We start from the raw sequence: 56,094 nt of genomic DNA, 5'->3' as shown, positions 1-56,094 counted from the left end.
CAAGTGCAACAAGGGCTGGTACTAGGGATGAGTACCCTGGCCTTCACCGTGTGCTTCATGGTCTGGATGATGTTTGCCGTGCTCGGCGTTCCGATCAAGGAAATGCTGGCCCTCAATGAAACCCAATTCGGCCTGCTGGCTGCCACGCCGGTGTTGACCGGTTCGCTGGTGCGCTTGCCCCTGGGGCTTCTGACCGACCGCTTTGGCGGACGGATCGTGTTCTTCCTGCTGATGCTGGCCTGCGTATTGCCGCTGTACCTGATCACCCTCGCCACGGCCTTCTGGCAGTTCCTGGTGCTGGGCCTGTTCGTCGGCCTGGCCGGTGGCTCGTTCTCGGTGGGCATCGCTTACGTCGCCAAGTGGTTCGACAAGCAGAACCAGGGGTTTGCCATGGGCGTCTTCGGCGCCGGCAACGCCGGTGCGGCAGTGACCAAGTTCCTCGCTCCGGCGCTGATCGCGTTCGGCACCTGGCACCTGGTGCCGAAGGTGTTCAGCGCCATCCTGTTCATCACCGCGCTGCTGTTCTGGTTTCTCACCACCGAGAAAAAGGAACACAGCGGCACCGGCGGCGCGACGTTGCGCGAGCAATTGAAAACCCTGAAAGAGCCGGCCGTGTGGCGCTACTGCCAGTACTACTCGATCGTCTTCGGCGGCTACGTGGCCCTGGCCTTGTGGATGACCAAGTATTACGTGCAGGAATACGGCTTCAGCCTGCAAAGCGCGGCGCTGCTGGCGGCGTGTTTCTCCTTGCCCGGTGGCGTGCTGCGGGCCGTCGGTGGCTGGATGTCCGACCGCTGGGGCGCCCAGAGCGTGACCTGGTGGGTGTTGTGGGTCAGTTGGATCTGCCTGTTCCTGCTCTCCTATCCCCAGACGCAGCTGCAAGTGCAGACCGTCAACGGCATCGTCGACTTCCACATCGGCCTCAGCCCCACGCTGTTCACCGTGCTGCTGTTCGTGATGGGCATCGCCTTCGCGTTCGGCAAGGCCTCGGTCTTCAAGTACATCGCCAACGACTACCCGAAAAACATGGGCGCGGTGTCCGGCATCGTCGGCCTGGCCGGCGGCCTGGGCGGGTTCGTGCTGCCGATCATGTTCGGCGCCCTGGTGGACCTCACCGGCGTGCGCTCGTCCTGCTTCATGTTGATGTACGGCGTGGTCTGGGTCTCCCTGGCCTGGATGTACTTCAGCGAAATGCGCAAGCGCCCGCTGCTGGGTAAACAGCCGCCGGCCACTCAATCCCCGTTTTCCAGCATTGCCCAAGGAGAAGAACATGTCCGTTCTGCAAACGCCTGAAAAGGGCCCGGTCATTCATGACTGGCGCCCGGAAGACCCTGCTTTCTGGGGCAGTAGCGGCAAGCTGACCGCCCGGCGCAACCTGTGGATTTCCATCCCGGCGCTGCTGTTGGCCTTCGCGGTGTGGATGGTCTGGAGCACGGTGATCGTGCGCCTGAATGCCATCGGCTTCAGCTTCAGCACCGACCAGTTGTTCTGGCTGGCGGCATTGCCGGGGCTGTCCGGCGCGACCTTGCGCATCTTCTACTCGTTCATGGTGCCGATCTTCGGCGGGCGCCGCTGGACCGCGCTGAGCACGGCGTCGTTGCTGATACCGGCTTTGTGGATGGGCTTCGCCGTGCAGGATTCGGCCACGCCCTACAGCGTGTTCGTGCTGATCGCATTGCTTTGCGGTTTTGGCGGCGGCAACTTCGCCTCGAGCATGTCCAACATCAGCTTCTTCTACCCCAAGTCCCAGCAGGGCACCGCCCTGGGCCTGAACGCCGGGCTGGGTAACCTGGGCGTGTCGGTGATGCAGTTCAGCGTGCCGCTGGTGATTTCCTTCGGTGTGTTCGGCTTCATGGGCGGCCAGCCGCAGGTGTTGGCCGACGGCAGCTCGCTGTGGTTGCAGAACGCCGGCTTCATCTGGGTACCGTTCATCCTCGCCGTGACCCTGATTGCCTGGTTCGGCATGAACGACCTGTCCAGCGCCCGCGCTTCGTTCAGCGAACAGGCGGTGATCTTCAAGCGCAAGCACAACTGGCTGATGTGCTGGTTGTACCTGGCCACCTTCGGTTCGTTCATCGGTTTTTCCGCCGCCTTCCCACTGCTGATCAAGACCTCGTTCCCGGAAGTCATCGCCCTGAAATTCGCCTTCCTCGGTCCACTGGTGGGCGCGCTGGTACGGCCGCTGGGCGGCTGGCTGGCGGACAAGCTCGGTGGCGCGAAGGTCACCTTGTGGAACTTCGTGTTGATGATCGTGATGGTCTTCGGGGTCCTGCACTTCCTGCCGCAGAACGGCCAGGGCGGCAATTTCTACGGCTTCCTGGGCATGTTCATGTTGCTGTTCATCACCACTGGCGTGGGCAACGGTTCGACCTTCCGCATGATCCCGGTGATCTTCCGCACCCTGCACGAGAAGTCCGCCCTGGGCAAAAAGCCCGAACAACGCGAGTTGGCGCTCAAGAACGCCGGCAAGGAATCGGCCGCCGTGCTGGGTTTCAGCTCGGCCATGGGCGCCTTCGGAGCCTTCTTCATTCCCAAATCATTCGGCACTTCGATGGCCCTGACCGGCGGCCCGGAGATGGCCTTCTACATGTTCGTCGGCTTCTACCTGAGCTGCATCGTGGTGACCTGGTGGTGGTACGCCCGCAAGGGCGCGGCGACTCCCTGCTAAGACGAATTCAACTATTGCGTGGGCGGGGCGCAGACCCCGCGGAGCAAGCCTGAGAGGAACACACTGTGAGTCATTTATTGGATCAACTGCGGTTTTTCAACCGCAAGCAAGGCGAGTTTTCCGATGGTCACGGCGAGACCCGCAAGGAATCCCGGGACTGGGAGAACGTCTATCGTTCGCGCTGGCAGTACGACAAGATCGTGCGGTCCACCCACGGGGTGAACTGCACCGGTTCGTGCTCGTGGAAAATCTACGTCAAGAACGGCTTGATCACCTGGGAAACCCAGCAGACCGACTATCCGCGTACCCGCAACGATCTGCCCAACCACGAACCACGCGGCTGCCCTCGCGGCGCGAGCTACAGCTGGTACATCTACAGCGCCAACCGGCTCAAGTACCCGAAAATTCGCAAGCCATTGCTCAAGCTGTGGCGCGAAGCCCGGCAGACCCTGCCGCCGGTGGAAGCCTGGGCCAGCATCGTCGAGGACAAGGCCAAGGCCGACTCCTATAAAAGCAAGCGCGGCATGGGCGGCTTCATCCGTTCCAACTGGGAAGAAGTCAACGAGATCATCGCCGCCGCCAACGTCTATACCGTCAAGGAACACGGCCCGGACCGGGTGGTGGGCTTCTCGCCGATCCCGGCCATGTCGATGGTCAGCTATGCCGCCGGCTCGCGTTACCTGTCGCTGATCGGTGGCGTGTGCCTGAGCTTCTACGACTGGTATTGCGACTTGCCGCCAGCTTCGCCGATGGTCTGGGGCGAGCAGACCGACGTGCCGGAATCGGCCGACTGGTACAACTCCAACTACATCATTGCCTGGGGCTCCAACGTCCCGCAGACCCGTACCCCTGACGCCCACTTCTTCACCGAGGTGCGCTACAAGGGCACCAAGACCGTGGCGATCACCCCGGACTATTCGGAAGTCGCCAAGCTCACCGACCTGTGGCTCAACCCCAAGCAGGGCACCGACGCCGCGTTGGCCCAGGCCTTCAACCATGTGATCTTCAAAGAATTCCACCTGGACAAGCCGAGCGCCTATTTCACCGAATACGCCAAGCGCTACACCGACCTGCCGGTACTGGTGATGCTCAAGCCGATGCTCGGCGCTGCGCCGGGTGCGGGTTACCAGCCGGACCGTTTCCTGCGGGCCAGCGACCTGACCGACAACCTCGGCCAGGACAACAACCCGGAATGGAAAACCATCGCCATGGATGCCGCCGGCGAACTGGTTTCGCCCCAAGGCTCCATCGGCTATCGCTGGGGTGAGAAGGGCAAGTGGAACATCCTGCCCCGTGAAGGCGGCGAGGGGCGTGAGATCGACCTCAAGCTGAGCCTGATCGGCGGCGACGTCGCCGAGGTGGCGTTCCCGTACTTCGCCGGCGAAGCCCAGGAGTACTTCCAGCATGTGGCCGGTGACGCGGTGCAGTTCCGTCGGGTGCCGGTGCACAGCGTGGTGCTGGCCGATGGCAGCGTGGCGAAAGTCGCCACCGTATTCGACCTGTCGGCGGCCAACCTGGCGATCGACCGTGGCCTGGGCGGCGCCAACGTTGCCAAGGACTATGACGACGCTTCGGTGCCCGGCACCCCGGCCTGGCAGGAGCAGATCACTGGCGTAAGCCGCGAGAAGGCGATCCAGATCGCCCGCGAGTTTGCCGACAACGCCGACAAGACCCGTGGACGCTCGATGATCATCGTCGGTGCGGCGATGAACCACTGGTACCACATGGACATGAACTACCGCGGGCTGATCAACATGCTCATGCTCTGCGGTTGCGTCGGCCAGACCGGCGGCGGCTGGGCCCACTATGTCGGCCAGGAAAAACTCCGTCCGCAATGCGGCTGGCTGCCCCTGGCCTTTGGCCTGGACTGGAACCGTCCGCCACGGCAAATGAACGGCACCAGCTTCTTCTACGGGCACAGTTCGCAATGGCGCCACGAGAAGATGAGCATGCACGATGTGCTCTCGCCCCTGGCCGACAAATCGCAATTCCCCGAGCACGCCCTGGACTACAACATCCGCGCCGAACGGGCCGGCTGGTTGCCGAGTGCACCGCAGCTCAACACCAACCCGCTGCACATCTGCCGCGACGCCGCCGCCGCGGGCATGGAACCCAAGGACTACGTGGTCAAGTCGTTGCAGGACGGTTCCCTGCGTTTTGCCTGCGAGCAGCCGGACAGCCCGGTGAACTTCCCGCGCAACATGTTCATCTGGCGTTCCAACCTGCTGGGCTCCTCGGGCAAGGGCCACGAGTACATGCTCAAGTACCTGCTCGGTACGAAGAACGGCGTGATGAACGAAGACATCGGCCATGGCACCGAGTGCAAGCCCACCGAAGCCGAATGGGTCGACGAGGGCGCCATTGGCAAGCTCGATCTGGTGACCACCCTGGACTTCCGCATGTCCTCGACCTGCGTGTATTCCGACATCGTCTTGCCGACCGCCACCTGGTACGAAAAAGACGACATGAACACCTCGGACATGCACCCGTTCATTCACCCACTGTCGGCCGCCATCGATCCGGCTTGGGAATCGCGTTCGGACTGGGAAATCTACAAGGGCATCGCCAAGGCGTTTTCCGCCATGTCGGTCGGCCACCTGGGTGTCGAGAAAGACCTGGTCACCGTACCGCTGATGCACGACAGCGTCGGCGAGTTGGCCCAACCGTTTGGCGGCACCGACTGGAAAAGTGCCGGCGTTGCACCGGTCCCGGGCAAGAACGCGCCGAACCTGCAAGTGGTGGAACGCGACTACCCGAACATCTACAAGCAGTTCACCTCCCTGGGCCCGATGCTGGAAAAACTCGGCAACGGCGGCAAGGGCATCAACTGGAACACTGATACTGAAGTTAAATTCCTCGGCGAACTGAACCACAAGGAAGTCGAGGCGGGTATCAGCCAAGGGCGGCCAAAAATCGATAGCGCCATCGATGCTGCCGAAGTGATCCTGTCCCTGGCGCCGGAAACCAACGGCCATGTCGCGGTGAAAGCCTGGGCAGCGCTGTCGGAATTCACCGGCATCGACCACAGCCACCTGGCGGTGTCCAAGGAGCACGAGGCGATTCGCTTCCGTGACATCCAGGCCCAGCCACGCAAGATCATTTCCAGCCCGACCTGGTCTGGCCTGGAAGACGATCATGTGAGCTACAACGCCGGCTACACCAACGTCCATGAGTCGATCCCATGGCGCACCATCACCGGTCGCCAGCAGTTCTACCAGGATCACCCGTGGATGCAGGCGTTCGGCGAGCAGCTGATGAGCTATCGGCCACCGGTCAACACCCGCACCATTGCCGGCGTGAAGGGCAAGCGCAGCAATGGCGAGACCGAGATCGTCCTGAACTGGATCACCCCGCACCAGAAGTGGGGCATCCACAGCACCTACAGCGACAACCTGCTGATGCTGACCTTGAGCCGTGGCGGACCGATTGTCTGGCTCTCGGAAATCGACGCCAAGCGCGCCGGTATCGAGGACAACGACTGGATCGAATGCTTCAACGTCAATGGCGCGCTGACCGCCCGTGCGGTGGTCAGCCAACGGGTCAAGGAAGGCATGGTGATGATGTATCACGCCCAGGAACGGATCGTGAACGTGCCGGGTTCGGAAACCACCAAGACCCGTGGCGGCCACCACAACTCGGTGACCCGCGTGGTGCTCAAGCCCACCCACATGATTGGCGGCTACGCCCAACAGGCCTACGGCTTCAACTATTACGGCACGGTCGGTTGCAACCGCGACGAATTCGTCGTGGTGCGCAAGATGGTCAAGGTCGATTGGCTCGATGGTTCCAGTGGCGATGATTTGCCGCGTCCACTGCCGACTGATATCGAGGAGAACTGAGATGAAGATTCGCTCACAAATCGGCATGGTCCTGAACCTGGACAAATGCATCGGCTGCCATACCTGCTCGATCACTTGCAAGAACGTCTGGACCAGCCGCGAAGGCATGGAATACGCCTGGTTCAACAACGTCGAATCCAAGCCGGGCATCGGCTATCCCAAGGAGTGGGAAAACCAGGATAAGTGGAAGGGCGGCTGGATCCGCAACGCCGACGGTTCGATCAACCCGCGCATTGGCGGCAAGTTCCGCGTGCTGGCGAACATCTTCGCCAACCCGGACCTGCCGAGCTTGGACGATTACTACGAACCGTTCGACTTCGACTACCAGCACCTGCACACCGCACCGCTGGGCGAGCACCAGCCCACCGCGCGCCCACGCTCGGTGGTGTCCGGCAAGCGCATGGAGAAAATCGAATGGGGCCCGAACTGGGAGGAAATCCTCGGCACTGAATTCGCCAAGCGGCGCAAGGACAAGAACTTCGACAAGATCCAGGCGGACATCTACGGCGAGTACGAAAACACCTTCATGATGTACCTGCCGCGCCTGTGCGAGCACTGCCTGAACCCGACGTGCGCGGCGTCGTGCCCGAGCGGTGCGATCTACAAGCGCGAGGAGGATGGCATCGTCCTGATCGACCAGGAGAAATGCCGTGGCTGGCGCATGTGCATCAGCGGCTGCCCGTACAAGAAGATCTACTTCAACTGGAAGAGCGGCAAGTCGGAAAAATGCATCTTCTGCTACCCGCGAATCGAAGCCGGCATGCCGACCGTCTGCGCTGAAACCTGCGTTGGCCGCATCCGTTACCTCGGCGTGCTGCTGTATGACGCCGATCGCATCAGCGAAGTGGCAAGCACCGCCAATGAGCAGGACCTGTACGAGAAACAACTGGAGATCTTCCTCGACCCGAACGACCCGGCGGTGATTCGCCAGGCCCTGGCCGATGGCGTGCCGCAGTCGGTGATCGATTCGGCGCAACGCTCGCCAGTCTACAAAATGGCCGTGGACTGGAAACTCGCACTGCCGCTGCACCCGGAATACCGCACCTTGCCAATGGTCTGGTACGTGCCGCCACTGTCGCCGATCCAGAACGCTGCCACGGCTGGCACCGTGGGCATGAACGGGGTGATCCCGGACGTCGACAGCCTGCGTATCCCGCTGCGCTACCTGGCGAACATGCTCACCGCCGGCGATGAAAAACCGGTCAAGCTTGCGCTCAAACGCTTGTTGGCGATGCGTGCCTACAAACGTTCCGAGCAGGTTGACGGCGTGCAGGACCTGCAAGTGCTGGCCGATGTCGGCTTGAGCGTGAACCAGGTGGAAGAGATGTACCGCTACCTGGCCATCGCCAACTACGAAGACCGCTTCGTCGTGCCAAGCGCCCACCGCGAAGACGCCATGAGCGACGCGTTCGCCGAGCGCTCCGGTTGCGGCTTCAGCTTTGGCAGCGGTTGCAGTGGCAGCTCCGACACCAACATGTTCGGTGGCAAGAAGGCCAACCGCCGCGACGTGATCAAAACCGTGCAGTTGTGGGAGGAATGAGCATGCGCATTCTCAAGGTGATTTCGTTGCTGCTCGACTACCCGACCGAGACCCTGGTGGCCGGTCGGGATGAGCTGGAACAAGCGATTCTCCAAACGCGGGAAATTAGTCCGAACCAGCGCGCCGGGTTGTTCGAGTTGCTGGAGGTGATCTGCGGCAAGGACCTGATGGATGGCCAGGAGCACTACGGTGCGCTGTTCGGCCGCGGTCGTTCGCTGTCGCTGCTGCTGTTCGAACATGTCCATGGCGAATCCCGCGACCGTGGCCAGGCCATGGTCGACATGATGGCCCAGTACGAAGAGGCCGGTTTCGCCATCGGCGTCAAGGAACTGCCCGACTACATCCCGTTGTACCTGGAGTTTCTTTCCACCCGCGAAGACATCGAGGCCCGCGAGGGCCTGGCCGATGTAGCGCACCTGCTGGCTTTGCTCGCGGCGCGCCTGGACGAGCGTGAAAGCGCCTACGCCAGTTGCTTCCGGGCCTTGCTGCAAATCGCCGGGGCCGAGCCCCAGGTGGCCGTGGCCGAGTTGCGTGAGCAAGTGAAGGCCGAGCCACGGGATGACTCCCTCGAAGCCCTGGACAAGATCTGGGAAGAAGAGGCGGTGGACTTCATGAAGGCCGAACAGCAGGACCGTTGCAGTTCACTGCCCAGCGCGCCGGGCAAGGCGCGAGACGAAAGTGCGGTGCCGCTGCACTGGGTGGATTTTCAGCATGAAGGGCTGGCCGCAGCGCCAGCCGGGGAGGTGGGCAATGTCTAAATGGGATCTGTTGTTGTTCGGGGTCTACCCCTATGTCGCCTTGGCGATTTGCCTGCTCGGCAGTTGGGCACGCTTTGATCTGTCCCAGTACACCTGGAAGGCCGGTTCCAGCCAGATGCTGAACAAGCGCGGCATGCGCGTGGCCAGCAACCTGTTTCACATCGGCGTGCTGTTCGTGTTGGCCGGCCACTTCGTCGGCCTGCTGACACCCTCGGCGATCTACCACCACGTGCTGAGCACCGAGAACAAGCAGTTGCTGGCGATGGTCTCCGGCGGGTTCTTCGGCGTACTGGGCCTGATCGGCCTGGTGATGCTGCTCAACCGTCGCCTGACCGACCCACGGGTTCGCGCCACCTCCAATGCCTCGGACATCCTCGTGCTGGTGGTGCTGCTGGTGCAACTGGTACTTGGGCTGATGACCATCGTGGCGTCGACCGCCCATATGGACGGCTCGGTGATGGTGATGCTGGCCGACTGGGCCCAGAACACCGTGCTGTTGCGTCCGGTTGAAGCCGCTACCTCGATAGCGCCGGTGGGCCTGGTCTACAAGCTCCACGTGGTGCTGGGCCTGACCCTGTTCGTGTTGTTCCCGTTCACTCGTCTGGTCCATATCGTCAGTGCGCCGGTCTGGTACCTCGGGCGTCGTTATCAAATCGTTCGGCAGAAGTTTTGAGGAGAAGATCATGGCGAGTGGATGCGGATGTGGCGGTAGTGGTGGCGGCAGCGGCGGCTGTGGTTCTTCGGCAAAAGCTGCACCGGTGATCGCGCCGGTGGCCGATGCCGAACCGGCGGGGGCGGTGCAGTTCGAGCCGGCCCAGGCCGGGCCGGTGGCGGAAGATGAAGCGCCGCAGTTGATTGCCAGCAGTGAACAGGAGTGGCCGATCATCAGCGTCAACGGGGTGTCGATCACCCCGCAGGCGATGGCCCAGGAGCTGCAATATCACCCGGCTGACAGCCGTGAGGATGCGGTCTACCAGGCCGCTCGGGCGCTGGTGATTCGCGAATTGCTCCAGCAGCGTATCGCCGAGCTTGGCCTGGCGTTGCAGGTCGGTGCCGGGGAAAACGAAGAGGAGGCGGCGACGCGGTTGTTGCTCGAACGCGAGGTGCTGGTGCCACAGTGCGACGAGGCAACCTGCCTGCGTTACTACGAAAACAACCGGGCGCGCTTTCACAGTGCGCCGTTGCTGGCGGTGCGGCACATCCTGCTCGAATGTGCGCCGGACGATGCCGAGGCGCGCAGCCTGGCCCATGTCCAGGCCGAGCTGCTGCTGGAGCGGCTGGACCAGTTCCCGGGCAGCTTTGCCGAGTTGGCGCTGACGCATTCGGCGTGTCCTTCCAAGGAGCAGGGCGGCTCGCTGGGGCAGATCAGCAAGGGCCAGACCGTGCCTGAACTGGAGCGCCAGTTGTTCACCCTGCCGGCGGGCCTGGCCGGTAAACCGCTGGAAAGTCGCTATGGCTGGCACGTGATCAGCATCGACCAGCGAATCGATGGCCAGCCATTGCCGTATGAGGCAGTGGCGACGGCGATTCGTACCCAGTTGCAGCAGGGCGTGTGGCAAAAAGCGCTGGTGCAGTACCTGCAAACCCTGATCGGTGCGGCGGACATTCGCGGCATTCACCTTCAGGGTGCCGACTCGCCGCTGGTGCAGTGAGCACGGGCTCAATCGGGAGAACCTCATGAACGCGGTGTTGCAGGACGGATTTGGGCGCCAGATCGATTATTTGCGGATGTCGGTGACCGATCGTTGTGATTTTCGTTGTGTGTATTGCATGGCGAAAAACATGACTTTCCTGCCGCGTCAGCAAGTCTTGACCTTGGAGGAGTTGCAGCGCCTGGCGCGGCTGTTCGTCGGCCTGGGGGTGAAGAAAATCCGCCTGACCGGTGGCGAGCCGCTGATCCGTCCGGGCATCGTCGGGCTGTGTCGCGAGATCGCGGCATTGCCTGGCCTGCGGGAACTGGTGATGACCAGCAACGGCTCGCAGCTGGGGCGGTTGGCCCAGCCGCTGGTCGAGGCTGGGGTCAAACGCATGAACATCAGCCTCGACAGCCTCGACAGCGAGCGCTTCCGGGCGATCACCCGCAACGGCAACCTGGACCAGGTGCTGGCCGGCATCGAAGCGGCGAAGGTCGCCGGGTTCGAGCGGATCAAGCTCAACTGCGTGGTCATGAAGGGACGCAACTTCGATGAAGTTCCGGCGCTGGTGCAGTACGCCATCGACCAACGCATCGACATCAGCTTTATCGAGGAGATGCCGTTGGGGGAGGTCGGGCGTTCCCGGGGCGAGTCGTTCTGTTCCAGCGATGAGGTGCGGGCCGAGATCGCTCGCCATCATCGCCTGCTCGACAGCACCGAGAGCAGCGGCGGGCCGGCGCGCTATGTGCGCCTGGAGCGTCATCCGGATACTCGGATCGGTTTCATTTCACCCAACACCCACAACTTCTGCGCCAGTTGCAACCGCGTGCGCATGACCGTCGAAGGGCGCTTGCTGTTGTGCCTGGGACAAGAGGACTCCCTCGACCTGCGCGGCTTGCTGCGGCGTTATCCGCTGGAAGACCAACCGGTGATCCAGGCGGTGCACCAGGCGCTGCGTGGCAAGCCACTGCGCCATGACTTCAACCCGGGTGGGGAAGTGCAGATTGTGCGGTTCATGAACATGAGTGGGGGCTGAGCAGTACACAGGTCCCACAAGGGATTTGTGGTGGATACAAATCTTACAGTCACGCCGTAACCCATGTGGGAGCAAGGCTTGCCCGCGATGCAGGCGACACGGTTTAACTGCAAGACCGTGTCATCGTTCATCGCGAGCAAGCTTTGCTCCCACAGGGGATCAGGGGGCTGCCAAATGACCTTTCAGCCTGACGAATAGTCGCTCCCGATTCTTGATGTCGATCAATTGCAACCCTGCCTTTTGTCCGTACTCTCCACTGCATATTGTGTTTGAAGATCTCAAAAAGCCTATATGTAGTGTCTGGAGCCAAAATGCAGAGCACGTTGATCTCAGTAGGGTGTAACCGCTTGCACAAGCGCGATGGCAGTGTGGTCGCCTTTGATGCGGACAAGATCCGCCAGGCGCTGATCGCCGCCGGCAAGGCCACCGGCGAATACGCCGAAGCCGAGGCCGAGGCGTTGCTGGAGGCAGTGTTGGCGCGGTTGGAAGGGCAGACGCGGTTGAACGTCGAGCAGATCCAGGACCGCGTCGAACGGGTACTGATGGACGCCGGTTTCTTTCTCTCCATGCGCGCCTACATCGTCTATCGCGAGCAACACGGACGCCTGCGTCGGGATCGCCGTACGCTGGTGGAAGTCGCCACGTCGATGAACGAATACCTGGACCGCGAAGACTGGCGCGTGCAGGCCAATGCCAACCAGGGGTATTCCCTCGGCGGGCTGATCCTCAACGTTTCGGGCAAGGTCACCGCCAACTACTGGCTCGATGAGGTCTACAGCCAGGCCATCGGCGAGGCGCACCGCGAGGCTGACCTGCATATCCACGACCTGGACATGCTCGCTGGCTACTGTGCCGGCTGGTCCTTGCGCACCCTGTTGCACGAAGGCCTCAATGGCGTGCCAGGGCGGGTCGAGGCCGGGCCGCCCAAGCATCTGAGCAGTGCCCTGGGACAGATGGTGAATTTCCTCGGCACCCTGCAGAACGAATGGGCCGGCGCCCAGGCGTTCAGCTCGTTCGACACTTACCTGGCGCCCTATGTGCGCAAGGACCAGCTCAGCTACGACGAGGTCCGCCAGTCGTTGCAGGAGTTCATCTACAACCTCAACGTGCCGTCGCGCTGGGGCACGCAAACCCCGTTTACCAACCTGACGTTCGACTGGGTCTGCCCACAGGACTTGCGCGAACAGATCCCGATCGTTGGCGGCGAAGAGATGCCGTTCGCCTACGGTGACCTGCAAGCGGAAATGGAACTGATCAACCGCGCCTACATCGAGGTGATGCAGGCCGGCGATGCGAAAGGCCGGGTGTTCACCTTCCCGATCCCGACCTACAACATCACCCACGACTTTCCGTGGGACAGCGAGAACGCCGACCGGCTGTTCGAAATGACCGCCCGTTACGGCCTGCCGTATTTCCAGAACTTCCTCAACTCGGACATGCAACCCAATCAGGTGCGGTCGATGTGCTGCCGCTTGCAGCTGGACGTGCGCGAGTTGCTCAAGCGCGGCGGCGGCTTGTTCGGCTCGGCGGAGCAGACCGGTTCCCTGGGCGTGGTGACCATCAACTGCGCCCGCCTGGGCTACCTGTACAAGGGCGACACCAGCGCGTTGCTGCAACGCATCGATACGCTGATGGAACTGGCGATGGAGAGCCTGGAGGTCAAGCGCAAGGTCATCCAGCATCACATGGATGCCGGTTTGTACCCTTACACCAAGCGCTACCTGGGTACCTTGCGCAATCACTTCTCCACCATCGGCGTGAATGGCCTGCACGAAATGCTGCGCAATTTCACCGATGACCAGCAAGGCCTGCACACCGAGCAAGGCCGGGAATTCGCCCTGAAACTGTTGGATCACGTGCGGGCCACGCTGCTGCGGTTCCAGGAAGAAACCGGCCACCTCTACAACCTCGAAGCCACGCCCGCCGAGGGCACCACGTACCGCTTCGCCAAGGAAGACCTCAAGCGCTATCCGGATATCTTGCAGGCCGGCAGCCCGGTCGCCCCGTACTACACCAACTCGTCGCAACTGCCGGTGGGCTTCACCGAAGATCCGTTCGAAGCCCTGGAGCTGCAAGACGAACTGCAATGCAAATACACCGGCGGCACCGTGTTGCACCTGTACATGGCCGAGCAGATTTCCTCCACACAGGCTTGCAAGCAACTGGTGCGCAAGGCCCTGGGACGTTTCCGCCTGCCGTACCTGACCATCACGCCGACCTTTTCCATCTGCCCGGTGCACGGCTACCTGGCCGGCGAACACGAGTTTTGCCCCAAATGCGACGAGGCCTTGCTGCTGCAACAGCAGTTGGCAGGCAGCGTTCACTGATCCGATCCATCGACCGCAAGGAGCTTCACCCATGAATGCATCGCAAAGCCTTCCCCAAGCACAACGTCAACGTTGCGAAGTCTGGACCCGCGTGATGGGTTATCACCGCCCGGTGGCGGCCTTCAACCCAGGCAAGCAGTCCGAGCATCGCGAGCGGGTGCACTTCACCGAACGCGCGGCCGGGCGTCCATGAGTCGAGTGCTACGGGTCGGGGGCATGGTGCCCCTGACCACCCTCGATTATCCGGGCCAACTGGCGTGTGTGCTGTTTTGCCAGGGCTGTGCCTGGCGTTGTCGTTATTGCCACAACCCGCAACTGATCCCGCCGCGCGGCAGCGAGGAGGTGGATTGGTGCCGGGTATTGGCGTTCCTGCAACGTCGTCAGGATTTGCTCGACGCCGTGGTCTTCAGCGGCGGCGAACCGACCTTGCAGGACGGCCTGGCGCCAGCCATGGAGCAAGTGCGGCAGATGGGCTTTCGCATCGGCCTGCACAGCGCCGGCATCAAGCCGGCGGCCTTCGCCAAAGTGGTCGGGCTTGCCGACTGGGTGGGTTTCGACGTCAAGGCCTTGCCCGAGGATGCCCTGGACGTGACCCGGGTCGAGGGCAGCGGCGCCGCCAACTGGCGCAGCCTCGACCACCTGTTGGCCAGCGGCGTGGATTATGAATGTCGCACGACGGTGCACTGGCATCTGTTCGACCCCGAGCGGTTGCTGACCCTGGCCCGACGCTTGAGCGAACGCGGCGTCACGCGGTTCGCCGTGCAACTGGTGCGCACTGCGCGGATGCTCGATCCCCACCTTTCCAGCGTCTCGGCACACGCTTTGCAGCCCGAACTATGGGCCGCCATGCGCGAGCTGTTTCCCTCGTTCGTCTTACGCAGTTGAGCGAGCGCCGAGATGAACGACCGACAGCGGCCCGAGATGACCGGACCACACTTTTTTAAGGTTTTCAAATGCGCTGCCAACCGGCAGGTAGTTGAACAGGGAGCATTTGATATGACCAGACTCACCACCGCCCAACGCATCGTGATCGGCTTTGCCATCGCGCCACTGGCCTTGATCGCCTTGACGTTCTACGCCTTGAACGACCTGGCGATGCTGCGCGACCAGGCCGAGCAGATCGTTCGGCAGGATTGGCCGAAGATCGACCCGATCATGGTGATCGCCACGGGTGTGCGCGACAACGCCAGGAACACCCGAGACTTGCTGATCGACAAGAACAACGTGCAAGTCCAGCAATCCATCGACGCCACCCGACAACGGATTACCCAGGCCTTCGCCACGCTGGAGCCGCTGTTCGATCAGCCTGAAGGCAAGGCCGCGTATGCCGAGTTGAAAAAGCGTCGCGAGGCCTATGTGGCGGCGTTCGTCCAGGTGCAGGCGTTGATCCGCCAGGGCGCGACGGACGAGGCGATGACGCAGCTCAAGCAGGGCGTGATTCCGGCGGAGCTTGAGGTGTACAAAAGCCTCGAAGGAATGATGGCGATGCAGGGCAAGGTCTTTGTCGAACGTGAGCACTTGGCCCAGGCACGTTACAACGATGCGCGGCGCAACATGCTGGCGTTGGTGCTGGCTTGCCTGGCCCTGGTGACGACCGTGGCGGTCCTGGTGACCCGCAGCGTGACCCGTCCCCTGGGTGGTGAACCCAATGACGCGGCGCGGGTGCTTAACCTCATCGCCCAGGGCGACCTGACGATCCGCGTGCCCGTGGGTGTCGGCGCCAATGACAGCGTGATGAGCAACATGCACGACATGCAGCAGAGCCTCAACAGCATGGTCCGGCACATTGCGGCCTCGGTGGATCGGGTGGCCAGTTCCTCCGAAGAACTGAGCGCGGTGAGCAGCCAGACCAGCAGCACCTTGCAGTTGCAAGGGCATGAAATCGAACAGGCTGCCGCGGCCGTGAACCAGATGACCGCCGCGGTGGATGAAGTGGCGCGCAATGCGGTGAGCACCAGCGAAGCCTCGCGAGTGTCCGAGCAAACGGCCCAGCGCGGTCGTGAACAGGTCCAGGAAACGGTGGCTTCCATTACCGCGCTGGCCGAAGGTGTGACGGACAGTTCCGGGCGAATCCAGCAATTGGCCGGGCGGGTACAGGACATCAGCTCGGTGCTGGATGTGATCCGCAGCATTGCTGAGCAGACTAATCTCCTGGCACTGAACGCCGCCATCGAAGCCGCCCGCGCCGGTGATGCCGGGCGTGGTTTTGCAGTGGTGGCCGATGAAGTCCGGGCGTTGGCTCATCGGACCCAGGATTCGACTCGGGAAATCGAGGGCATGATCGGTAATATCCGCCTGGACAGCGGGCATGCGGTGAGCTCCATGCAGAACAACAGCGAACTGGTGCAAGCCACGCTGCTAGTGGCCCAGCGCTCCGGCGATGCCCTGGATGAAATCGCCCATTCGATCTCGCACATCAACGAGCGCAACCTGATGATCGCCAGCGCCACGGAACAGCAGGCACTGGTGGCGCGAGAGGTGGATCGTAACCTGGTGGGCATTCGCAACCTCTCCGAACAGGTCATGCTGGGCGCGCGGCATACCGATACGGCGGGCCAGGACCTGGCGCAGATGGCCGGGTCACTGCATGAGACGGTGGCGCGGTTCAAGGTCTAGGCCGATCAATGTCAGAGCCTCAGCCCCAAAACCCCTTGTGGGAGCGAGCTGGCTCGCGATAGCGGTGGGTCAGCTTGTGGTGATGTTGGCTGTGCCGATGTCATCGCGAGCAGGCTCGCTCCCACAGGATTTTGTGTCGACACCAGATGTCGTGAACACTCGAAACCTTGTGGGAGCGAGCTTGCTCGCGATAGCGGTAGGTCAGTTGGTGGTGATGTTGGCAGTGCCGACGTCATCGCGAGCAAGCTCGCTCCCACAGGATTTTGTGTCGACATCAGATGTCGTGAACACTCGAAACCTTGTGGGAGCGAGCCTGCTCGCGATTGCGGAGGGGCAGTTGGTGGTGATGTTGGCTGTGCTGGCGTCATCGCGAGCAAGCTCGCTCCCACAGGGGAAACGCGGTCCTACCAAGAGCCAGGTCGGCTGTCAGGCCGCCTCGCGGTGGACGTTGATCTCGGCGCCCCGTTAACCACGATGGCCGAACGCAGGCATTGCGCAGTGGGCAACCCGGCATGGATGCCGGGTTAGCCGCGCTGGGCCATGGATGGCCCTTCGCGGCGGCCCACGGAGCAATGCCGGAGTGAGGGCACACCGAGCCTAGGCGAGGTGCCGAGTGGTGGGGCAAAGCGTTTTTGCTTACTTTTGGCGCTCTTCCAAAAGTGAGCCGCCGTAAGGGCGGAACCCTAAGCCGCCGTTACCCAAATAACGGATATACACACCAAGTCAGGAGTTCCCAGCGACCGGCTCAGGAGCACCCAACCGCGGCCCGACCGAACGACGAATCACACTGAGAACTGCCAAAGTCGCGACCACCAACCCAGGCGAAGTCGCCAGCAATACGGCTGTGGTCCCACCCCCAGCTGCCAGGATCTGTCCGGCAGCCAGAGGCCCGGCCACCGACCCCAGGCGTCCGATGGCCACCGCTGCACCCACTCCCGTCGCACGTACGGCGGTAGGGTAGGAGGGCGGCGCCAAGGCATAGAGGACCAATTGCGCAGCCATGACAAACAACCCAGCGGCGAACCCGGCAATGGCCATCGGCACGATACCGACCGACAACCCGACCCCGGCCAGGGCGCTCAGCAGCCCGGCATAGACGAACAGCACCACCTTGATGCCATTGCAACGGTCCAGCAACAGGCCTCCGAGCAACGAGCCAAGCGCTCCGCCGATGTTGAACAGCATCTGCACCAGGCCGGCCTGGGGTTTGCTGAAGCCCTGTTCCAGCAGCAACGACGGCAGCCAGTTGAGCAACATGTACATCACCGTCAGGGTGAAGAAATAACTCAGCCACAACGCCAAAGTGGTACCGCCGCGACCTTCACCGAACAGCGCCTGAGCGGTTGAGCCGCGCGATGAACCGCCATCCTGCGCCTGGCGAAAGGCGCTGGATTCGGGGAGCCACAGGAGCATCAGCGGGACCACCAGCAAGGGCGCCAACCCACCGATGAAAAACGTCATCTGCCAGTGCTCGCCAAACAACATGGCGACCACTGCCGCCAACGCACCACCCAACGGCACGCCGGCATACATCACGCTGATGGCCGTGCCCCGGCGCTGCTCGCCCACGGCTTCGGCGCACAGGGCAATGAGGTTGGGCAGGGCGGCGCCCAAGCCCAGGCCGGTCATGAAACGTACGAGCAAGAGGCTGGAGAAGTGTTCGACATAAGCGGTGCTGAGGGAAAACACGCCGAACAGCAAGACAGCGGTGACGAGGATTTTCTTGCGACCGATGCGATCAGCGATCCAGCCGCCGAAGAACGCACCTGGCAACAGCCCGATGATCCCGGCGCTGAATACCCAACCCATCATTTTCGGGTCGAGGGCAAATGTCTGTCGCAGCCCTGCGGCTGCGGTACCGGCTGACTGCAGGTCGAAACCCTCGATCAACGCGACGATGAAACACAAGGCGATGGTCAGCGTCGCACGACGCGCCGGCTGGTTCATGGCAAATCCTCTTATTGTTTTTGTGAGGGAACACCGGTTCGGAGGATAACCGGCAGCTGAATTTAAGATTAACAAAGCTAACTAAAAAATGAAGGGTGCCAAGGAGGAGTCGTAAGCTGGCCAGATCATTATAAAAATCAGCGGCTTGGTACGGATTTTCAAGCCGGGCGGTAAATTAGTTAATGATATTAATGTTCGATTATCGGTCAGTGTTGATTGACGAAGCACCTGTGCGGTTTCCATTCTTGTTTCCCACGGCCCCCATCACCAAGGCTGGGCCGAACAAAACAACAACAATAAGTGGATATCGAACATGCCCAACCTTGCCCGGGCCGCCCTGACGGCGCGCCCTGTTTCATCGCTCGTTCATCTGCTGGCCTGTCTCGGGCTGAGCCTGGGGGCTCCCGCCTTGCGGGCGGAGGGCTTCATCGACGACAGCCACGGCACCCTGACCCTGCGCAATTACTACATGGACCGCGACTACAAGGACGACGGCGCCAAGACCGCGGCCAGGGAGTGGGCTCAAGGCGTGTTCATGAACGTCGAGTCGGGGTTTACCCCAGGCACGGTCGGGTTCGGCCTCGACGTGAGGGGATTGCTGGGCATCAAGCTCGACTCGTCGCCTGACCGAAGCGGCACCGAACTGTTGCCGGTGTCGAGCAGCGACAAGCGCGCGGCGGATGAGTATTCGCGCCTGGGCGTGACCGGCAAGCTGCGTTTCGCGCAAACCACGGTGAAGACCGGCGATGTGTCGATCTTCCTGCCGTTTGCCTTTGCCAGCCCATCGCGGCTGCTGCCGCAGACCTTTCGCGGGACGACCCTCAGTTCCAAGGACATCGACGGCTTGACGTTGAACACCGGTTATATCGATCGCATCGCCCGGCGCGACTCCACCGACTACCAACCGATGAGCATCGCCTCGCCCAACCGTCGTTTCAACGGTGCGGCGACTTCTTCCCATATGGCGTATGTGGGCGGCGACTACCAGGTCAACAAAGACCTGAGCCTGCGGGCTTATCACGCCGAAGTGGCGGATTTGTATCAACAGAACACCCTGGCGTTGTTGCACAACCTGCCCTTGGGCGAGGGCGTCCTGACCACCGACCTGCGCAGTTTTTTCAGCGACGAAGACGGCGCGGCCAAGGCTGGCAAAGTGGATAACCGCAATGTCTCGGCGCTGGTCGGCTATCGCCTGGGTGGCCATCGCGTGAGCCTGGGCTACATGCATGCCAGTGGCGATACGGCCACGCCTTATGTGTCCGGCACCGAGCTGATGGGCTTGAGCGAAATGACCATGAGCTCGGATTTCCTCAATGCCAAGGAACGCACCTGGCAAGCGATCCATGACTACGACTTTGCCGCCGTGGGCGTGCCGGGCCTGCGGAGTCGGCTGCGTTATGTGCGTGGCGATCACATCGAACTGGCGGCCCTCAATGCCGAGGATCGCAAGGAGCGTGAGTTCCAGATGGAGCTGGGATACGTGATCCAGGGCGGCCCGCTGAAAAACGTCGGGCTGCTGGCGCGCAAATCGATCTATCGCAACAACTTCCCGGGGACGGCGGCGTTTCGCGACGAGAACCAGACCCGGTTCCTGGTGACGTACAGCGTGCCGATCTGGTGATGCCTTGACGAGTGATGCAGTGCTTTTGTGGCCAGAGATTGCTCCCGCTGGGCTCTGTAGGAGCTGGCGAAGCCTGCGATCTTTTGATCTTTTGATCTTTCGCTTGAGATTCAAGTGTCTGGGGAAAGATCGCAGCCTCGTTTCACTCGACAGCTCCTACACAGCTCCTACACAGCTCCTACGGACGCAACCCAGCGGGAGCAAGCTCCCTCGCCACAGGGGAGCGGTGTTCTTTTACTGGTAAACCTTCTTCAACAACCGCAGCAACTCCTCACGCTCAGCCCCTGAAAGGGTCGCCGTGGAGTCGAGGTCGCTCTGCGCGGCGATTTGCTTGAGCTCCTTGAGCAACGTTTCGCCAGTCTTGCTCAGGAAAATCCCATAGGAGCGTTTATCCGGCTTGCAGCGCACGCGCACGGCCAGGGCGCGGCTTTCCAACTTGTTCAGCAGCGGCACCACTTGCGGTGGCTCGATTGTCAGGGCCTTGGCCAGGTCGGCCTGCATCAGGCCGGGATTCTGGTCGATGATTGTCAGGGCCGAGAACTGGGCAGGGCGCAGATCGTGGACGGCGAGCCGGCCAATCAGGTTCTGGAACAGTTTCAACTGGGCGCGACGCAGGGCGTAACCGATCAGGTCGTCCAGCGCGGAGTCCAACGGCGCTTGCGCGTCGGTACCGGCAGCCAGGGGCTCGGCGGGTTCGGCAAGCTTGGAAGACTTGGCCATCGAAGTGAGCTTCCTCAAGGGGAGTGGTTAACAAGGCTATCCAGTTTGCCGGGGTTACGGCGCCCTGGCTATGGGCTCGCGCATATTCGAGATTTGTAACCTTCGATCCAGGCCCGGAAAAATACAGATAAATCGATTAATAGTTAATTGACATAACTATTTTTCCGGTTTAGTTTTTGATCATCTTCAGCCAAGAACAAGAGAGCACGCATCATGAGCAATTACGAAGGTCGCTGGAAAACGGTCAAGGTCGAAATCGAGGAGGGCATCGCCTGGGTCATCCTCAATCGCCCGGAAAAACGCAACGCCATGAGCCCGACCCTCAACCGCGAGATGATCGACGTGCTCGAGACGCTGGAGCAGGATCCGGCCGCTGGCGTATTGGTGCTGACCGGGGCCGGTGATGCCTGGACCGCTGGCATGGACCTCAAGGAATATTTCCGCGAAGTGGATGCCGGGCCGGAAATCCTCCAGGAAAAAATCCGTCGTGAAGCGTCGCAATGGCAATGGAAGCTGCTGCGCATGTACGCCAAGCCAACCATCGCCATGGTCAACGGCTGGTGCTTTGGTGGCGGTTTCAGCCCGCTGGTGGCGTGTGACCTGGCGATCTGCGCCGATGAAGCCACCTTCGGGCTCTCGGAAATCAACTGGGGCATCCCGCCGGGTAACCTGGTCAGCAAGGCCATGGCCGATACCGTGGGCCATCGCCAATCGCTGTACTACATCATGACCGGCAAGACCTTCGGCGGGCAGAAAGCCGCCGAGATGGGCCTGGTCAACGAAAGCGTACCCCTGGCGCAACTGCGTGAAGTGACTGTGGAGCTGGCGCGCAACCTGCTGGAAAAGAACCCGGTGGTGCTGCGGGCCGCCAAGCATGGTTTCAAGCGCTGCCGCGAACTGACCTGGGAGCAGAACGAGGATTACCTGTACGCCAAGCTCGACCAGTCGCGCCTGCTCGACACCGAAGGTGGCCGCGAGCAGGGCATGAAGCAGTTCCTGGACGACAAGAGCATCAAACCGGGCTTGCAAACCTACAAGCGCTGAATCGACCGGCGAATGGCGGGCCGCATCCCGCTGTTCGCTGCGTCGCCCTGGCGCTACTGTTACACCGCTGCGATGTATTCCCGATAAAGACAATAAAGAGGAATCACCATGCTGGACGTGCCCCTGTTGATTGGCGGCCAGTCGTGCCCGGCCCGTGACGGCCGGACCTTCGAACGCTGCAACCCGGTGACCGGTGAGGTGGTGTCTTGCGTGGCCGCCGCCACCCTGGAAGATGCCGACGCCGCCGTGGCTGCTGCCCAAGCGGCGTTTCCCGCCTGGGCCGCGTTGGCGCCTAACGAACGCCGGACGCGGCTGTTGCGTGCGGCCGAGCAGTTACAGGCCCGCAGCAGTGAATTCGTCGCTGCTGCCGGCGAGACCGGTGCCATGGCCAATTGGTACGGTTTCAACGTGCACCTGGCGGCGAACATGCTGCGCGAAGCCGCTTCCATGACCACCCAGATCAATGGCGAAATCATTCCTTCGGACGTGCCTGGCAGTTTCGCCATGGCCCTGCGTCAGCCTTGCGGCGTGGTGCTGGGCATCGCCCCCTGGAACGCTCCGGTGATTCTCGCCACCCGCGCCATCGCCATGCCCCTGGCTTGCGGTAACACCGTAGTGCTCAAGGCTTCTGAAATAAGCCCGGCGGTGCACCGGCTGATCGGCCAGGTGTTGCAGGACGCAGGGTTGGGTGACGGTGTGGTCAACGTGATCTGTAACGCCCCCGCGGATGCGCCGGCCATTGTCGAACGATTGATTGCCAACCCGGCGGTGCGCCGGGTCAATTTCACCGGTTCGACCCACGTCGGGCGCATCGTCGGCGAACTGTCGGCGCGCCACCTCAAGCCCGCGTTGCTGGAACTGGGTGGCAAGGCGCCGCTGCTGGTGCTGGACGACGCCGACCTGGACGCTGCGGTACAAGCAGCGGCCTTCGGCGCCTACTTCAACCAGGGCCAGATCTGCATGTCCACCGAGCGACTGATCGTCGATGCCCGTGTGGCGGATGAGTTCGTCGCCCGCTTGACCGCGAAGATCGCCACCCTGCGCGCCGGTGATCCGACGGCCGCTGATTCGGTGTTGGGCTCGTTGGTCGACGTCAGTGCCGGCCAACGCATCAAGGGGCTGATCGACGATGCCCTGGCCAAAGGTGCAACGCTGGTCACGGGTGGGCAGTTGGAAGGCAGCATCCTGCAGCCGACTTTGCTCGACGGCGTCACTGCGCAGATGCGCCTGTACCGCGAAGAGTCCTTCGGGCCGGTGGCCGTGTTGCTGCGCGGTGACGGCGATGAAGAGCTGCTGCGCCTGGCCAACGATTCCGAGTTCGGCCTGTCGGCTGCCATCTTCAGTCGCGACACGAGTCGTGCTCTAGCCTTGGCCCAGCGGGTCGAGTCGGGCATTTGCCACATCAACGGGCCGACCGTGCATGATGAGGCGCAAATGCCCTTCGGCGGGGTCAAGTCCAGCGGTTACGGCAGCTTTGGCGGCAAGGCGTCCATCGAGCATTTCACCCAGCTGCGTTGGGTGACCTTGCAGAACGGTCCCCGGCATTACCCGATCTGAAACCCGTCGCATCGCGGGCGATCGAGCCTTGAAGGCCATCGCCCGGATGCAGGCCAGAATAACAATGACAAGGCCGCAGCCTAGTGCTGCCACGCTCCGCTCGCATCGCGACCCGAGTGTGCCTTGGTGGAGGAAATGTACGTGAGTTCCGAGTCCAGATCGTCCTCCCGACCCGAGGCCGGGCGGTATCGCCAGGTGTCGATTGGTCATCCTGCCGTCGAAGTCCGGGAAGAGCGTGGCGTCTTGCACATGCGCTCCCTGGAGCCCCTGGCCCCGCTGCCGGCGCGATTGCTCGAGCGCCTGGTGCACTGGGCCAAGGTGCGCCCAGAGCAGACGTTTATCGCGGCCCGTGAAGCCGGCGGTGACTGGCGTCGCGTCAGTTATGCGCAAATGCTCGACAGTGTCCGGGCCATCGCCCAAAGCCTGCTCGGTTACGGTTTGTCGGCGGAGAAACCCTTGGCGCTGCTCTCGGGCAACGACATCGAGCACCTGCAAATGGCCTTCGGCGCGATGTACGCCGGTATTCCCTATTGCCCGGTTTCGCCGGCCTATTCATTGCTGTCCCAGGATTTCGCCAAGCTGCGCCATGTCTGCGATCTGTTGCAGCCGGGGCTGGTGTTTGTCAGTGAAGCCGCACCGTTCGAGCGGGCAATCACTGCCGTATTGCCGGCGGACGTGCCCTTGATCACGGTGCGTGGCGAGATGGCAGGCCGGCCCAGGACAAGCTTCGCCAGCCTGCTGGCCCAACCCGGCGGCGCCGAGGCCGAGCAGGCGTTCGCTGCCACCGGCCCGGACAGCATTGCCAAGTTCCTGTTTACCTCAGGCTCCACCAAGCTGCCCAAGGCGGTGATCACCACCCAGCGTATGCTTTGTGCCAATCAGCAGATGCTGCTGCAGACCTTTCCGGTGTTCGGCGAGGTGCCGCCGGTGCTGGTGGACTGGTTGCCGTGGAACCACACGTTCGGTGGCAGCCACAACGTTGGCATCGTGCTGTACAACGGCGGCACGTTCTACCTGGACGACGGCAAACCCACCGCCCAGGGCTTCGCCGAAACCCTGCGCAACCTCAAGGAAATTTCACCGACCGCCTACCTGACCGTGCCCAAGGGCTGGGAGGAACTGGTCAGCGCCCTGGAGCGGGACGGTGAGTTGCGCGAGCGTTTCTTCAAGCGCATCAGTCTGTTCTTCTTTGCGGCGGCGGGCTTGTCCCAAAGCACCTGGGACCGACTCGACAAGGTCGCCGAACAGCATTGCGGCGAACGTATCCGCATGATGGCGGGCCTGGGCATGACCGAGGCGGCGCCGTCCTGCACCTTTACCACCGGGCCGTTGTCCATGGCCGGCTACATCGGCCTTCCAGCGCCTGGCTGCGAGGTGCGCCTGGTGCCGGTGGACGGCAAGTTCGAAGGGCGTTTTCGCGGGCCGCACATCATGCCCGGCTACTGGCGCTCGCCGCAGCAAACTGCCGAGGTATTCGACGAGGACGGTTTCTACTGTTCGGGTGATGCGATCAAGCTGGCCGATGCCAGCAATCCGCAACTGGGGCTGATGTTCGATGGGCGGATCGCCGAGGATTTCAAATTGTCTTCCGGTGTCTTCGTCAGCGTCGGGCCGTTGCGCAACCGGGCGGTGCTGGAGGGCACGCCTTACGTGCTGGATCTGGTGATCACCGCACCGGATCGCGAGTGCCTGGGGGCGCTGGTGTTCCCACGGCTTGCTGAATGCCGGCGCCTGTCAGGCCTGGGCGCGGACGCCAGTGATGCCCAGGTCCTCGCCAGCTCGCCGGTACGTCAATGGTTCGCCGACTGGCTGCAACGCCTGAACCGCGAAGCCAGCGGCAACGCCAGTCGCGTGGAGTGGATCGCCTTGCTCGAAGAGCCAGCCTCCATCGACCGCGGTGAAATCACTGACAAGGGCTCGATCAACCAACGGGCGGTGTTGCAGTGGCGGGCGGGGAAGGTCGAGGCGCTGTATCGCGGGGAGGATGCGTCGATCCTGCGGGCGGGAGCAGTGGCTTAAAGCAAGACCTTGTGGATGTTCATAAATGGCAGGCTCATCCACAAACGCCTGTGGGAGCGAGCCTGCTCGCGATGGCGGTGGTTCAGCATCAGTGATGTTGCCTGACACACCGCTATCGCGAGCAGGCTCGCTCCCACAGTTTTAACCACTTACACAATCTCTTGGGGGCTGGAGGCTGTTCCTTAACGCCGTCCCAACAACAAGCCCACCACCAGCCCGAAACCGGCGGAAATCGCCACGGTCTGCCAGGGGTGGCCGCCAATATAGACCTCAGTGGCGTCGACCATGGGGCGGGTGCGCTCCCGTGCGCTGGCGACCGAATCAAGCGCTTGTTGCAGTTTCTGGGAGATCTGGCCGCGCAGGTCGTCAGCGTCTTCACCCACCAGCGAGGCACTGCTTTTGAGCAGCTTCTCCGATTCTTCGATCAACGCCTTCAGTTCGCTGAAGGCTTGATCCTTGATTTGCTCTCCATTCGCTTGCACGGTGCTTTTACGGGCCATTGAAGTGCTCCTTGTTGATGATGGCATTGATCAATGGAGTGCTGCGCTTGTGCAAAAGTTGCAACGTTTGGCCTTGTCGGCGCAGCCCATCACAAATCGTGGTTAAGACGTTTCCCTGCAAGGTGTAAGATGGCGCCTATTTACGCAACAGGTAATTCCCATGAGCTTCAATCTGGCTGACAAGCCCCTGGCCGAGCGCGCCGCGCTGGAAGACGAAAAATCCCGACTTTTTGAACTGTGGCAAAACAACCTGGGCAAAGCCAAGGGCGATGCTGCCCGCTTGTTCGGCGAGCGCTCCAAACGCAAGGGCAAGTGGGCCGAGTGGGTGCGTGCCGAACTGGACGGCATGTCGCCGCCGGAGTACGCCAACATGGTGCGCAGTGAAGTCAATCGACTGATGGCTGCCAACAAGTAAGCCTCAGGCGAATGTTGCCGTAATGGCCTCGCGAACCTTGATCACCGCTGGGTCCATTTGCGTGTGGGTTCGCCATCCCAGTTCGATGGGGTAGCGGGGCAAGGCCAGGGGGCAGGGCAGCAAGGCCAGGCCGCTGAGGTCGGCGATGGCCCGGGCGGCATGGGCCGGGATGGTCGCCACGGCCTGACTGCCCTTGAGCAGGAACGGCAATGCGGCAAAGTGGGTGGTCGAGGCACAGACTCGTCGACTCAGGCCAAGCCCGGCCAGCCCTTCGTCGGTGATGCCGATGAAACCACCTGAAGACACCAGCAGATGTTCACGGGCCACGAACGCCTCCAGGCTGAGGGATTGTTGGCCTTGCGCCAGGCTCGCCGGGTCCAGGAGGCAGGCGTAATCGCCTTCGCCCAACACCTGGCGGCTGAGCAACCGCTGGGCGAACCCGCCCGCCGTGATCGCCAGGTCAAGGTCGCGCTCCATCAGGGCCCGGCCGACGATCTGGCTGTGGGTCTGGCGGAAAATCAAGCGCAGGCCCGGCGCCCGGTGGGCCACTTCTTCAATCAAGCGTCGCCCATGGGCAATCTCGAAATCGTCCGACAGGCCGACGATGACCGAGCGGCCTTCGTAATGGCTGGCATCCGGGTCGACCATCGCCAGGCTCTGGCGGCATTTATCCAGTGCTTCGCTGATCACCGGCTTCAGCTGGTTGGCCCGCAGGGTCGGCGCCAGGCCCCGGCCGGTGCGCACGAATAATTGATCGTCATACAAACCGCGAAGCCTGCGCAGCGCTGCGCTGATGGCCGACTGGGTCACGCCCAGGCGCACGGCGGCGCGGCTGGCGCTGGATTCGTCATGCAGGGCTTCGAAGGTCTTGAGCAGATTGAGGTCGATGTCGGTGATATTCATAAGGATCATATCATTTAGCAGCATTCGGGGCTTTATTCATGATCGACCGCTGCTTGAGAATCAGCAACACCTGATGATCAAGGAGTTGAAAAACCATGCCCAAATCCATTGTGGCTGCCCTGCAGATCGGTTCGTTGCCTGGCGGCAAGGGCGAGACCCTGGCACAGATCCTTTCCTACGAAGAGGCCATTCGCGAGGCTGGCGCGCGCCTGGTGGTGATGCCTGAAGCGCTGTTGGGTGGCTATCCCAAGGGCGAAGCGTTCGGGACTCAACTGGGTTACCGGTTGCCGGAGGGGCGCGAGGCGTTTGCCCGCTATTTTGCCAATGCCATTGACGTGCCCGGCGTTGAAACCGAAGCGCTGGCCGGGCTGTCGGCGCGTACGGGGGCGAGCCTGGTGCTGGGCGTCATCGAGCGTGTCGGCAGCACCCTGTACTGCACCGCGCTGTATTTCGAACCCGAGGCGGGCCTGGTGGCCCGGCACCGCAAGTTGATGCCGACCGGCACCGAGCGGCTGATCTGGGGCAAGGGCGATGGGTCGACCTTGCCCGTGATCGACAGCCAGGTCGGCCGGGTCGGCGCGGCGGTGTGCTGGGAAAACATGATGCCGTTGCTGCGCACCGCGATGTACGCCAAAGGGGTGGACGTCTGGTGTGCGCCAACGGTGGATGAGCGGGAGATGTGGCAGGTGACCATGCGCCATATCGCCCACGAAGGTCGCTGTTTTGTGGTCAGTGCCTGCCAGGTCCAGGCCTCTCCGCAGGCCCTGGGTATCGAGGTCGCGCACTGGCCGGCCGAGCGGCCGCTGATTGCCGGAGGCAGCGTGATTGTCGGGCCCATGGGCGATGTACTCGCCGGGCCGCTGAAGGACCGCGCTGGGCTACTGACTGCCGAAATCGACACCGATGAGCTGGTGCGGGCGCGCTACGACTATGACGTGGTGGGGCATTACGCCAGGCCGGACGTGTTCGAGTTGGTGGTGGACGAGCGCGCCAAGCCCGGCGTGCGTTTCACCGCCTGATCACCAGTTGGCGGCGGAGCCCGGCAGGTCGAGGGTTCCGCGGTCGACGAAGCGTAGGGTGCCGAATACGCCGCCGGCGAGCTTGCCCTTGAGCACATAGGGCAGGTTGTCCAGGCTTTGGGTCTGGCTCAGGCCCAAGGTCTGGCGTAACACCGAAAACGCCGAAATGCTCACCGGGACACTGAGGATCGCCTCGGAAAAGCGCGGGATCGAACCGCTCTGGTCACTGACCCCCGTTGCCAGCGTACGGTCGTTGACCTCCAGGTCCAGCGCCACGCCGTTGTAGTCGATGGCGGTTTCGTTGGGGTTCTGCACGCGTAGTTTCACGGCGAAACGCACCTCCAGGCCCTGGTTGGGCAAGGGTTCGATGCCGACCACGTTGATGTTCAGCGGATCACGGTGGGGGAAGAGGGCGCAGGCGCTCAGGCTGAGGAGGAGCAGGAAAAGGGACAAGCCGAGGATTCTGCGCATGGACAAGCTCTCAAAGAATGAAAAAAACCGGCGGTGATTGAGCACGATACCCCACAGGGGCCCCACGGCAACCAACGAACCTTTGACGAGGGCGCTTTTGTGGCGAGGGAGCTTGCTCCCGCTCGGTTGCGCAGCAACCGCAAAAGCTTGGGGCCGCTGCGCCCGAAGCGTCGGACCGGCCCAGCGGGAGCAAGCTCCCTCGCCACAAAAGCTCATGCCGCATGGATTCATGCGACGTGGATGGAGGGCTCCTGACAGTTTCTGACACCAGCCTCTGCTAATCTGCGTCAACTTTTTTCTTCTGGATAGTCCATCGTGTCGCGTACCTCTCGGTTGCTCACTTTGCTGCAAGTCTTGCGGGGCAAGCGTTGCCCGGTCACCGCTGCGACATTGGCGGGCGAACTGAACGTTTCCGAGCGCACCTTGTACCGCGACATCGCTGAACTCACCGCCCTTGGTGCGCCGATCCAGGGCGAAGCGGGCATCGGTTATGTCTTGCGCAGCGGCCTGTTCCTGCCGCCACTGATGTTCACTGCCGATGAGATCGAGGCCATTGTGCTGGGCTTGCGCTACGTCGATCAGCGCGCCGACGAGGTGTTGGGCAAGGCAGCCGCCGACGCCCTGGCGAAGGTCGCTGCAGTGCTGGCCCCCGATGTGCGAGACGCCTTGCGCAACCCCACGGTACTGCCCGGCCCACCGGGCTATGGCTATCCGCAGAACACGGTGGAACTGAATGTGTACCGCCAGGCCATTCGCGCCCAGGCCAAGCTGCACATCGATTACGCCGACGTGAACAAGACCCCGAGCCAACGCTTGATCTGGCCGCTGGCCCTGGGCTTTTTCAATGAGGCGCGGGTGGTGGTGGCCTGGTGCGAATTGCGTGGCGCCTATCGGACTTTTCGCACCGACCGGATTGCCTCTGCCACCGAGCAGGGCGAGCGCTATCCGGGCCGACGCAGCGACTTGCTGCGCGACTGGTTTGCGCTGATGAAGCTGGACGAAACCGGGCGGTTCACTCCTGACAAAAACTGACACAACGCTGTTCTAGCATGGTGCCAGATCGATAAAACAAGGAGCCGTACCATGTCCAATCCCGTCTCTTCCCTGGCCCCGGCCATCGCCGGCTACATTGCGGCCGCCAATGCCCGTGACAGTTCGGCGGTGACGCGTTTCTTCGCCGAGGATGCCAACGTGTTCGATGAAGGCCAGCACCGTGTTGGCGCCCAGGCCATCGCCCAATGGATGGAAGACACTGCCCGACGCTTCCAGCCACGTGTGGAAGTCCTCAATGTGCAGCAACGTACTGGCAAGGTGCTGGTGCAAAACCTGATCTCCGGGACATTCCCCGGCAGCCCGCTGGAGTTGCGCTACACTTTCCGGCTCGATGAGCAGGGCAAGATCAGCCGGTTGGATATCTCAATCTAAGTTCTGCACCCAGGTCTGTGGGAGCAAGGTCTGTGGGAGCAAGGCTTGCCCGCGATAGTCGCGCCGCGGTCCAACAGCCAAACCGCGTTATCGTTCATCGCGGGCAAGCCTTGCTCCCACAGGGCATGCTTCCACAAAACCTTGCTCCCACAGATAAACCCCACGCAACAGTTCTACGCAGAGTTCCTGCAGTCGCCTGTCATGGCATACTCCCCACCTTCGTTTTCCGGACCCGGGCCGTATGACTTTCGACTCCCCCTTGAGTGCCTGGCAGCATGCCATCGAGCACCACGGCTTCGTCCAGGACGAGGCCCAGGAACTGGCCATCATGACACTGGAGCAATGCCACAAGGCGTTGCACGAAGGTCGCAAGTCGATCAAGGGCGTCTATCTCTGGGGCCCGGTGGGACGTGGCAAGACCTGGTTGATGGACCGCTTTTATGAAAGCCTCAAGGTGCCGGCCCGTCGACAACACTTCCACCATTTCATGGCGTGGGTGCATCAGCGTTCGTTCCAGCTCACAGGCACACCGGATCCTTTGCAGGCCCTGGCCCGGGAGTTGAGCGCTGAAGTTCGGGTGCTGTGTTTCGACGAACTGTTTGTCAACGACATTGGCGATGCAATCATCCTCGGGCGCCTGTTCCAGGTGATGTTCGAGCTGGGCTTGGTAATGGTCTGCACCTCCAACCTGCCGCCGGAGGAACTCTATGCCAACGGCCACAACCGTGAGCGTTTCCTGCCGACCATCACCGCGATCAATCGATATATGCAGGTCGTGCCGGTGAACGGCTGGCAAGACCATCGCCAGCACCCAGGCCAATTACAGCAGCGTTATTGGCTGCGCGATCCCGGGCAACCGGATCCGCTGGGTGACGTCTTCAACCAGTTGACCACCGGGCAAGCGTCGAGCAGTGCGCCGATCGAGGTCGGTCATCGCCTGCTTGAACCGGTCCAGGCCAGCGACAGCGTGCTCTGGAGCCGTTACTCCGATCTGTGCGAGCAACCGTTCTCGGCGTTGGATTTCATGGCGCTGTGCGACCGCTTCAGCGTCATCCTGCTCAGTGATGTACCGTGCCTGAGCGCCGAACAACGCGAAGGGCGCATTGCCCGTGGCACCGAAGACGGTGTCGAACGGGTCGAGGCCGGTGATCGCGAATTGCCGCAGTTGTCGATCCATGACGATGGCGTACGGCGCTTCATCGCCCTGGTCGACGAATGTTATGACCGCAAGGTGCCGTTGTGCCTTTCGGCCCAGGTGCCGATGGATGAGTTGTATACCGAGGGCTATCTGCAATTCCCGTTTCGCCGTACCCTCAGCCGCCTCCAGGAAATGCAAATGCAACGTTTTGGTCAGCGAGCCTGACCTGTATCCCGCCGACGGCTTCGAGCCAGCGGCACTAACGAAATGAGATGGAAGGTCATGGAAGAAGCCAAGGGCATCCTTGTACTGCAAGCCAGCTACACCAACCCGGTTCACGCCGAAGCGATCTGTCATGTGCTCAATGGCTATGCGCAGGACCCGATGGGCGGAGGACATCCATTGCCGGCAGAGGTGCTGCTGCATCTGCCCGAGGAACTGGCCAAGCGCCCCCATGCCTTCAGCGTGCTGGCTTTCGTCAACGGCGAACCGGCGGGGCTGGTCAATTGTTTCGAAGGTTTTTCGACCTTTGCCTGCCGGCCACTGGTGAACATCCACGACGTGGCGGTGATGAAGGATTTTCGTGGGCTCGGGCTGAGCCAGAGGATGCTGCAGAAGGTCGAGGACATCGCCCGCCAGCGTGGTTGCTGCAAGATTACCCTGGAAGTGCTCGAGGGCAATGCCGTGGCCCAGGCCAGCTATGCCAAGTTCGGCTTTGCCGCCGGCATGTTCGACCCGGCCCACGGGCCTATGGAGTTCTGGATCAAGCCCCTGTAAAAGCGGGCTTCTGATGGGTTTCGGTTATTTCTGCACGACTGCGGCCGCCGGTGCCTTGGGCTGCATCAGGCTGAAGTCGATCAGGGCCTTGCGTGGGGTTTGATAGGGGTCGCCAATCAACAGCGGGCGCGCCTTGAAGTCCGCGCTGACCAGGCTCTTGCTGTGGTCCAGCTCATCAAAACTCAAGCCTGCCAAGTCTGCCCAGGTGTGAATCAGGTGCGAGCTGCTGTAGGGGCGCGACAGGTCGCCGGCAAAGTTCCAGTCATGGCTTTCGCGCCACTTGGGCGAGGCCCAGGCCATGAAGGGGATGGTGTACATCGGCGCGGTCGGCTTGCCTTCGTTACGGCCCAGTGTGCCGTGGCCTGGCGAGTCGAACACGTCTTCACCGTGGTCCGACAGGTACAGCAGGAAGCCGTTGGGGTCGGTCTTGGCGTAGTCCTTGATCAGGCTGGACACGACGAAGTCGTTGTACAGCACCGCGTTATCGTAGCTGTTGTAGGTCGGGACCTGATCGTCACGCAGGCCCGCCGGTACGCCTTGGCGGTCGGTGAACTTGTTGAAGGTCGGCGGATACCGGTACTGGTAGCTCATGTGGGTGCCGAGCAGATGCACCACGATCAGCTTGCGCGGGGCGCTGTCGGCCAGGGCTTTGTTGAACGGCTCGATCACATCACCATCGTACTGCGCGGCATTCTGGTTGCGGTTGTTGTTCAGGTACACCTGCTCGTCGGCCTGTTGGGAAAAGGTCGTGAGCATGGTGTTGCGCTTGGTCATGGTCTGCTGGTTGGTGATCCAGAAGGTCTTGTAGCCGGCCTGTTTCATCATGCTCACCAGCGACGGGGTGCTCAGGTACAGGTCTGGACTCTCCTCGTCGGCGAACGTCAGCACCTGCTGCAGGGCTTCGATGGTGTAGGGGCGCGGGGTGACGACGTTGTCGAACACCGACAGCTGGCCCTTGAGCTTGTCCAGCTCAGGCGTGGTTTCCCGCGGGTAACCGTAGAGGCTCATGCGCTGGCGGTTGGTGGATTCGCCGATCACCAGCACCAGGGTGGCCGGCTGCTCTGCCGTGGCATCCTTGAGGTTGCTCAGGGGTGGGATCTTGCTGGCGCTGTGGAGCATGCCTTGCATGTTCTCCAGCTGTTCACCGTAGCGACGATAGGCCACGAGCATTTGCCATGGCACGGCTGGCTCGATGCGATCTTCGAATTTCTCCAGGCCACCGGCAAAGCTGCCGGTACGCTGGGTCTGCTTGATCAGCGGATAACCAACCACGGCCAAGACAATGGCGACTGCTGCGACCATGGCCCGGCCCCGGGGCAGGTACACCGGGCGCAGGCGGGTCCAGAGCCAATAGCCGACTGCGGTGTGGGCCAGGAACGCCGCTACCATCCACCAGGCAAAATACTGTGTCAGGTACTCGCCGGCTTCAGACACGTTCGATTCGAACATGATGAAGATGACGCTCTGGGAAAATTCTTGCTGGTAAATGAAGAAGTAGCCCAGGCTAGCCATGGAGCAGGCCCACAGCACCACGCCGATCAAGGCGGCGAGCACGCGCGTGCGGGCGGGGAAGAGCAGCAGGGGCGCCAGCCACACCGCGCTCATCACGAACGCTTGGCGAAAACCGGTGAAGCCGGAGGTGTCGCTCAACAGAATGAGCAGTTGGGTGATGCCAGAGAAGTACCAGAAGAACAGAAACAGCCAGCCAAGCCCGGCCCAGTCGAAACCTTTCGCAGTCGTTTTGCTGCGTTTGAACAAACTCATCAAGCGCTCCAGCCTTTGTCGACGAAGCTGTCGGCACCGGATTGGTGACCGCAGGCATACGCCGAGCAACCCTAAAGGCGGGGAGTATTGCGAGCCGGTTGTGAAAAGTTTGTGAGTTTTTCGGATATAAATCGGTGACCGGGGTGCGAGCGCACCTTGGGTGAGGGATTTATTTGTGGGAGCAAGGCTTGCCCGCGATGCAGGCGATGCAGTCTTTCAGGGACCGGGGTGCCTGTTTCGCGAGCAAGCTTTGCTCCCACAGCCCAGCGGGGACAAATCTCCTCGCCACAAACACACATGGCGGACTCGCATGGAAATGACACCGGTTTGGCCAGTGTCACTTCCTGGCGCTGTGCTTCTGGGGCGGTTACCGAGCCAGGGACTGGCTCTGGTGGGGCAGCTGTGCGTATTGCAACTGCATGCGCAACTGCGTCACTTCATCAAGCAGTAGATCGCGTTCTTCCTTGAGTAGGCGCAATTCATCGCGACGAATGGTCACATAAAGGGTTTGAGGAGGACGTGCGGTAACGACAGGGCCCATTGCTCACCTCGCAAATGGCGTACATCAACTATAGAGATGTCGCCAGTATTTGGTCGACACCTCTACTATCGGCGCCGATTCTGATTTCTTTTGCTTGTGATTGGAACTTTTTTATTTTTCATGGTCGCTGTGCCTTCGGCCGGATCTTGAGCGTTATCCCTTGTGATCGCTCGAATTACCCGGAAACTATGCAGCAATGCTCTGGACTAACCTCCATTAGTCGATAGTGTTAAATCTTTGACACACCTTTATTTGTAGTAGGGAGCATCAGAACATGCAACTCGGGATCATTGGACTGGGCCGCATGGGCGGCAATATTGCGCGGCGCCTGATGCTCAATGGGCACACCACCGTCGTCTATGACCGCAATGCCGCTTTTGTCGAAAACCTGCGCCAGGAAGGCGCCACGGGCGTCGCGGACCTGCCAGCACTGGTCGCCGGCCTGGAGACACCACGGGCGGTCTGGGTCATGCTGCCGGCCGGCGCACCCACCGAAGACACCATCAACGTCCTCAGCGAACTGTTGGAGCCGGGCGATGTGATCATTGACGGCGGTAACACGTACTACAAGGACGACATTCGTCGCGCCCAGGCCCTGTCGGAAAAAGGCCTGAGCTACATCGATGTTGGCACCTCCGGTGGCGTTTGGGGCCTGGAGCGCGGTTATTGCATGATGATTGGCGGTGATGCCGAAGTGGTAAAGCGCCTGGACCCGCTGTTCGACAGCCTGGCGCCGGGTATGGGCGACATCCCGCGCACCCGTGATCGCAAATCCGACGATGACCGCGCCGAACGTGGCTACATCCACGCGGGCCCGGCCGGTTCGGGGCATTTCGTGAAGATGATCCACAACGGCATCGAATACGGAATGATGCAGGCCTTCGCCGAGGGCTTTGACATCCTCAAGACCAAATCCAGCGAAAGCCTGCCAGCGGAGCAGCGCTTCGACCTGAACGTGGCTGATATCGCCGAAGTCTGGCGTCGCGGCAGCGTGGTGTCATCCTGGTTGCTGGACTTGACCGCCGACGCGCTGGCCAGCGATCCGAAACTGGACGGCTTTTCCGGCGAAGTCGCCGACAGCGGTGAAGGGCGCTGGACCATCGAGGCCGCCATCGAGCAAGCGGTGCCGGTTCCGGTCCTGTCCAGTTCGTTGTTTGCCCGTTTCCGCTCGCGCCAGCAAAGCACGTACGGTGACAAAATGCTCTCGGCCATGCGCTTCGGTTTTGGCGGTCACGTGGAGACGCCGAAAAAATGACCTCGATCGGCAGCAAATCCAAGGCAGAACCCGCGCCGCCGACCACGTTGTTTCTGTTCGGCGCCCATGGCGATCTGGTCAAGCGTCTGCTGATGCCGGCGCTTTACCACCTCAGTCGCGACGGTCTGCTGGGCGATGGGCTGCGCATCATCGGGGTTGACCACAACGCCATCAGCGATGTGGATTTTGCCAAGAAACTCGAGGACTTCATCCGTAACGAAGCGGCGAGCAAGGGCGGCGACGCCGACCGGGCGCTCGATCCGGTGCTGTGGGCCAAGCTGGCCAAGGGCATCAGCTACGTCCAGGGTGATTTCCTCGATGAGAGCACCTACCAGGCGCTGGCGGCGAAAATCGCCGCCAGCGGCACCGGCAACGCGGTTTTCTACCTGGCGACCGCGCCGCGCTTTTTCAGTGAAGTGGTCAGCCGCCTCGGTGCGGCAGGGCTGCTTCAGGAGCAGGAGGGGGCCTTCCGGCGGGTGGTGATCGAAAAGCCGTTCGGCTCCGATCTGCACACCGCCGAAGCGCTGAACGCTTGCCTGCTCAAGGTCATGAGCGAGAAGCAGATCTATCGCATCGACCATTACCTGGGCAAGGAAACGGTGCAGAACATTCTGGTCAGCCGTTTCTCCAACAGCCTGTTCGAGGCGTTCTGGAACAACCACTACATCGACCACGTACAAATCACCGCCGCCGAAACGGTCGGCGTGGAAACCCGCGGCAGTTTTTATGAACACACCGGCGCCCTGCGGGACATGGTGCCCAATCATCTTTTCCAACTGCTGGCGATGGTGGCCATGGAGCCGCCAGCGGCGTTTGGTGCTGACGCCGTGCGTGGGGAAAAGGCCAAGGTCGTCGGGGCGATCCGGCCCTGGTCGGTGGAGCAGGCCCGGGCCAACTCGGTCCGCGGCCAGTACACTGCCGGTGAAGTCGGCGGCAAGGCGGTAAACGGTTATCGCCAGGAGGCCAACGTGGCGCCCGACAGCAGCACCGAGACCTACGTCGCCCTCAAGGTCATGATCGACAACTGGCGGTGGGTTGGCGTGCCGTTCTACCTGCGTACCGGCAAGCGCATGAGCGTGCGGGACACGGAGATCGTCATCTGCTTCAAGCCCGCGCCTTACGCGCAGTTTCGCGACACCGAAGTCGACGAACTGCAACCTACGTACCTGAGAATCCAGATCCAGCCCAATGAAGGCATGTGGTTCGACCTGCTGGCCAAGCGGCCGGGGCCGGCACTCGACATGGCCAATATCGAATTGGGATTTGCCTACAAGGATTTCTTCGAAATGCAGCCATCCACGGGTTACGAAACCCTGATCTACGATTGCCTGACCGGTGACCAGACGCTGTTCCAGCGCGCTGACAACATCGAAAACGGCTGGCGCGCCGTGCAGCCATTCCTCGATGCCTGGCAGCAGGACGCGGCATTCCAGCCCTACAAGGCCGGTGAAGATGGCCCGGCGGCCGCCGATGAATTGCTTACCCGCGACAGTCGCGTCTGGCATGGCCTCGGATGAATGATCTGGTGAAGCCCCCCATCCGTTTCCTGCTCAGCGACATGGACGGCACATTGCTGCTGCCTGATCACAGTCTCAACCAGCGCACCGTCGAGGCGGTTCGCTCATTGCGCGAAGCCGGTGTGCTGTTCAGCCTCGCCACCGGGCGACCGCCGCGGGCCATGCTGCAGCAGATCGAGGCCCTGGGTGTCGACCTGCCCACGGCGGCGTTCAATGGCGGCACGCTGGTTCATCCCGATGGCAGCTTTCTTGCCGTCCACTACCTGCCACCCGAGGCGGCGCTGGCCACACTGGCCCTGTACGCCGATCAGCCCGGCATCGAAGTCTGGGTATTTGCCGATGGCGACTGGCTGGTGCGCGACGCCAACGGTCCGATGGTGCCGGTGGAGACGCGTGGCCTGGGTTACCCACCGGTAGAAGTCGAGAGTTTCGAGCCGTACCTGGAGCGGATTGACAAGATCGTCGCCACCAGCGCCAACACCGACCTGCTGGTGGAGCTGGAGGCGCGGCTGCATCCGCTGCTCAAGGGCCAGGCCCAGGTGTCGCGCTCGCAACCGATCTACCTGGATGTGACGGCCATGAAGGCGAACAAAGGAGAAGCGCTGTCGACCCTGGCGGCCTTCCTCGATGTGCCGCTGGAGCAGACAGCGGCCATGGGCGACGGTGGCAACGACCCGGCGATGTTCCACCGCGCGGGATTGTCGATTGCCATGGGGCAGGCGGAGGAGGCGATCCGGCGTCAAGCGGATGTCGTGACCGCCACCGTTATCGACGACGGCGCAGCGCTGGCGATCGAACGCTACATCTTGCCGCGATAAGCTTTGGCCCTTTGTGGCGAGGGAGCTTGCTCCCGCTGGGCCTGTAGGAGCTGACGAGCGAAGCGAGGCTGCGATCTTTCCCCTGCTACTTGAGTCTCAAGCGAAAGATCAAAAGATCGCAGGCTTCGCCAGCTCCTACACCCCAGCGGCAGCAAGCTCCCCCGCCACAGGTTTTCCTTCAGCTCAGCAATATTTCTACAACCAGTAAGTCACCGCATACCAGCCCAAGCCACCCATCACCACGGTGTAGGGAAGTGCCATCCAGACCATCCGGCCATAGGACAGGCGAATCAGCGGGGCGATCGCCGAGGTCAGCAGGAACAGGAATGCAGCCTGGCCGTTGGGTGTGGCGACGCTCGGCAGGTTGGTGCCGGTGTTGATGGCCACCGCCAGGGTCTCGAACTGTTCGCGGCTCATGTGGCCGGAGACGAAGGCCTGCTTCACCTCGGTAATGTAGATGGTTGCCACGAACACGTTGTCGCTGATGGCCGAGAGCAGGCCATTGGCAATGAACAGCATGCCGGGCTGCCGGTCGGCGGGCAGGCCCAGCACCCACTGGATCAGCGGCGTAAACAACTGCTGGTCGTGAATGACCGCCACCACCGCAAAGAACACCACCAACAGCGACGTGAACGGCATGGCGTCCTTGAACGCATTGCCAAGCCTGTGCTCGTCGGTGATGCCGGTGAAGGCGGTAATCAATACGATGACCATCAGGCCGATCAGGCCGACTTCGGCAATGTGCAGGGCCAGGCCCACGATCAGGATCAGCGCGGCAATACCCTGGACGATCAGGGCGGCGCGTTGGCGTGAGGTGCGTTCACGATTGTCCTGCTCGGCGTAGTCGGCCAGCACGGCACGTACGTTGTCCGGTAGCAGCGTGCCGTAACCGAACCAGCGCAGCTTTTCCAGGGCTACGCAGGTCACCAGCCCGGCCGCCAGCACTGGCAGCGACACCGGCGCGACTTTCAGGAAAAAATCGACAAAATGCCAGTCCATTTCATGGCCGATCAGCAGGTTCTGTGGTTCGCCTACCAGGGTGCAGACGCCGCCCAGCGCCGTGCCTACGGCGCCATGCATGAGCAGGCTGCGTAGAAACGCCCGAAACTGATTGAGATCTTCATGATGACTCGAAGGCAGATCGTGGTCTTCATCGACATTGCTGTCCTGGCGCGGATCGTTGCCCGACGCCACACGGTGATACACCGCATAGAAGCCCACCGCGGCGCTGATGATCACCGCGGTGACGGTCAAGGCATCGAGGAAGGCCGACAGGAACGCCGAGAGAAAGCAGAACATCAAGGCCAGCAGCGCCTTGGAGCGCACGCCCAGGAGCAGGCGCGAGAACAGGAACAGCAGCAGATCCTTCATGAAATAGATCCCTGCCACCATGAACATCAGCAGCAGGATGACCGGGAAGTTATGCAGCAGTTCGTCGTACAGCGCCTTGGGCGTGGTCATGCCCAGCACCAGGGCTTCGACCAGCAACAGGCCGCCAGGCATCAGCGGGTAGCATTTAAGGGCCATGGCGAGGGTGAAGATGAACTCCACCACCAGCATCCAGCCGGCAACGACCGGGCCGAGGGTCCATAGCACTACGGCATTGAGGATCAGGAACGTGATGATGCACGCCTTGTACCAGCGTGGGGAATGCCCCAGAAAATTGTGCGCGAAAGCCTGAGCCATTGAACCGGACATCGGCTGCTCCTTTTAATTAGAAGCGCGCAACTTGCCGTAAGAAATGAGGAATATCAAGCGTAAGAATAAATACCGTTCACCCGCGAAATCCGACTCAGGCCCAATACCGCGCAACCACCGCTCGATAATGCCCCTGGAGCGAATAACCGCCCACCAGGATTCTTCCATCAGCCTGCATGGCCAGGGTGGTGGCGGTGTCCAGGCTGTAGCCGAGTCGAGTGCGAACCCAGCCTTTGCCTTGGCCGAAATCCGGGTCGAGGCTGGCATCTGGCAGATGTCGGGCAAGTACGAAATCGGCCTCGATACCGCCGATCGTGGCACCGGCGGTCACCAGTTTTCCGTCCGCTTGAAGCTGGGCGGCGGTCCACTGACTGGCATTGCGCCCGATCGCCATGAGTTGGCACTGACCCTGGTTGCAATGACGGTCCGGCTTGCCGTCGGGGCGCACTTTCAGGGACAGGCTATGCATCGGATCACGGCTGCTGCCGAACACCTGCAGATCACCGCTCGCATCCTGAACGATTTGGCTGACCATCACGCTGTGCCCCTGGGCCAGGATGGACAGGAAGCCGTTTTCGCCGAAGCTGTCATCGAGTTTGCCGCTGCTGTCATAACGGGCAATCAAGCCATGCTGGGGCAAGTCGATGGCGCCGCCGACGACAATATGGCCGTCAGCCTGGAGCTGCAGGCAGCCGAGCCAGGTATTTTTCAACAAGCGCCGGACCATCACGAAACCACGACCGTTGAACGAGGTATCCAATGCCCCGTCGGGCAAGAGCCGGATCAGTACGCCGACATGATCGGACAATTGATAGTGGTGGTTGGCGAGCACAAGGATCCGGCCATCGGCCTGCACTTGCATGTCGCAAGCCTCAAGTCCCGGCACGCCGGGCGGTAGCCAGGGGTCGCGCAGGCCTTGGGAGAGATTGCCGCAAAGCCTGATGACGTGCCGGCCGGCATTGCCGAAGCTTTCAACGGCGCGGCCTTGCTGGTCGAACAGCGCCAGGGCGGGAAGGGTGTGGTCGTTGCTTTCGTAGTGCAGGCCGGACAGCAGGATATGCCCATCGGGCAACACGATCACCTTGCCCGCTGTCGCTTCGAAACCGTGTTCAAACGCGCCGATCACGTAGCCGCGGGTGCCGAAGTCCGGGTCGATCTCACCGTCGTGGTTGAGTCGCGCCAGCCCGAACCGACTGCCGTGGGCCGTCTCGATCCTGGCTGCTACCAGGATTTGTCCGGCGTGATCGAGGGTCAGCCCGGTGGTCAGGCTCGAGGTACTGCCTTCGAAATGAACCCAGGCTTTGCCGTTGGTGGCAAAGCCTGGGTCAAGTTGCCCGGCGTGGGCCATGGCCCTGGGGGACACAAACGCGAACTGATCGAGCATGCCTGCCTCTCCTTGCGTGTCGAGCGGCCCGGAAGGGCGACGACTGCATGAGGGCAACATTCAATCCCTGAACGTGACAATGCACAACTGTCATGTTCTACGGATAAGGCGGCGATTCGTGCCATAACGATGGCTTTACAACCCAGAGCCAAGCCTGCAATCGATAGCAGGCTTTATCGATGGTTATTCAGGCATCGACCAGGATTGCAATGTGTAGCCTTCCTGGCTCAGTTCGGCCCGGGCCTGTTTCAACAGATCGGCCAGTTGGACCGGGTCGGTATAGGCGCTGCTTGGAATTTGAGTGCGGCCAATATGTGCATTGGTGCGGTCGATGACGGTCAGGCTAAGTTCACCGTTACCGTCTTGTGGAGCCCAGGCCACGCATTGGAAAGGACGGAATGCGCGGTCGGCAATCAAAAGAGCTTCGTTGATACGGAGCGGGGCGTTCATGGCGTTTTCTCTTAAGTGTGCCCAAACAAATGATGTGCCGTCGGTTGGGCGTACCGTGCGGCTGGTTACTTGTACTGATGTCCCGAACCCGCAGGCGGGTCACACATTATTTAAATAAATTTCGATTTTCTTTCAGACCAGGCTTTTGGGCTTTTGTTTGAAAGCACCCTGAAACAAACAGGCCTGAGATAACTAACGAAACGCCTGCTTATAACCAGTTTGGAGCAATCTCGATAATCAATTGATACAAGGGCGCGTCAACTTCTTGCTACTGTTACATGCAGGTCTGCCAAACGACTGTTTCTAATCATATTTCCTTATTTTGACGCCAAGGATCAGTCATGATCGAAGCCAGTACGTCACGTCGTCTGCTCGTGGTTGATCCCTGCGATGACTGTCATCGCCTGTTGCCAGGTCTGCGCACCATTGGCTGGGATGTGGACAGTTGCTCCCTCGAACACGCCAGCGATCGGACGTGTGACGTCGGCCTTTTGCGCTTGCAGCCTTTTCATCTGGAGCGCCCGGAAGCGGTCAAGGAGTTGATCAGCCGTAGCGGCACCGAATGGATCGCCGTGCTCAACCAGGAAGTGTTGCGCCTGCAAAACGTCGGTGATTTTGTCTGCGAATGGTTTTTCGATTTCCATACCTTGCCCTTCGACGTGTCCAGGGTCCAGGTGACACTGGGCCGGGCGTTTGGCATGGCGCGCCTGCGGGGGCAGGGTTCGATCCACATCGATCAGCCCGAACATGAACTGCTGGGCGACAGCAGGCCGATTCGCGAACTGCGCAAATTGTTGAGCAAGTTGGCGCCCGCCGAGTCGCCGGTGTTGATTCGGGGGGAGAGCGGTACCGGCAAGGAACTGGTGGCGCGCACCCTGCATTGTCAGTCTCACCGGCGCAACAAGCCGTTCATCGCCATCAACTGCGGCGCGATCCCGGAGCACCTGATCCAGTCCGAGTTGTTCGGGCATGAGAAGGGCGCGTTCACCGGGGCTCACCAACGCAAGATCGGGCGGATCGAGGCGGCCCACGGTGGCACGTTGTTTCTCGATGAAATCGGCGACCTGCCGTTGGAGCTACAGGCCAACCTGCTGCGGTTCCTGCAGGAAAAACACATTGAGCGGGTCGGTGGCAGCCAGCCGATCGCGGTCGATGTGCGGGTCTTGGCGGCCACCCATGTGGACCTTGAGGCGGCCATCGAGCAAAAGCGTTTTCGCGAGGATCTCTACTACCGCCTGAACGTGCTGCAAGTGGCGATGGCGCCCTTGCGTGAACGCCATGGTGACCTGGCGATGCTGGCCAGCCACTTTTCCCATTTCTACAGCCAGGAAACCGGTCGCCGTCCCCGCAGCTTCAGCGACGATGCATTGGTGGCGATGGGTATGCATGACTGGCCCGGCAATGTGCGGGAACTGGCCAACCGCGTCCGTCGCGGTCTGGTGTTGGCCGAAGGGCGACAAATCGAAGCCCGGGACCTCGGCCTGGCCAGCCACCAGGGCGTCGCGGCACCGATGGGTACGCTGGAGGACTACAAGACCCGCGCCGAACGCCAGGCCCTGAGCGATGTACTCAACCGTCACAGCGACAACCTGAGCGTGGCTGCCAGGGTGCTGGGCGTGTCCCGGCCGACGTTCTATCGCCTGCTGCACAAGCATCAGATCCGCTGACTCAAGCCTGCACAAACACCTTTGTGGGAGCGAGCTTGCTCGCGATGGCGGTCTTTCATTCAGTATCAATGCTGACTGAAAGGGCCTTATCGCGAGCAAGCTCGCTCCCACAGGGGTTGTGCAGTGCCCTTGGGATATGTGTCCATCACATATCCCAAGGGGGGTCAGAAGTAGTACGGGAATTTCAGGCTAAAGGTGAAATCCGGCGCATCGTCGGTCAGCCCGATGGACAGGTTGGGCACGATGGTCAGGTTGTCGGACGCGGCGACGGTCATGCCGATGTTGAAATAGCCGGCGTTGGCGTCGCTGGAGACCACCGATTCCCAGTCGCCGCCGTCCTGTTTGAGCTTGCTTTTCTTTTGGATCAGGTCAGAGACCGAGAACGACATGCTCATCTTCTCGTTCAAGGCAAAGGCGATGCCCGCGCCGAGTTGGAAGCTGTCGCCGATCTGCACCTTGCCCGGCACCTTCTGGTTGACTGTGGAACTGATGTCATCGAACGATTCTTCGAAGTTATGGGTGTAGGAGAGGGTGCCGAACAGCACCGCCGGGTCGAAGGTCTTGACCAGCGAAAGCCCGGGCGTGATCGACCATACGCCGTTGCCGGTGGGCAGGTCGTCAGGCACGAACAGATTGGTGTTGGCCTGGGATTGGCGCAGCTTGATACCGAACGGGTCCTTGCCGGTGGGAGCCTTGACTCGCAGGGTGACCACCGCGTCCGGGGAGTCGATCGACTCATCCATGAACTTGTAGGCGATGCCGAAGTTGACGTCGCCGATGGTGGGATCGCGGGTCACGGTTTCTTCGCTGGTGACGCCGGCTGCGCCGTTGTTTGCGCCGCCTGACTGATAGGTGGACTCGCGGTAGACCACCGGGACGTTGAGGTCGAACTGCCAGCGGTTGTCGAAGTTATAACGGCCGGTGAGGTCCAGCGTCCAGGTGTCGGCCTTGATCCGGTCGAGGTTGATGTTGCCCAGGAAAATCGAATCCAGGGCCAGGAAACCATTGAGGATCAGTTGCCGCGTGTCGTAGCGCGAATAGGTCACGCCGGTCTCGAAACTGAATTTGCCGCCGCCGAAGAAGCCGCTGGCCTCGTCATAGAGGTTGGAGACGCTCTGGGCCGGCTGGGAATCATCGGCCAGGGATTGCCCGTAGCCGCTGCCGCCAGCCGTTGTCGCAGCACCGCCGGCCACGGTCTGGTTGCCTTTCATGTCGGCCGGGGATTTGGCCAGGCGCTTGGGCGGTGGCGCGGCGGGTTGATCCTCCACCTGGCGAACCCGCTGTTCAAGCACCGCCAGGGCCCTTTGCTGGACCTCGTATCGTTGCTTGAGCTCAAGAAGTTCCTGTTTCAGGGCCTCGATGTCCGCATCCGGGGCCGCGTGCAACACGGCCGCCGGGAACAACGTGCTTAAACACATCACAGCGCGCAACGATACGGATCGATACATGAAATATGCCGTCCTTATTTGCCCATTGATCGGCGATCAACGTTGATCAATGTAGATCAATATCCGAGGTTTCGAAGACCACGTAACTGAGTCAGGTTGCAGTCCAATGCCCCGGCGCTGGGGCCGTTATTGTTCAGCACCACATTGAGCTGCGTCATGTTGTTGACCAGGTTGCTGTTGCCCAGCAGGCGGGTGTTTTGCAGCAAACCGCCTTGAGCCACTTGTTGCAGGGTGCTGCCCTGGTTGTGGCTGGCCTGGATCGCCATTTGCACGCCGCTGCCGGTGGCGGTGACCGCGACACTGCCGGCGGCGTTGCTGCCGCTGATGGTCTGGCCCTTGGTCAGCAACTGGCCTTGGGAAGGCGCGAGCGCCGGTGCCTGGTTGCTCTCTTTTACGTTGATGTTGACGTTGTTGTAGGCCGTGTTGCCGTCGCCGGCGGCGCGTACGCTCTGGGTCACCCCCTGGCCCGTGCCAAGGCCTGCGCCACCGGTAATGTTGCCGCTGCCCTGTTCGGGGGGGCTGCCGTTGCCGGCCTGCTTGATGGTGGAGACATAGAACTCGGGTTTGACGGTGGCGGCCTGGATCTGCATGGCGCTGGAGGCGCCGATCAAGTCGCCGCTGGCGTTGCGCCAGGTACTGCTCATGACGATGCCGAAACTGATGACTCGGCCGGGCATGACATAACGACCGCGCAGCTCGGCAAGCTCCTGGTCCTTGACTTCGATGGGTTTGAAGCCGGCATGGGCATAGCCCGAGGCAGTCGCGAGCAGGCAGGCCAGCGACAGCCAGTGTGAGGTTTTCATGTGCTGCTCCCGGAGCGTCCTGCTCCTTTTTGTACTTATTGTTGGCAGTTGGTCGGCGATTAAAAAAAGTCGCTCTGGATGAAGCCGAAATCCATCAGTTCCGCATCCCTGACCGGGTTGAAACCGTCTAGCTTGTTACGTGCGGTCAGTGGTTGCGGAGGGCTGCGTAGCGCATTGGTCTTGTCATAGCCTGGGCCAACGATCGCAAAGACGATGCCGTTCCAGCCTTTGACGAACTCATCATGGGCGTAGCGCTTGTGGCCCAGCACCGGGTCGCCGATGTAGACCCATTGCTTGTCGGCCCGCTGCAAGACCACGAAGTGCTTGTAGCCGCGTATCTCCATCAGGACCACCACCGGGATCGTCACCGCTTCGAGTTTCTCTGGCGGTATCCGGTAGCCTCGGGCACGCATGCCGATGGCTTCCACGTAGCGTTTCATGTCCAGCATGGAAAACCCTTGGGTGCGAACCAGATTCTGGTCGGCATTGACCAACATGCCTTTGATGACGTGCTCTTCATCGACATCCAGCCAATAAGCCTGGCGCAGCACCGTGGCCAGCGCGGCGGCGCCGCAACTGAAATCGGTTTTCTGCTCGACAATGTCGCTGAATTTGCGTTCGCGTACGCTTTGCACCGGTTTGTAGACCAGCATGCCGCCAGGCAGGGCGGCGACCGGCATCTGCGCTGCTTCGGCCACGCAGGCCAGGCAGAGCAGCAGGGAAACGGCAGTGACACGCATGATCAATACGCCTAGTGGGCATCCAGGAAAAAGCCCCCTGTGGGAGCGAGCTTGCTCGCGATAGCCGCGTGTCAGGCAACACAAAGGTCACTGATCCAATGCCATCGCGAGCAAGCTCGCTCCCACAGTGGTACTTTTTTACATGCAAGCCTTGCAGCCGGCAGCGATGGACAGCGAGTTGCTCTGCTGGTTGCCCACGCCTGCCGACACGTTGGCGCCGCCGTTACCGGAGAAGCCGTTCATGGAGTTGGTCATGGTGGCGTTGTTGATCACAGGGTTTTTCCAACCGTCGCGGGTCAGCACCTGCTGGGTGTTGCTGCCGGCCAGCTCGAAGGTCCCCACGGCGGAGAACTTGAACTTGTCGTCATCGTGACCGCCGCCATAGCCGCCGCCTTTGTTGTCCCAGCCGCCGTGATCGTTGTCTTCGGCGGTACCGGTACCTTTGGCCTTGAACGTGCCGGAGGCGCTGTAGGTGCTGGTGAGGGTGTCGGTCTTGTAGGTCCGCACGCCTTTGTTGTCGACCACAAGCCCGGTGGAGGACTGGTCAGCCGCGGCAGAGGCCTGTGCGACACGGCCCCCGGATACGGCGATGGCCAGGTTGTTTTTCTGTTGGTTGAAGTTCCCGGCGGTCACGTTGATGCCGATGTTGCCGGAGCCATTGTTGCCTGCATTGGTGAGCGAGGCGTTGTTTTGCGTCGAGTTGTTCTTGACGTAGTTGTTGTTATTGACCTGCGTGGCGCTGGAGGCGGCGACAGCCGAGCCGAAGATGAAGCTTTCGTCGGCGGTGGCCAGGGCGGCGGCGTTGTCTTGCTGGTTGCCGTCGCCGCCGGCAATGTTGGCGCCCATGTTGCCGTTGCTGCCATTGAGCGAGTCAGTGGCTTCAGCGGTGTTTCTGGTGGCCTGGTTGGTCACCACGTTGCCGTCGCTGTTCTGCTCATCCAGCACCGTAGCCCCAGCGCCGGCACTGATGGAGAGCAATTGATCCAGCGTCGGCCCTTGCTGATGGCCATTGCCGTGACCGTGACCATTGCCATGGCCATTATTGTTGTCGTTTCCTCCAGCCTGTGCAGCCATTGTCATGACCGCGGCGAGAGCGAAAACCAATGGTTTGATTGCCATTGTAGGTTTCATGGTGTTTCTCCTTGCGTGTCGTTGGTTAAGTGTCAGTACTTTCTTATGTAGCCTCCGGGTCAATCAGCAACCCGGATGCTCAGGGTGTTCGCCATACGGTTTCCCACCCCTGCGCTCTGGTTCACCTGGATTACCCCTCGGCTGCCGGTGAAGGCCTGGTCGCTGGTAACGACCTGGCGACTGCCGGTTGGGGCGCCAGTTGCTCCTGAGTTCGGTAGCAACGCCACGTTCTGTTGAGACAGGGCGCTGTCATCAATGCTCTGCGGATGGGCACTGATGCCCACCCGCATGACATTGGCCATCTGGTTGTTGTCCCCGGCGGACTGGTTGACGCCCAGCACACCGTTGCCGTTGGTGAAAGAGTGGCCGCCGATACGGGCGGTGGCGTTCATGGAAGGGTCGGCCGGCGTGTCGACGCGTTGCTGCACGCGGGTGCTGGCCTGGGCGTGGCTGCCAATGGCGATGGCCCGGGTGTTGGTTTGCTGGATCTGGTCGCCAGCGGCCTGGTTGACGTTGAAGTTGCCGGTGTAATGGCTGCCGGAATCCTGCAGGTTGGCGCTACTGACCACCGCCACAGCCGGATCGGCGAGCGCCAGGCAAGGGCTTAACAGGGCGAGGAGAACGAGGGCTGGATTCATCTCACTGGCCTCCCGCCAGCCGACCCAGCGGGGCCAGGCCGGAACTGAGCGAGCGGTTGATGGTGCCGGAGATCGCGCCGCCGCTGCCGCCACCGTGACCGGCGCCCATGCCCGGCATGCCGTTGGGGTTGGTCACGACGTTCAGGCCTTGCACGCCGGTATTCGGGTTGACGGTGTTGCGGATCGACGAGCCGCTGGCCACGCTGGCGAATTCGCCATCGCTCAGTTCGGTGCTGGCGGTTGCCTGGTTGATGCGTTCGGAGGGGTTGGCATTGACGGTGGTCGGGTAGGGGTCTTTGCCTCCATTGCGACCAATTGCGATGGGCTGCACGTCACGGTTGAGCACAATGACGCCGTTGCCCTCGGCCTGTGCTGGCAGACTGAGCGTTGCGCTGGCGGCGCAGCTGATCAACAGCAGACAGGTCAAACTTCTCTCGAAAGTCCCCACGGCATCGATTCCTTCTTCGGTGGGCTGGCCTTGGTCCAGCGTTGCGAAGTGGGGCAGAGCAGGTGTCGTGCCGAGTTTTGAAATACCTTTTAATTCAATGAGTTGTGTTTTTTGATGGCATGCTGGGTGGGCGGGCTGTTTCAGCGCTGAGACAAGGGGCATGGTGACCAACCGGTCACCTACTGTCCCAGGGCTCTGGATCCAGGCTTTTGGGCGGGTGTTTCAGAAGCTTGACAGTCTTGATGGCAATTTGGTGAAGCGGCGTTGGATCCGGGTTTGGAGCGACTGCGTTGTTTCAAGAATGGAACAGATCACCCTGCGATCAAGCGTGAAGCAGCTGGGTAACGGCGGCGAACACTTGCTGTTGGCGTTGCGCCCAATCGCCCTCAATGACCTGGAACGGTCGCTGATGTTCGCTCAGCCAGGCCTCGATCGCCTCAAAAAATGCCAGCCGTTCTGCCAGCCCGGGTTGGCAACGCAAGCCGTCGCCGGTCCATTCGACCTGCTCGGGGCTCAGCAGCAGGTGCAGGTCATAATGGCGGGCCAGCAGGGCCGGCTCGAGCCAGCCCGGGCAGTCGCCAAACAGGGTCTGGCTCCAGAGGATGTTGCTCAGCAGGTGCGTGTCGAGGATCAACAGCGCCGGACGGTGGGCACGCGCTTCATCTTCCCAGGCCAGTTGGCCGGAGGCGATGTCGGTGATGTCGGCCAGACAGGTATCGCGTTGGGTCTGCTCCATGAAATGGCGCACGTATTCATCCACCCGCACGCCACCAAAGTGTTCCTGCAATTGCGCCGCCAGCCAACTCTTGCCGCTGGATTCCGGGCCGGTCAGCACCACCACCTTCATGCGCGCAGGGCCGGGTCGGCGCGCCATTCCCGCCAGCCTTGCACGGCCAGCAGGGTGAACAGGGCATAGAGCGCGGCAGTCAGGTGCAAGTCCTTGTAGATGAACAGGCCCACGAAGATCACGTCCAGGGCAATCCACAGCGGCCAGCATTGCACGCGTTTTTGCGCCATCCACCACTGGGCCACGAGACTGAAACCGGTGAGCGCGGCATCGAGCCAGGGCTGGGCGGCATCGGTCCAGTGGGCCATGGCGGCGCCCAACAGCAGGCTGCCTGCCGCACCGATAGCCAGGCCGAACAGCACCGACGACCCACCGAGACTGCTGACCTGGCGTCCATCATGATTGTGCCCGGCACGGGTCCATTGCCACCAGCCGTAGAGTTGCAGCACCGCGTAGACAACCTGCAGCAGCATGTCCGAGTACAACTTCACCTCGAAGAAAATCCAGCTGTACAGCAACACCATGACCAGGCCGATCGGCCAGCACCAGGGGTTCTGCTTGACGGTCAGCCAGACAGCGATCACGCCGAGGGCTGCGGCAAACAGTTCAAGCCCGGACATGGCGGTTCCTTGGGGAAATAGAAGAGGGCGGCGATTGTAAACGCTATGGCGTGGAGAGCTCCAATACCATTGTTGAACGGGCTACCGCTATCGCGAGCAGGCTCGCTCCCACAAGGGATTGCGGTGGACACCAATCCAGAGACCAACACAGAACCACTGTGGGAGCGAGCTTGCTCGCGATAGCGGTGGGTCAGCTTGCATCAATGCTGATTGTGCGACCGCCATCGCGAGCAAGCTCGCTCCCACAGGGGTGGTCTACCGATCTTTAGACCCGGAACTGCGTGAGCAATCCGTTCAACTGTTCACTCAACGCCTTGAGGCGGGTGCTTGCCTGGCTGGACTGTTCGGCGGCCATGGCGGTGCTGTGGGACAGGCCAGCGGCCTGGGTGACGTTCTGGTTGATGTCTTCCACCACATGGGCCTGTTGCAACGTCGCACTGGCGATGGAGGCGTTCAGGCTGTTGAGATTGCGCAGGGCCTGGCCGATGGCGTTGAGGCTGGCACCGGCCAGGCCGGCCTGTTCGATGGTCAGTTGCGAAGCACGGCTGCTGTCGCTGATGACTTTCACGGCGGCTTCGGAATGGGTTTGCAGGCGCTCGATCATCGCCTGGATCTCTGCGGTGGACTTCTGGGTACGCTGGGCCAGCAGCCGCACTTCATCGGCGACCACAGCAAAGCCCCGGCCTTGTTCGCCGGCGCGGGCGGCTTCGATCGCGGCGTTGAGGGCCAGCAGGTTGGTCTGCTCGGCAATGGAGCGAATCACCTCCAGCACGCTGCCAATCTGGGTGCTTTCACTCGCCAGGGTGCGGATCACTTCCACCGCCTGGTCGATGGTCTGGGACAGGCGGTCGATCTGCTGCAAGCTGCCGTCGATGTTGACTTGGCCTTGCTGGGCCTGGGATTCGGCGTCGCGCATCTCACTGGCCGCGTGCTCGGCGTTCTTGGCCACGTCCTGCACGCCATAGGTCACTTCATTGATCGCGGTCGCCACCAGCTCCATTTGTTGTGACTGCTGCTGGCTGCGTTCCTGGGCCTGGGTGGCGTCGTTGCCCAATTCACTGGAGGATTGCCCCAGTGCGCTGGCCGAAGCTTGCAGTTGGGTCACCACGTGCCGCAACTTGGCGGTAAAGGCGTTGAAATGCCGCGCCAATTGGGTCACTTCGTCCTGGCCGTGGGTGTCGAGGGTGCGGGTCAGGTCACTCTCGCCGCTGGCGATGTTGGCCATGGCGTTGACCGTTTCCTGCAACGGGCCGACGATGCTGCGCACGATCAGGGTCAACAGCAGGCCCATGAGCAGGGTGATGACCAGGCCGACCACCGAGGCCTTGATCACCTGGGATTGGAACTCGGCCTGGACGTCATCCACGTACACGCCTGAGCCGATGATCCAGCCCCAGGGTTCGAACAGTTGGACGTAGGAGGTCTTGCCCACCGGGGCCTCGGCGCCCGGTTTCGGCCAGAGGTAGTTTATCATGCCGGCGCCCTTGGACTTGGCGATGGCAACCATCTCGTTGAACAGCGCATAGCCGTTCGGGTCACGGATGGCCGAGAGGTTCTGGCCTTCAAGTTTCGGGTTGGTCGGGTGCATGATCATGACCGGCGTCAGGTCGTTGATCCAGAAATAGTCACTCTGGTTATAGCGCAGGCCACGCACGGCGCTGAGGGCCTGCTTTTGCGCGGCGTCACGGGTCAGGGTGCCGGCAGCTTCCAGGCCTTGGTAGTAAGTCAGCACGCCGCTGGCGGTCTGCACCACGTGCTGGGTTTTCTGCACCTTGGCTTGGTAGAGGTCGTTGTGGATCTGATTAAGCATCAAGGCGCCGAGCGTGAACAACATCACGATGGCCACGACCAGGATGAGCCACAAGCGTCGGCTGATCGACACACTGCGCAAGCTATTCATACGCTGTCACTCCGGTTTTTATTCTTGTCGTATCGACGACCGGCACTGTAGCGCCCGGTCGCTATCGGTAATTGACCTGAGTCACAACGCGGCAGCGTTATCAGGGCTTGTCTGATAGGATTTCGGCCCCGCAGCGTAAAACCTGAGCCGGTTCTCATTTTTCATTGGTTTTTTTTGAAAGGTCGCGGTTATCGTGCACCCGCTGCGGCGACACCTGCATGACACTTGAATATTGATAAGACCTGCACGAACAGCGTCTTTTTTGGGGGATGAATGGATTTGTGGACTGCCTTTTCGGCATTGATTCTTGGCGTAGTGGAAGGCTTGACGGAATTTCTGCCGATTTCCAGCACCGGGCACCAGATCATTGTCGCCGACTTGCTTGAGTTCGGCGGCGAGCGCGCGATGGCGTTCAACATTATCATCCAGCTTGGCGCGATCCTGGCGGTGGTCTGGGAGTTCCGGCGCAAGATCTTCGACGTGGTGCTGGGCCTGCCGACGCAACCCAGCGCCCGCCGCTTTACCGCCAACCTGCTGATCGCCTTCCTGCCCGCTGTGGTCTTGGGTGTGCTGTTTGCCGACTGGATCCACCACTACCTGTTCAACCCGATCACGGTGGCCACCGCGTTGGTGGTGGGCGGTCTGGTGATGCTCTGGGCCGAGAAGCGCCAGCACCAGGTGCACGCTGAAACGGTGGACGAGATCTCCTGGAAAGACGCGCTGAAGGTCGGCCTGGCTCAATGCATTGCGATGATCCCAGGCACCTCCCGCTCCGGTGCGACCATCATTGGTGGCCTGCTGTTCGGGCTGTCGCGTAAAACCGCTACCGAGTTTTCGTTCTTCCTGGCGATGCCGACCATGGTCGGCGCGGCAGTCTACTCGGGCTACAAATACCGTGAATTGTTCGTCCCGGCGGATTTCCCGGTGTTCGCCATTGGTTTCGTCACGGCGTTCATTTTCGCCATGATTGCGGTCAAGGGCCTGCTGCGATTCATCGCCAGCCACAGCTACGCCGTGTTCGCCTGGTATCGAATCGCCTTCGGCCTGTTGATCCTGGCAACCTGGCAGTTCGGCTGGGTGGACTGGACCGCTGCCAAGCCATGAACGAATCAGGCAGCCGCAAACGTGCCGGGCGCAATGCTGAAGGCACCGTGCAGCACCTGCGACTCAAACTGATGGTGTTTGCGCTGCTCTGTGCCTTGCCGGTGTTCGGTTCGCTGCTGTTCGGGCTGCGGGCGGTGTCGTGGGTGCCGATGGTGGCTTATGGCGTCGTCAGTGTGGTGGCGTTCCTGCTGTACTGGAGCGACAAGCGCAAGGCACGCGCTGACACCTGGCGCACCCCGGAGAACGTGCTGCATGCGGTGGAGCTGGCCGGCGGTTGGCCCGGAGCCTTGCTGGCCCAGCAGCTGTTTCGCCACAAGACCCGCAAAGTGTCGTTTCAGATCGTGTTCTGGTTCATCGTGCTGCTGCACCAGGTGTTCTGGATCGACCAGTTGTTCCTGGGCAGCTATCTGTTCTGAATGGCTAGAGCAACAAGCCCACCTGCGTGCGCTTGGGCAATTTGCTGACCACCAATTGGTGTGAGCGTTGCAGCAGGCCACGCAGCTCTTCGGCCCCCAGCGGGTAGGGCACTTGCATGATGACCCACTGGGCCCGCGCCAGGTAAGGCGCGGGATGAATGCCTGGCCGGTCGCAATGGCCCAGGAACAGATCCTTGTCGACCTTGAACGCCAGCGAGTCGCCTCGCAGGCCCTGCAGGGCGAACATCTTGTTCCCGGCAATGGAAAACACGCGTACGCCGCCCCATTTGTAGTCCTCCCTGGCGCCGGGCAGGCCCAGGCAAAACTGCGCGACATCCTCTTCGCTCAACCTCATATCGTTCTATCTCCACAGCCCTCGAAGGCTTCCACCAAATGATCGATCCATGCACGCACCGCTGGCAGCATGCCGCGCCGATGCGGGTAGACCGCCTGGAGCCAGCCATCGGGCGATGACCATCCAGGCAAGAGTTCCACCAGTGTGCCGTCCTGCAATTCCTGCTCGCAATACATGCTTGGCAATAAAGTGAAGCCCAGGCCGGCGAGCGTGCAGGCCCGGCGCACAATGAAGTCGTCGATGCCCAGGCGGGCTTCCAGGCTCAGTTCCACACGCTGCCCATCGGCGCTGACCAGGCGCAGGTGCACCTGGCGATCGGCTTCCAATGCCCCCAGCACCGGCAACTGTTTGAGGTCATCCGGGGTTTCGATCCGCCGTCCTTCGACAAAGGCCGGGCTGGCAACCATCATCAGCCGCGCCTGGCGCAGGCGCCGGGTCATCAGCAAGGGATCCTCGTCCCCCAGATCGCGCACGCGCAACGCCACGTCGATACCTTCGCCGATCAAGTCCACCCGCCGGTTGAGCAGGGTCATGTCCAGTTGCACCAAAGGGTATTTCACCAGGAAGGTTTCGATTATCACCGGCAGGAACTGGTGGGCCAGGCCCACCGGGCTCGACACCCGCAATCGGCCGCGGGGTTCGCTGGACATGCTCGCCACCGCTTCGTCGGCCATCTCGGCCTCCAGCAACATGGCCTGGCAATGGCGCAGATAACGTTCGCCGACCGCGGTCAATTTCAATTGGCGGGTGGTGCGCTGAAGCAACCGGGCGCCGAGGCGTTCTTCCAGCTCGGCGATACGCCGCGACAATCGGGACTTGGGAATGCCCAGCAACCGTCCGGCCGCCGCGAAACCGCCGGCTTCGACGACTTTGGCGAAGTAGTACAAGTCATTGAGGTCTTGCATGTTGAACTCGATTGTCCTGTCAGTGGGACAAACTATCGCATTTGTGCTGACTTATCGATCATTGGCTTCATCGATAGGATTGTCGCCAATTGATCGCCCGGTTGCGGTCCTCACTTGGAGAGCACTGACATGAAACTGCTGCACATCGATTCGAGCATCCTGGGCGACAACTCCGCTTCCCGCCAATTGAGCCGTGAAGTGGTTGAAGCCTGGAAAGCCGCGGAACCAGGCATCACGGTGACTTACCGCGACTTGGCCGCTGACGCCATCAGCCATTTTTCCGCCCAGACGCTAGTTGCCGCCGGCACCAGCGCCGAATTGCGCGACGCAGCTCTCAAGCACGAAGCCGATCTCAGCGCGTCGGCAATGGCTGAGTTCCTGGCGGCTGATGCGGTGGTCATCGCCGCGCCGATGTACAACTTCAGCATTCCGACCCAGCTCAAGGCCTGGATCGACCGCATTGCCGTGGCCGGCCAGACGTTCCGCTACACCGAAGCCGGTCCTGAAGGCCTGTGTGGTGGCAAGAAACTGGTGATCGTTTCCACCTCGGGTGGTTTGCATGCCGGCCAACCGAGCGGCGTGGGTCACGAGGACTATCTCAAGCTGGTGTTCGGTTTCCTCGGCATCACCGATATCGAAGTTGTCCGTGCCGAAGGCCTGGCCTACGGTGACGACATGCGCACCAAAGCCATGAGCGAAGCCGCGTTGCAAATCGGCCAGCAGTTCGCCGCCGCGTAAAACCCGCATAAAGGCACCAAAGCTATTGGGGCAACCTTCGTAAAACCCTGTATTCTCGTCGTCATTGGATGGCCGGGATGCAGGGTTTTACTGCGTTCGGCGCCTGGATTTCTGGCGCAGGTTATGCACGGCCAAGACTGCGAGCGACGGGGCCTTCCCGTGCGCTGGTGAAGGTGGATGATTCGATGATGCGTTTTGGTGCAGCGCTGCTGCTTTGCTTGTTTGCCAGTCTCGGTTCAGTGCAGGCCGCACCGGGGCCACATCCGCATTGGAGCGCCGGTTTCCATGAGCTGAGTTTTCTCGATCCTCTGGATGAGCAGCCGATGCACGCCATCGCCTTTTATCCGTCCACAGACCGGGAACAGTCCAGCCTGCTGGGTGGCTACCAGATCGATGCCGCGCCAGACGCCCAGATCGCCATCGGCCGCTTTCCGCTGTTGATGCTGTCCCATGGCAATACCGGTACGCCGCTGGCCCTGCATGACCTGGCCACCTCCCTGGCGCGCAAGGGGTTTGTCGTGGTGGCGGTGATTCATCCCGGCGACAACGCCCAGGATCACAGCCGGCTTGGCACCCTGAGCAACCTGTACGGGCGGCCGATCCAGATTTCCGAAGCCATCACCGCCACGCTCAATGACCCGATGCTCTCGCCGTTCGTCAACGCCGGGCAGGTCGGGGTGATCGGCTATTCGGCCGGCGGCGAAACCGCGCTGATCCTGTCCGGTGCGACGCCGGACCTCAATCGTCTGCGCCGCTACTGCGTGGAGCGGCCGGACGACCGTGACGCCTGCAATACCCAGGGCGAACTGATTGCTGACCGCGATGATCTGCAACCGGTGGCTGACCCCAGGGTCCGGGCATTGTTGTTGATGGCGCCGTTGAGCCTGAAGTTTGGCCGCCATACCCTGGCTGATGTCCATGTGCCGGTGCTGCTGTACAGCGGCGATGGCGACAAACTCGTGGCCTTCGACAAGAATGCCGCCGCTCTGGCCC

51 protein-coding genes (2 of these 51 running past the window's edge) are annotated in these 56,094 nt (G+C 61.6%); 30 read left to right on the top strand and 21 right to left on the bottom strand.

Translation table 11 applies throughout. The annotated features are described in order from the left end of the window. The 12 genes from AB4Z20_RS13255 to AB4Z20_RS13200 form a co-directional block, all read left to right on the top strand. Positions 1 to 1,293: the 3' portion of an MFS transporter gene (locus tag AB4Z20_RS13255; protein WP_250886126.1), read on the top strand. It extends 9 nt beyond the left edge of the window; only the last 1,293 of its 1,302 coding nucleotides appear in the window; its start codon lies beyond the left edge, outside the window; the stop codon is at positions 1,291 to 1,293. Next, positions 1,271 to 2,668, top strand: a complete 1,398-nt coding sequence (locus AB4Z20_RS13250) for a NarK family nitrate/nitrite MFS transporter (RefSeq protein ID WP_253475362.1) — start codon at positions 1,271 to 1,273, stop codon at positions 2,666 to 2,668. The genes AB4Z20_RS13255 and AB4Z20_RS13250 overlap by 23 nt, the downstream gene beginning before the upstream one ends. Positions 2,669 to 2,733: 65 nt before the next feature. Continuing rightward, a complete protein-coding gene (locus AB4Z20_RS13245) occupies positions 2,734 to 6,507 on the top strand; it encodes a nitrate reductase subunit alpha (protein WP_442090060.1) in 3,774 nt (1,257 codons plus the stop codon). Position 6,508: 1 nt separating this feature from the next. Next, the gene (narH, locus tag AB4Z20_RS13240; protein WP_018613428.1) at positions 6,509 to 8,047 is read left to right on the top strand and encodes a nitrate reductase subunit beta; all 1,539 of its coding nucleotides are present in this window, start codon (positions 6,509 to 6,511) and stop codon (positions 8,045 to 8,047) included. A gap of 2 nt (positions 8,048 to 8,049) precedes the next feature. Beyond that, on the top strand, positions 8,050 to 8,805 hold the full coding sequence (gene narJ, locus AB4Z20_RS13235; protein ID WP_214510208.1) for a nitrate reductase molybdenum cofactor assembly chaperone: 756 nt from the start codon (positions 8,050 to 8,052) through the stop codon (positions 8,803 to 8,805). Next, a complete protein-coding gene (narI, locus tag AB4Z20_RS13230) occupies positions 8,798 to 9,478 on the top strand; it encodes a respiratory nitrate reductase subunit gamma (RefSeq protein ID WP_063320860.1) in 681 nt (226 codons plus the stop codon). Before narJ ends, narI begins: the two co-directional genes overlap by 8 nt. A 10-nt stretch (positions 9,479 to 9,488) precedes the next feature. Beyond that, a complete protein-coding gene (locus AB4Z20_RS13225) occupies positions 9,489 to 10,457 on the top strand; it encodes a peptidylprolyl isomerase (protein WP_442090059.1) in 969 nt (322 codons plus the stop codon). A 25-nt stretch (positions 10,458 to 10,482) separates the two neighbouring features. Continuing rightward, entirely contained in the window at positions 10,483 to 11,475 is a 993-nt protein-coding gene (moaA, locus tag AB4Z20_RS13220) for a GTP 3',8-cyclase MoaA (protein WP_442090058.1), read from the top strand. Between the two features lie 311 nt (positions 11,476 to 11,786). Continuing rightward, a complete protein-coding gene (locus AB4Z20_RS13215) occupies positions 11,787 to 13,802 on the top strand; it encodes a ribonucleoside triphosphate reductase (protein ID WP_442090057.1) in 2,016 nt (671 codons plus the stop codon). 31 nt (positions 13,803 to 13,833) lie between these two features. After that, positions 13,834 to 13,995 carry an anaerobic ribonucleoside-triphosphate reductase gene (gene nrdD / locus AB4Z20_RS13210; RefSeq protein ID WP_003202433.1) on the top strand — a complete coding sequence of 54 codons (162 nt, stop codon included), beginning with the start codon at positions 13,834 to 13,836 and terminating at the stop codon, positions 13,993 to 13,995. After that, complete coding sequence (locus tag AB4Z20_RS13205) at positions 13,992 to 14,687, top strand: anaerobic ribonucleoside-triphosphate reductase activating protein (protein ID WP_250886109.1); 696 nt, start codon at positions 13,992 to 13,994, stop codon at positions 14,685 to 14,687. The genes nrdD and AB4Z20_RS13205 overlap by 4 nt, the downstream gene beginning before the upstream one ends. A gap of 111 nt (positions 14,688 to 14,798) precedes the next feature. Continuing rightward, positions 14,799 to 16,418: a methyl-accepting chemotaxis protein gene (locus AB4Z20_RS13200; RefSeq protein WP_320388727.1), complete on the top strand. Its 1,620-nt coding sequence runs from the start codon at positions 14,799 to 14,801 to the stop codon at positions 16,416 to 16,418. Between the two features lie 723 nt (positions 16,419 to 17,141). Here AB4Z20_RS13200 and mhpT read toward each other — a convergent pair. Next, a complete protein-coding gene (gene mhpT / locus AB4Z20_RS13195; protein WP_253475328.1) occupies positions 17,142 to 18,365 on the bottom strand; it encodes a 3-(3-hydroxy-phenyl)propionate transporter MhpT in 1,224 nt (407 codons plus the stop codon). Positions 18,366 to 18,678: 313 nt separating this feature from the next. Here mhpT and AB4Z20_RS13190 point away from each other — a divergent pair, with 313 nt between their 5' ends. Then, on the top strand, positions 18,679 to 19,986 hold the full coding sequence (locus AB4Z20_RS13190) for an OprD family porin (protein ID WP_442090056.1): 1,308 nt from the start codon (positions 18,679 to 18,681) through the stop codon (positions 19,984 to 19,986). 234 nt (positions 19,987 to 20,220) lie between these two features. Here the strand turns inward: AB4Z20_RS13190 and AB4Z20_RS13185 are convergent, their stop codons facing one another. Further along, on the bottom strand, positions 20,221 to 20,706 hold the full coding sequence (locus AB4Z20_RS13185; protein ID WP_077506472.1) for a MarR family winged helix-turn-helix transcriptional regulator: 486 nt from the start codon (positions 20,704 to 20,706) through the stop codon (positions 20,221 to 20,223). 213 nt (positions 20,707 to 20,919) lie between these two features. On the opposite strand from AB4Z20_RS13185, the gene AB4Z20_RS13180 reads away from it, so the two are divergent. From AB4Z20_RS13180 to AB4Z20_RS13170, 3 genes are all read left to right on the top strand, one after another. Further along, the gene (locus AB4Z20_RS13180; protein ID WP_018601605.1) at positions 20,920 to 21,750 is read left to right on the top strand and encodes a p-hydroxycinnamoyl CoA hydratase/lyase; all 831 of its coding nucleotides are present in this window, start codon (positions 20,920 to 20,922) and stop codon (positions 21,748 to 21,750) included. Between the two features lie 108 nt (positions 21,751 to 21,858). Further along, a complete protein-coding gene (locus AB4Z20_RS13175) occupies positions 21,859 to 23,307 on the top strand; it encodes an aldehyde dehydrogenase (RefSeq protein WP_442090055.1) in 1,449 nt (482 codons plus the stop codon). A gap of 141 nt (positions 23,308 to 23,448) precedes the next feature. Further along, a complete protein-coding gene (locus AB4Z20_RS13170; RefSeq protein ID WP_442090054.1) occupies positions 23,449 to 25,326 on the top strand; it encodes a feruloyl-CoA synthase in 1,878 nt (625 codons plus the stop codon). A gap of 182 nt (positions 25,327 to 25,508) precedes the next feature. Here AB4Z20_RS13170 and AB4Z20_RS13165 read toward each other — a convergent pair whose 3' ends face one another. Continuing rightward, positions 25,509 to 25,826: a DUF883 family protein gene (locus AB4Z20_RS13165; protein WP_253475316.1), complete on the bottom strand. Its 318-nt coding sequence runs from the start codon at positions 25,824 to 25,826 to the stop codon at positions 25,509 to 25,511. A 160-nt stretch (positions 25,827 to 25,986) separates the two neighbouring features. Here AB4Z20_RS13165 and AB4Z20_RS13160 point away from each other — a divergent pair, with 160 nt between their 5' ends. Further along, the gene (locus AB4Z20_RS13160; RefSeq protein WP_003181187.1) at positions 25,987 to 26,241 is read left to right on the top strand and encodes a hypothetical protein; all 255 of its coding nucleotides are present in this window, start codon (positions 25,987 to 25,989) and stop codon (positions 26,239 to 26,241) included. A gap of 3 nt (positions 26,242 to 26,244) precedes the next feature. Here AB4Z20_RS13160 and AB4Z20_RS13155 read toward each other — a convergent pair whose 3' ends face one another. Beyond that, entirely contained in the window at positions 26,245 to 27,153 is a 909-nt protein-coding gene (locus tag AB4Z20_RS13155) for a LysR substrate-binding domain-containing protein (RefSeq protein ID WP_442090064.1), read from the bottom strand. Positions 27,154 to 27,239: 86 nt separating this feature from the next. On the opposite strand from AB4Z20_RS13155, the gene AB4Z20_RS13150 reads away from it, so the two are divergent. Then, positions 27,240 to 28,163: a carbon-nitrogen hydrolase family protein gene (locus AB4Z20_RS13150; protein ID WP_442090053.1), complete on the top strand. Its 924-nt coding sequence runs from the start codon at positions 27,240 to 27,242 to the stop codon at positions 28,161 to 28,163. Here AB4Z20_RS13150 and AB4Z20_RS13145 read toward each other — a convergent pair whose 3' ends face one another. Then, positions 28,164 to 28,634, bottom strand: coding sequence for an LEA type 2 family protein (locus AB4Z20_RS13145; protein ID WP_253475307.1), 471 nt, complete (start codon positions 28,632 to 28,634; stop codon positions 28,164 to 28,166). A gap of 315 nt (positions 28,635 to 28,949) precedes the next feature. On the opposite strand from AB4Z20_RS13145, the gene AB4Z20_RS13140 reads away from it, so the two are divergent. From AB4Z20_RS13140 to AB4Z20_RS13125, 4 genes are all read left to right on the top strand, one after another. Next, a complete protein-coding gene (locus tag AB4Z20_RS13140) occupies positions 28,950 to 29,666 on the top strand; it encodes a helix-turn-helix transcriptional regulator (RefSeq protein ID WP_003202404.1) in 717 nt (238 codons plus the stop codon). A 51-nt stretch (positions 29,667 to 29,717) separates the two neighbouring features. Beyond that, a complete protein-coding gene (locus AB4Z20_RS13135) occupies positions 29,718 to 30,059 on the top strand; it encodes a nuclear transport factor 2 family protein (RefSeq protein ID WP_442090052.1) in 342 nt (113 codons plus the stop codon). Positions 30,060 to 30,300: 241 nt separating this feature from the next. Next, positions 30,301 to 31,422, top strand: a complete 1,122-nt coding sequence (gene zapE, locus AB4Z20_RS13130) for a cell division protein ZapE (RefSeq protein WP_253475304.1) — start codon at positions 30,301 to 30,303, stop codon at positions 31,420 to 31,422. 57 nt (positions 31,423 to 31,479) lie between these two features. Continuing rightward, positions 31,480 to 31,974, top strand: a complete 495-nt coding sequence (locus AB4Z20_RS13125) for a GNAT family N-acetyltransferase (RefSeq protein WP_253475301.1) — start codon at positions 31,480 to 31,482, stop codon at positions 31,972 to 31,974. Positions 31,975 to 31,998: 24 nt separating this feature from the next. Here the strand turns inward: AB4Z20_RS13125 and AB4Z20_RS13120 are convergent, their stop codons facing one another. Both AB4Z20_RS13120 and AB4Z20_RS13115 read right to left on the bottom strand, forming a co-directional pair. Continuing rightward, entirely contained in the window at positions 31,999 to 33,738 is a 1,740-nt protein-coding gene (locus AB4Z20_RS13120) for a phosphoethanolamine transferase CptA (RefSeq protein WP_253475298.1), read from the bottom strand. A gap of 367 nt (positions 33,739 to 34,105) precedes the next feature. Then, entirely contained in the window at positions 34,106 to 34,279 is a 174-nt protein-coding gene (locus tag AB4Z20_RS13115) for a DUF6026 family protein (protein ID WP_170845969.1), read from the bottom strand. A 250-nt stretch (positions 34,280 to 34,529) separates the two neighbouring features. On the opposite strand from AB4Z20_RS13115, the gene gnd reads away from it, so the two are divergent. The 3 genes from gnd to AB4Z20_RS13100 are packed head-to-tail and all read left to right on the top strand — an operon-like array spanning position 34,530 to position 37,869. Then, positions 34,530 to 35,534: a phosphogluconate dehydrogenase (NAD(+)-dependent, decarboxylating) gene (gnd, locus tag AB4Z20_RS13110; RefSeq protein ID WP_442090063.1), complete on the top strand. Its 1,005-nt coding sequence runs from the start codon at positions 34,530 to 34,532 to the stop codon at positions 35,532 to 35,534. After that, the gene (gene zwf, locus AB4Z20_RS13105; RefSeq protein WP_092142803.1) at positions 35,531 to 37,051 is read left to right on the top strand and encodes a glucose-6-phosphate dehydrogenase; all 1,521 of its coding nucleotides are present in this window, start codon (positions 35,531 to 35,533) and stop codon (positions 37,049 to 37,051) included. Before gnd ends, zwf begins: the two co-directional genes overlap by 4 nt. Further along, positions 37,048 to 37,869: an HAD family hydrolase gene (locus AB4Z20_RS13100; protein WP_253475292.1), complete on the top strand. Its 822-nt coding sequence runs from the start codon at positions 37,048 to 37,050 to the stop codon at positions 37,867 to 37,869. Before zwf ends, AB4Z20_RS13100 begins: the two co-directional genes overlap by 4 nt. Before the next feature lie 195 nt (positions 37,870 to 38,064). Here AB4Z20_RS13100 and nhaB read toward each other — a convergent pair whose 3' ends face one another. The 3 genes from nhaB to AB4Z20_RS13085 form a co-directional block, all read right to left on the bottom strand. Further along, a complete protein-coding gene (gene nhaB, locus AB4Z20_RS13095; protein WP_253475289.1) occupies positions 38,065 to 39,567 on the bottom strand; it encodes a sodium/proton antiporter NhaB in 1,503 nt (500 codons plus the stop codon). Between the two features lie 94 nt (positions 39,568 to 39,661). After that, positions 39,662 to 40,951 carry a hypothetical protein gene (locus tag AB4Z20_RS13090; protein WP_253475269.1) on the bottom strand — a complete coding sequence of 430 codons (1,290 nt, stop codon included), beginning with the start codon at positions 40,949 to 40,951 and terminating at the stop codon, positions 39,662 to 39,664. A 183-nt stretch (positions 40,952 to 41,134) separates the two neighbouring features. After that, positions 41,135 to 41,401, bottom strand: coding sequence for a hypothetical protein (locus AB4Z20_RS13085; RefSeq protein WP_214510229.1), 267 nt, complete (start codon positions 41,399 to 41,401; stop codon positions 41,135 to 41,137). Between the two features lie 341 nt (positions 41,402 to 41,742). Between AB4Z20_RS13085 and AB4Z20_RS13080 the strand changes: the two genes are divergently transcribed. After that, positions 41,743 to 43,068 (top strand): sigma-54 dependent transcriptional regulator, encoded by a 1,326-nt coding sequence (locus AB4Z20_RS13080; protein WP_214510230.1) that lies wholly within the window; start codon positions 41,743 to 41,745, stop codon positions 43,066 to 43,068. Positions 43,069 to 43,232: 164 nt separating this feature from the next. Here the strand turns inward: AB4Z20_RS13080 and AB4Z20_RS13075 are convergent, their stop codons facing one another. The 9 genes from AB4Z20_RS13075 to AB4Z20_RS13035 all read right to left on the bottom strand — a co-directional run bounded on the left by AB4Z20_RS13075 (position 43,233) and on the right by AB4Z20_RS13035 (position 51,583). Next, complete coding sequence (locus AB4Z20_RS13075) at positions 43,233 to 44,516, bottom strand: autotransporter domain-containing protein (protein WP_214510231.1); 1,284 nt, start codon at positions 44,514 to 44,516, stop codon at positions 43,233 to 43,235. A 56-nt stretch (positions 44,517 to 44,572) separates the two neighbouring features. Further along, positions 44,573 to 45,319, bottom strand: a complete 747-nt coding sequence (locus tag AB4Z20_RS13070; RefSeq protein ID WP_320388717.1) for a hypothetical protein — start codon at positions 45,317 to 45,319, stop codon at positions 44,573 to 44,575. A 59-nt stretch (positions 45,320 to 45,378) separates the two neighbouring features. Beyond that, the gene (locus AB4Z20_RS13065) at positions 45,379 to 46,059 is read right to left on the bottom strand and encodes a C39 family peptidase (RefSeq protein WP_253475263.1); all 681 of its coding nucleotides are present in this window, start codon (positions 46,057 to 46,059) and stop codon (positions 45,379 to 45,381) included. Positions 46,060 to 46,197: 138 nt separating this feature from the next. Continuing rightward, positions 46,198 to 47,190, bottom strand: coding sequence for a heme utilization protein (locus AB4Z20_RS13060; protein ID WP_214510234.1), 993 nt, complete (start codon positions 47,188 to 47,190; stop codon positions 46,198 to 46,200). 59 nt (positions 47,191 to 47,249) lie between these two features. Then, positions 47,250 to 47,828, bottom strand: coding sequence for an adhesin (locus tag AB4Z20_RS13055; protein WP_442090051.1), 579 nt, complete (start codon positions 47,826 to 47,828; stop codon positions 47,250 to 47,252). 1 nt (position 47,829) lies between these two features. Further along, the gene (locus tag AB4Z20_RS13050) at positions 47,830 to 48,276 is read right to left on the bottom strand and encodes a hypothetical protein (RefSeq protein WP_253475258.1); all 447 of its coding nucleotides are present in this window, start codon (positions 48,274 to 48,276) and stop codon (positions 47,830 to 47,832) included. Positions 48,277 to 48,598: 322 nt separating this feature from the next. Then, positions 48,599 to 49,123: an AAA family ATPase gene (locus AB4Z20_RS13045; RefSeq protein WP_253478561.1), complete on the bottom strand. Its 525-nt coding sequence runs from the start codon at positions 49,121 to 49,123 to the stop codon at positions 48,599 to 48,601. Beyond that, positions 49,120 to 49,683, bottom strand: coding sequence for a nicotinamide riboside transporter PnuC (gene pnuC, locus AB4Z20_RS13040; RefSeq protein ID WP_214510237.1), 564 nt, complete (start codon positions 49,681 to 49,683; stop codon positions 49,120 to 49,122). The genes AB4Z20_RS13045 and pnuC overlap by 4 nt, the downstream gene beginning before the upstream one ends. Positions 49,684 to 49,948: 265 nt before the next feature. Then, a complete protein-coding gene (locus AB4Z20_RS13035; protein WP_253475255.1) occupies positions 49,949 to 51,583 on the bottom strand; it encodes a methyl-accepting chemotaxis protein in 1,635 nt (544 codons plus the stop codon). A gap of 273 nt (positions 51,584 to 51,856) precedes the next feature. On the opposite strand from AB4Z20_RS13035, the gene AB4Z20_RS13030 reads away from it, so the two are divergent. Further along, positions 51,857 to 52,687 carry an undecaprenyl-diphosphate phosphatase gene (locus AB4Z20_RS13030; RefSeq protein ID WP_214510239.1) on the top strand — a complete coding sequence of 277 codons (831 nt, stop codon included), beginning with the start codon at positions 51,857 to 51,859 and terminating at the stop codon, positions 52,685 to 52,687. Continuing rightward, positions 52,684 to 53,103, top strand: a complete 420-nt coding sequence (locus AB4Z20_RS13025; RefSeq protein WP_442090050.1) for a DUF1294 domain-containing protein — start codon at positions 52,684 to 52,686, stop codon at positions 53,101 to 53,103. The genes AB4Z20_RS13030 and AB4Z20_RS13025 overlap by 4 nt, the downstream gene beginning before the upstream one ends. 4 nt (positions 53,104 to 53,107) lie before the next feature. On the opposite strand, the gene AB4Z20_RS13020 is transcribed toward AB4Z20_RS13025, so the two are convergent. Both AB4Z20_RS13020 and AB4Z20_RS13015 read right to left on the bottom strand, forming a co-directional pair. After that, positions 53,108 to 53,458, bottom strand: coding sequence for an MmcQ/YjbR family DNA-binding protein (locus AB4Z20_RS13020; RefSeq protein WP_013693486.1), 351 nt, complete (start codon positions 53,456 to 53,458; stop codon positions 53,108 to 53,110). Further along, entirely contained in the window at positions 53,455 to 54,363 is a 909-nt protein-coding gene (locus AB4Z20_RS13015) for a LysR substrate-binding domain-containing protein (RefSeq protein ID WP_214510241.1), read from the bottom strand. The genes AB4Z20_RS13020 and AB4Z20_RS13015 overlap by 4 nt, the downstream gene beginning before the upstream one ends. 129 nt (positions 54,364 to 54,492) lie before the next feature. Between AB4Z20_RS13015 and AB4Z20_RS13010 the strand changes: the two genes are divergently transcribed. Beyond that, complete coding sequence (locus tag AB4Z20_RS13010) at positions 54,493 to 55,101, top strand: FMN-dependent NADH-azoreductase (RefSeq protein WP_214510242.1); 609 nt, start codon at positions 54,493 to 54,495, stop codon at positions 55,099 to 55,101. Positions 55,102 to 55,286: 185 nt separating this feature from the next. Further along, positions 55,287 to 56,094 carry the 5' portion of an alpha/beta hydrolase family protein gene (locus AB4Z20_RS13005; protein ID WP_253478558.1) on the top strand. The gene runs 230 nt beyond the window's last position, so only the first 808 of its 1,038 coding nucleotides appear in the window; its start codon is at positions 55,287 to 55,289; its stop codon lies off the right edge, out of view.

The sequence above is a fragment of the Pseudomonas sp. KB_12 genome (assembly GCF_052114545.1).
Classification (GTDB): domain Bacteria; phylum Pseudomonadota; class Gammaproteobacteria; order Pseudomonadales; family Pseudomonadaceae; genus Aquipseudomonas; species Aquipseudomonas brassicacearum.
Note: the sequence above shows the minus strand (reverse complement) of the source record. Positions and strands in the feature narration are given on the sequence as shown.

What these genes read in the sequence shown, in the direction of transcription:
- AB4Z20_RS13250 (WP_253475362.1), top strand. Translation starts at nt 1,271, where the DNA reads ATGTCCGTTCTGCAAACGCCTGAAAAGGGCCCGGTCATTCATGACTGG.
- narH (WP_018613428.1), top strand. Translation starts at nt 6,509, where the DNA reads ATGAAGATTCGCTCACAAATCGGCATGGTCCTGAACCTGGACAAATGC.
- narJ (WP_214510208.1), top strand. Translation starts at nt 8,050, where the DNA reads ATGCGCATTCTCAAGGTGATTTCGTTGCTGCTCGACTACCCGACCGAG.
- narI (WP_063320860.1), top strand. Translation starts at nt 8,798, where the DNA reads ATGTCTAAATGGGATCTGTTGTTGTTCGGGGTCTACCCCTATGTCGCC.
- AB4Z20_RS13225 (WP_442090059.1), top strand. Translation starts at nt 9,489, where the DNA reads ATGGCGAGTGGATGCGGATGTGGCGGTAGTGGTGGCGGCAGCGGCGGC.
- moaA (WP_442090058.1), top strand. Translation starts at nt 10,483, where the DNA reads ATGAACGCGGTGTTGCAGGACGGATTTGGGCGCCAGATCGATTATTTG.
- AB4Z20_RS13215 (WP_442090057.1), top strand. Translation starts at nt 11,787, where the DNA reads ATGCAGAGCACGTTGATCTCAGTAGGGTGTAACCGCTTGCACAAGCGC.
- nrdD (WP_003202433.1), top strand. Translation starts at nt 13,834, where the DNA reads ATGAATGCATCGCAAAGCCTTCCCCAAGCACAACGTCAACGTTGCGAA.
- AB4Z20_RS13205 (WP_250886109.1), top strand. Translation starts at nt 13,992, where the DNA reads ATGAGTCGAGTGCTACGGGTCGGGGGCATGGTGCCCCTGACCACCCTC.
- AB4Z20_RS13200 (WP_320388727.1), top strand. Translation starts at nt 14,799, where the DNA reads ATGACCAGACTCACCACCGCCCAACGCATCGTGATCGGCTTTGCCATC.
- mhpT (WP_253475328.1), bottom strand. Translation starts at nt 18,365, where the DNA reads ATGAACCAGCCGGCGCGTCGTGCGACGCTGACCATCGCCTTGTGTTTC.
- AB4Z20_RS13190 (WP_442090056.1), top strand. Translation starts at nt 18,679, where the DNA reads ATGCCCAACCTTGCCCGGGCCGCCCTGACGGCGCGCCCTGTTTCATCG.
- AB4Z20_RS13185 (WP_077506472.1), bottom strand. Translation starts at nt 20,706, where the DNA reads ATGGCCAAGTCTTCCAAGCTTGCCGAACCCGCCGAGCCCCTGGCTGCC.
- AB4Z20_RS13180 (WP_018601605.1), top strand. Translation starts at nt 20,920, where the DNA reads ATGAGCAATTACGAAGGTCGCTGGAAAACGGTCAAGGTCGAAATCGAG.
- AB4Z20_RS13175 (WP_442090055.1), top strand. Translation starts at nt 21,859, where the DNA reads ATGCTGGACGTGCCCCTGTTGATTGGCGGCCAGTCGTGCCCGGCCCGT.
- AB4Z20_RS13165 (WP_253475316.1), bottom strand. Translation starts at nt 25,826, where the DNA reads ATGGCCCGTAAAAGCACCGTGCAAGCGAATGGAGAGCAAATCAAGGAT.
- AB4Z20_RS13160 (WP_003181187.1), top strand. Translation starts at nt 25,987, where the DNA reads ATGAGCTTCAATCTGGCTGACAAGCCCCTGGCCGAGCGCGCCGCGCTG.
- AB4Z20_RS13155 (WP_442090064.1), bottom strand. Translation starts at nt 27,153, where the DNA reads ATGATCCTTATGAATATCACCGACATCGACCTCAATCTGCTCAAGACC.
- AB4Z20_RS13150 (WP_442090053.1), top strand. Translation starts at nt 27,240, where the DNA reads ATGCCCAAATCCATTGTGGCTGCCCTGCAGATCGGTTCGTTGCCTGGC.
- AB4Z20_RS13145 (WP_253475307.1), bottom strand. Translation starts at nt 28,634, where the DNA reads ATGCGCAGAATCCTCGGCTTGTCCCTTTTCCTGCTCCTCCTCAGCCTG.
- AB4Z20_RS13135 (WP_442090052.1), top strand. Translation starts at nt 29,718, where the DNA reads ATGTCCAATCCCGTCTCTTCCCTGGCCCCGGCCATCGCCGGCTACATT.
- zapE (WP_253475304.1), top strand. Translation starts at nt 30,301, where the DNA reads ATGACTTTCGACTCCCCCTTGAGTGCCTGGCAGCATGCCATCGAGCAC.
- AB4Z20_RS13125 (WP_253475301.1), top strand. Translation starts at nt 31,480, where the DNA reads ATGGAAGAAGCCAAGGGCATCCTTGTACTGCAAGCCAGCTACACCAAC.
- AB4Z20_RS13120 (WP_253475298.1), bottom strand. Translation starts at nt 33,738, where the DNA reads ATGAGTTTGTTCAAACGCAGCAAAACGACTGCGAAAGGTTTCGACTGG.
- AB4Z20_RS13115 (WP_170845969.1), bottom strand. Translation starts at nt 34,279, where the DNA reads ATGGGCCCTGTCGTTACCGCACGTCCTCCTCAAACCCTTTATGTGACC.
- zwf (WP_092142803.1), top strand. Translation starts at nt 35,531, where the DNA reads ATGACCTCGATCGGCAGCAAATCCAAGGCAGAACCCGCGCCGCCGACC.
- AB4Z20_RS13100 (WP_253475292.1), top strand. Translation starts at nt 37,048, where the DNA reads ATGAATGATCTGGTGAAGCCCCCCATCCGTTTCCTGCTCAGCGACATG.
- nhaB (WP_253475289.1), bottom strand. Translation starts at nt 39,567, where the DNA reads ATGTCCGGTTCAATGGCTCAGGCTTTCGCGCACAATTTTCTGGGGCAT.
- AB4Z20_RS13090 (WP_253475269.1), bottom strand. Translation starts at nt 40,951, where the DNA reads ATGCTCGATCAGTTCGCGTTTGTGTCCCCCAGGGCCATGGCCCACGCC.
- AB4Z20_RS13085 (WP_214510229.1), bottom strand. Translation starts at nt 41,401, where the DNA reads ATGAACGCCCCGCTCCGTATCAACGAAGCTCTTTTGATTGCCGACCGC.
- AB4Z20_RS13080 (WP_214510230.1), top strand. Translation starts at nt 41,743, where the DNA reads ATGATCGAAGCCAGTACGTCACGTCGTCTGCTCGTGGTTGATCCCTGC.
- AB4Z20_RS13075 (WP_214510231.1), bottom strand. Translation starts at nt 44,516, where the DNA reads ATGTATCGATCCGTATCGTTGCGCGCTGTGATGTGTTTAAGCACGTTG.
- AB4Z20_RS13070 (WP_320388717.1), bottom strand. Translation starts at nt 45,319, where the DNA reads ATGAAAACCTCACACTGGCTGTCGCTGGCCTGCCTGCTCGCGACTGCC.
- AB4Z20_RS13065 (WP_253475263.1), bottom strand. Translation starts at nt 46,059, where the DNA reads ATGCGTGTCACTGCCGTTTCCCTGCTGCTCTGCCTGGCCTGCGTGGCC.
- AB4Z20_RS13060 (WP_214510234.1), bottom strand. Translation starts at nt 47,190, where the DNA reads ATGAAACCTACAATGGCAATCAAACCATTGGTTTTCGCTCTCGCCGCG.
- AB4Z20_RS13055 (WP_442090051.1), bottom strand. Translation starts at nt 47,828, where the DNA reads ATGAATCCAGCCCTCGTTCTCCTCGCCCTGTTAAGCCCTTGCCTGGCG.
- AB4Z20_RS13045 (WP_253478561.1), bottom strand. Translation starts at nt 49,123, where the DNA reads ATGAAGGTGGTGGTGCTGACCGGCCCGGAATCCAGCGGCAAGAGTTGG.
- pnuC (WP_214510237.1), bottom strand. Translation starts at nt 49,683, where the DNA reads ATGTCCGGGCTTGAACTGTTTGCCGCAGCCCTCGGCGTGATCGCTGTC.
- AB4Z20_RS13035 (WP_253475255.1), bottom strand. Translation starts at nt 51,583, where the DNA reads ATGAATAGCTTGCGCAGTGTGTCGATCAGCCGACGCTTGTGGCTCATC.
- AB4Z20_RS13030 (WP_214510239.1), top strand. Translation starts at nt 51,857, where the DNA reads ATGGATTTGTGGACTGCCTTTTCGGCATTGATTCTTGGCGTAGTGGAA.
- AB4Z20_RS13025 (WP_442090050.1), top strand. Translation starts at nt 52,684, where the DNA reads ATGAACGAATCAGGCAGCCGCAAACGTGCCGGGCGCAATGCTGAAGGC.
- AB4Z20_RS13020 (WP_013693486.1), bottom strand. Translation starts at nt 53,458, where the DNA reads ATGAGGTTGAGCGAAGAGGATGTCGCGCAGTTTTGCCTGGGCCTGCCC.
- AB4Z20_RS13015 (WP_214510241.1), bottom strand. Translation starts at nt 54,363, where the DNA reads ATGCAAGACCTCAATGACTTGTACTACTTCGCCAAAGTCGTCGAAGCC.
- AB4Z20_RS13010 (WP_214510242.1), top strand. Translation starts at nt 54,493, where the DNA reads ATGAAACTGCTGCACATCGATTCGAGCATCCTGGGCGACAACTCCGCT.